50 protein-coding genes and 9 pseudogenes are annotated in these 54,365 nt (G+C 66.6%); 20 read left to right on the top strand and 39 right to left on the bottom strand.

The features are described from left to right. Positions 1–128: 128 nt before the first annotated feature. From ABLE93_RS22200 to ABLE93_RS22185, 4 genes and pseudogenes are all read right to left on the bottom strand, one after another. Complete coding sequence (locus tag ABLE93_RS22200) at positions 129–1,289, bottom strand: IS110 family RNA-guided transposase (RefSeq protein ID WP_348841971.1); 1,161 nt, start codon at positions 1,287–1,289, stop codon at positions 129–131. Positions 1,290–1,358: 69 nt separating this feature from the next. Next, a pseudogene (locus ABLE93_RS22195) lies at positions 1,359–1,832 on the bottom strand (DUF7007 domain-containing protein); the annotation flags it as partial. Then, positions 1,829–2,305 (bottom strand): UCP036055 family protein, encoded by a 477-nt coding sequence (locus ABLE93_RS22190; RefSeq protein WP_348841959.1) that lies wholly within the window; start codon positions 2,303–2,305, stop codon positions 1,829–1,831. The pseudogene ABLE93_RS22195 and the gene ABLE93_RS22190, both read right to left, overlap by 4 nt. A 93-nt stretch (positions 2,306–2,398) precedes the next feature. Next, entirely contained in the window at positions 2,399–4,078 is a 1,680-nt protein-coding gene (locus ABLE93_RS22185; RefSeq protein WP_348841958.1) for a ParB N-terminal domain-containing protein, read from the bottom strand. A 344-nt stretch (positions 4,079–4,422) separates the two neighbouring features. On the opposite strand from ABLE93_RS22185, the gene ABLE93_RS22180 reads away from it, so the two are divergent. Both ABLE93_RS22180 and ABLE93_RS22175 read left to right on the top strand, forming a co-directional pair. Continuing rightward, on the top strand, positions 4,423–4,773 hold the full coding sequence (locus tag ABLE93_RS22180; RefSeq protein ID WP_348841957.1) for an antitoxin Xre/MbcA/ParS toxin-binding domain-containing protein: 351 nt from the start codon (positions 4,423–4,425) through the stop codon (positions 4,771–4,773). 4 nt (positions 4,774–4,777) lie between these two features. Beyond that, on the top strand, positions 4,778–5,284 hold the full coding sequence (locus tag ABLE93_RS22175) for an RES family NAD+ phosphorylase (RefSeq protein WP_348841970.1): 507 nt from the start codon (positions 4,778–4,780) through the stop codon (positions 5,282–5,284). A 212-nt stretch (positions 5,285–5,496) separates the two neighbouring features. Here the strand turns inward: ABLE93_RS22175 and ABLE93_RS22170 are convergent, their stop codons facing one another. From ABLE93_RS22170 to ABLE93_RS22150, 5 genes are all read right to left on the bottom strand, one after another. Next, complete coding sequence (locus ABLE93_RS22170; protein WP_348841956.1) at positions 5,497–10,590, bottom strand: helicase-like domain-containing protein; 5,094 nt, start codon at positions 10,588–10,590, stop codon at positions 5,497–5,499. 108 nt (positions 10,591–10,698) lie between these two features. Further along, the gene (locus ABLE93_RS22165) at positions 10,699–11,097 is read right to left on the bottom strand and encodes a DUF3085 domain-containing protein (protein WP_348841955.1); all 399 of its coding nucleotides are present in this window, start codon (positions 11,095–11,097) and stop codon (positions 10,699–10,701) included. Positions 11,098–11,107: 10 nt separating this feature from the next. Next, on the bottom strand, positions 11,108–11,713 hold the full coding sequence (locus tag ABLE93_RS22160; RefSeq protein WP_011993075.1) for a DUF1419 domain-containing protein: 606 nt from the start codon (positions 11,711–11,713) through the stop codon (positions 11,108–11,110). Positions 11,714–11,824: 111 nt separating this feature from the next. Continuing rightward, entirely contained in the window at positions 11,825–12,802 is a 978-nt protein-coding gene (locus tag ABLE93_RS22155; protein ID WP_348841954.1) for a DUF3991 and toprim domain-containing protein, read from the bottom strand. A 231-nt stretch (positions 12,803–13,033) separates the two neighbouring features. Then, entirely contained in the window at positions 13,034–13,216 is a 183-nt protein-coding gene (locus tag ABLE93_RS22150) for a hypothetical protein (protein ID WP_348841953.1), read from the bottom strand. A gap of 881 nt (positions 13,217–14,097) precedes the next feature. Between ABLE93_RS22150 and ABLE93_RS22145 the strand changes: the two genes are divergently transcribed. Together ABLE93_RS22145 and ABLE93_RS22140 are read left to right on the top strand one after the other, a co-directional pair. Beyond that, complete coding sequence (locus ABLE93_RS22145) at positions 14,098–14,412, top strand: hypothetical protein (protein WP_348841952.1); 315 nt, start codon at positions 14,098–14,100, stop codon at positions 14,410–14,412. Between the two features lie 85 nt (positions 14,413–14,497). Further along, entirely contained in the window at positions 14,498–15,193 is a 696-nt protein-coding gene (locus ABLE93_RS22140; RefSeq protein WP_348841951.1) for a VIT1/CCC1 transporter family protein, read from the top strand. On the opposite strand, the gene ABLE93_RS22135 is transcribed toward ABLE93_RS22140, so the two are convergent. From ABLE93_RS22135 to ABLE93_RS22110, 6 genes are all read right to left on the bottom strand, one after another. Next, positions 15,181–16,188, bottom strand: coding sequence for an FAD:protein FMN transferase (locus ABLE93_RS22135; protein ID WP_348841950.1), 1,008 nt, complete (start codon positions 16,186–16,188; stop codon positions 15,181–15,183). The genes ABLE93_RS22140 and ABLE93_RS22135 overlap by 13 nt on opposite strands. Continuing rightward, positions 16,169–18,361 (bottom strand): PepSY domain-containing protein, encoded by a 2,193-nt coding sequence (locus tag ABLE93_RS22130; protein WP_348841949.1) that lies wholly within the window; start codon positions 18,359–18,361, stop codon positions 16,169–16,171. Before ABLE93_RS22130 ends, ABLE93_RS22135 begins: the two co-directional genes overlap by 20 nt. A gap of 22 nt (positions 18,362–18,383) precedes the next feature. Beyond that, entirely contained in the window at positions 18,384–18,854 is a 471-nt protein-coding gene (locus ABLE93_RS22125; protein ID WP_348841948.1) for a DUF2271 domain-containing protein, read from the bottom strand. A 39-nt stretch (positions 18,855–18,893) separates the two neighbouring features. Beyond that, positions 18,894–19,253 (bottom strand): hypothetical protein, encoded by a 360-nt coding sequence (locus ABLE93_RS22120; protein WP_348841947.1) that lies wholly within the window; start codon positions 19,251–19,253, stop codon positions 18,894–18,896. A 115-nt stretch (positions 19,254–19,368) separates the two neighbouring features. Beyond that, positions 19,369–20,715: a sensor histidine kinase gene (locus tag ABLE93_RS22115; RefSeq protein ID WP_348841946.1), complete on the bottom strand. Its 1,347-nt coding sequence runs from the start codon at positions 20,713–20,715 to the stop codon at positions 19,369–19,371. Then, on the bottom strand, positions 20,712–21,383 hold the full coding sequence (locus ABLE93_RS22110; RefSeq protein ID WP_348841945.1) for a response regulator transcription factor: 672 nt from the start codon (positions 21,381–21,383) through the stop codon (positions 20,712–20,714). The genes ABLE93_RS22115 and ABLE93_RS22110 overlap by 4 nt, the downstream gene beginning before the upstream one ends. Before the next feature lie 134 nt (positions 21,384–21,517). On the opposite strand from ABLE93_RS22110, the gene ABLE93_RS22105 reads away from it, so the two are divergent. Both ABLE93_RS22105 and ABLE93_RS22100 read left to right on the top strand, forming a co-directional pair. Then, complete coding sequence (locus ABLE93_RS22105) at positions 21,518–21,808, top strand: PepSY domain-containing protein (RefSeq protein WP_348841944.1); 291 nt, start codon at positions 21,518–21,520, stop codon at positions 21,806–21,808. A 278-nt stretch (positions 21,809–22,086) separates the two neighbouring features. Beyond that, positions 22,087–22,323 (top strand): hypothetical protein, encoded by a 237-nt coding sequence (locus tag ABLE93_RS22100; protein WP_348841943.1) that lies wholly within the window; start codon positions 22,087–22,089, stop codon positions 22,321–22,323. Between the two features lie 262 nt (positions 22,324–22,585). Here ABLE93_RS22100 and ABLE93_RS22095 read toward each other — a convergent pair. Further along, positions 22,586–23,944 (bottom strand): annotated as a pseudogene (locus ABLE93_RS22095) (ParB/RepB/Spo0J family partition protein); the annotation flags it as partial. A 182-nt stretch (positions 23,945–24,126) separates the two neighbouring features. Here ABLE93_RS22095 and ABLE93_RS22090 point away from each other — a divergent pair. Both ABLE93_RS22090 and ABLE93_RS22085 read left to right on the top strand, forming a co-directional pair. Continuing rightward, on the top strand, positions 24,127–24,489 hold the full coding sequence (locus ABLE93_RS22090; protein ID WP_348841942.1) for a type II toxin-antitoxin system PrlF family antitoxin: 363 nt from the start codon (positions 24,127–24,129) through the stop codon (positions 24,487–24,489). Continuing rightward, positions 24,486–24,971, top strand: coding sequence for a type II toxin-antitoxin system YhaV family toxin (locus ABLE93_RS22085; RefSeq protein ID WP_445328784.1), 486 nt, complete (start codon positions 24,486–24,488; stop codon positions 24,969–24,971). Before ABLE93_RS22090 ends, ABLE93_RS22085 begins: the two co-directional genes overlap by 4 nt. Positions 24,972–25,198: 227 nt before the next feature. On the opposite strand, the gene ABLE93_RS22080 is transcribed toward ABLE93_RS22085, so the two are convergent. The 7 genes and pseudogenes from ABLE93_RS22080 to ABLE93_RS22050 all read right to left on the bottom strand — a co-directional run bounded on the left by ABLE93_RS22080 (position 25,199) and on the right by ABLE93_RS22050 (position 30,660). Further along, positions 25,199–25,390, bottom strand: coding sequence for a hypothetical protein (locus ABLE93_RS22080; protein WP_348841941.1), 192 nt, complete (start codon positions 25,388–25,390; stop codon positions 25,199–25,201). A gap of 139 nt (positions 25,391–25,529) precedes the next feature. Continuing rightward, positions 25,530–25,610: pseudogene (locus tag ABLE93_RS22075) on the bottom strand (VIT1/CCC1 transporter family protein); the annotation flags it as partial. 2 nt (positions 25,611–25,612) lie between these two features. Next, a complete protein-coding gene (locus ABLE93_RS22070) occupies positions 25,613–27,574 on the bottom strand; it encodes a heavy metal translocating P-type ATPase (RefSeq protein ID WP_348841940.1) in 1,962 nt (653 codons plus the stop codon). A 125-nt stretch (positions 27,575–27,699) separates the two neighbouring features. Then, positions 27,700–28,998, bottom strand: coding sequence for a sensor histidine kinase (locus ABLE93_RS22065; protein WP_348841939.1), 1,299 nt, complete (start codon positions 28,996–28,998; stop codon positions 27,700–27,702). 74 nt (positions 28,999–29,072) lie between these two features. Beyond that, positions 29,073–29,780 carry a response regulator transcription factor gene (locus ABLE93_RS22060; protein WP_348841938.1) on the bottom strand — a complete coding sequence of 236 codons (708 nt, stop codon included), beginning with the start codon at positions 29,778–29,780 and terminating at the stop codon, positions 29,073–29,075. Continuing rightward, positions 29,755–30,378, bottom strand: a complete 624-nt coding sequence (locus ABLE93_RS22055; RefSeq protein ID WP_348841937.1) for a cytochrome b/b6 domain-containing protein — start codon at positions 30,376–30,378, stop codon at positions 29,755–29,757. Before ABLE93_RS22055 ends, ABLE93_RS22060 begins: the two co-directional genes overlap by 26 nt. A gap of 3 nt (positions 30,379–30,381) precedes the next feature. Next, positions 30,382–30,660 carry a PepSY domain-containing protein gene (locus ABLE93_RS22050; RefSeq protein WP_348841936.1) on the bottom strand — a complete coding sequence of 93 codons (279 nt, stop codon included), beginning with the start codon at positions 30,658–30,660 and terminating at the stop codon, positions 30,382–30,384. Between the two features lie 231 nt (positions 30,661–30,891). On the opposite strand from ABLE93_RS22050, the gene ABLE93_RS22045 reads away from it, so the two are divergent. Continuing rightward, positions 30,892–31,368: a rubrerythrin family protein gene (locus ABLE93_RS22045; protein WP_348841935.1), complete on the top strand. Its 477-nt coding sequence runs from the start codon at positions 30,892–30,894 to the stop codon at positions 31,366–31,368. Between the two features lie 315 nt (positions 31,369–31,683). Here ABLE93_RS22045 and ABLE93_RS22040 read toward each other — a convergent pair whose 3' ends face one another. Then, positions 31,684–31,923 carry a hypothetical protein gene (locus tag ABLE93_RS22040; RefSeq protein ID WP_041578165.1) on the bottom strand — a complete coding sequence of 80 codons (240 nt, stop codon included), beginning with the start codon at positions 31,921–31,923 and terminating at the stop codon, positions 31,684–31,686. Positions 31,924–32,551: 628 nt separating this feature from the next. Next, the gene (locus tag ABLE93_RS22035; protein ID WP_348841934.1) at positions 32,552–33,895 is read right to left on the bottom strand and encodes an IS1380 family transposase; all 1,344 of its coding nucleotides are present in this window, start codon (positions 33,893–33,895) and stop codon (positions 32,552–32,554) included. A gap of 332 nt (positions 33,896–34,227) precedes the next feature. Here ABLE93_RS22035 and ABLE93_RS22030 point away from each other — a divergent pair, with 332 nt between their 5' ends. From ABLE93_RS22030 to ABLE93_RS22000, 7 genes and pseudogenes are all read left to right on the top strand, one after another. Beyond that, on the top strand, positions 34,228–34,407 hold the full coding sequence (locus ABLE93_RS22030; RefSeq protein WP_348841933.1) for a hypothetical protein: 180 nt from the start codon (positions 34,228–34,230) through the stop codon (positions 34,405–34,407). A gap of 335 nt (positions 34,408–34,742) precedes the next feature. Continuing rightward, positions 34,743–35,225: an Hsp20 family protein gene (locus ABLE93_RS22025; RefSeq protein WP_348841932.1), complete on the top strand. Its 483-nt coding sequence runs from the start codon at positions 34,743–34,745 to the stop codon at positions 35,223–35,225. A gap of 92 nt (positions 35,226–35,317) precedes the next feature. Next, positions 35,318–35,827 carry an Hsp20/alpha crystallin family protein gene (locus ABLE93_RS22020; protein ID WP_348841931.1) on the top strand — a complete coding sequence of 170 codons (510 nt, stop codon included), beginning with the start codon at positions 35,318–35,320 and terminating at the stop codon, positions 35,825–35,827. A gap of 72 nt (positions 35,828–35,899) precedes the next feature. Then, a pseudogene (locus ABLE93_RS22015) lies at positions 35,900–36,250 on the top strand (NADH dehydrogenase ubiquinone Fe-S protein 4); the annotation flags it as partial. Between the two features lie 168 nt (positions 36,251–36,418). Next, positions 36,419–36,784: an SPW repeat protein gene (locus ABLE93_RS22010; protein WP_348841930.1), complete on the top strand. Its 366-nt coding sequence runs from the start codon at positions 36,419–36,421 to the stop codon at positions 36,782–36,784. An 82-nt stretch (positions 36,785–36,866) separates the two neighbouring features. Then, positions 36,867–37,955, top strand: a pseudogene (locus ABLE93_RS22005) (Do family serine endopeptidase); the annotation flags it as partial. Positions 37,956–38,038: 83 nt separating this feature from the next. After that, positions 38,039–38,257: pseudogene (locus ABLE93_RS22000) on the top strand (hypothetical protein). Between the two features lie 39 nt (positions 38,258–38,296). On the opposite strand, the gene ABLE93_RS21995 reads toward ABLE93_RS22000, so the two are convergent. The 4 genes from ABLE93_RS21995 to ABLE93_RS21980 all read right to left on the bottom strand — a co-directional run bounded on the left by ABLE93_RS21995 (position 38,297) and on the right by ABLE93_RS21980 (position 43,985). Continuing rightward, positions 38,297–40,510: an amylo-alpha-1,6-glucosidase gene (locus tag ABLE93_RS21995; protein ID WP_348841929.1), complete on the bottom strand. Its 2,214-nt coding sequence runs from the start codon at positions 40,508–40,510 to the stop codon at positions 38,297–38,299. Between the two features lie 14 nt (positions 40,511–40,524). Continuing rightward, on the bottom strand, positions 40,525–41,640 hold the full coding sequence (locus tag ABLE93_RS21990) for a glycosyltransferase family 4 protein (RefSeq protein WP_348841928.1): 1,116 nt from the start codon (positions 41,638–41,640) through the stop codon (positions 40,525–40,527). 348 nt (positions 41,641–41,988) lie between these two features. Next, positions 41,989–43,617: a chaperonin GroEL gene (groL, locus tag ABLE93_RS21985; RefSeq protein ID WP_348841927.1), complete on the bottom strand. Its 1,629-nt coding sequence runs from the start codon at positions 43,615–43,617 to the stop codon at positions 41,989–41,991. Between the two features lie 53 nt (positions 43,618–43,670). Beyond that, on the bottom strand, positions 43,671–43,985 hold the full coding sequence (locus ABLE93_RS21980) for a co-chaperone GroES (RefSeq protein ID WP_348841926.1): 315 nt from the start codon (positions 43,983–43,985) through the stop codon (positions 43,671–43,673). A 335-nt stretch (positions 43,986–44,320) separates the two neighbouring features. Here ABLE93_RS21980 and ABLE93_RS21975 point away from each other — a divergent pair, with 335 nt between their 5' ends. Beyond that, complete coding sequence (locus ABLE93_RS21975; protein WP_348841925.1) at positions 44,321–44,788, top strand: Hsp20 family protein; 468 nt, start codon at positions 44,321–44,323, stop codon at positions 44,786–44,788. 527 nt (positions 44,789–45,315) lie between these two features. After that, a pseudogene (locus ABLE93_RS21970) lies at positions 45,316–45,435 on the top strand (ATP-binding protein); the annotation flags it as partial. Between the two features lie 2 nt (positions 45,436–45,437). On the opposite strand, the pseudogene tnpB reads toward ABLE93_RS21970, so the two are convergent. From tnpB to ABLE93_RS27035, 4 genes and pseudogenes are all read right to left on the bottom strand, one after another. Beyond that, a pseudogene (tnpB, locus tag ABLE93_RS27045) lies at positions 45,438–45,712 on the bottom strand (IS66 family insertion sequence element accessory protein TnpB). After that, positions 45,709–45,873, bottom strand: coding sequence for a hypothetical protein (locus ABLE93_RS21965; protein ID WP_348841924.1), 165 nt, complete (start codon positions 45,871–45,873; stop codon positions 45,709–45,711). The pseudogene tnpB and the gene ABLE93_RS21965 overlap by 4 nt, the downstream one beginning before the upstream one ends. Before the next feature lie 143 nt (positions 45,874–46,016). After that, complete coding sequence (locus tag ABLE93_RS27040) at positions 46,017–46,184, bottom strand: transposase domain-containing protein (RefSeq protein WP_394030655.1); 168 nt, start codon at positions 46,182–46,184, stop codon at positions 46,017–46,019. Between the two features lie 72 nt (positions 46,185–46,256). Beyond that, positions 46,257–46,705 (bottom strand): annotated as a pseudogene (locus ABLE93_RS27035) (IS66 family transposase); the annotation flags it as partial. Between ABLE93_RS27035 and ABLE93_RS21955 the strand changes: the two are divergent. Then, positions 46,688–47,773, top strand: a complete 1,086-nt coding sequence (locus ABLE93_RS21955; protein ID WP_348841923.1) for an IS110 family RNA-guided transposase — start codon at positions 46,688–46,690, stop codon at positions 47,771–47,773. The pseudogene ABLE93_RS27035 and the gene ABLE93_RS21955 overlap by 18 nt on opposite strands. A gap of 28 nt (positions 47,774–47,801) precedes the next feature. On the opposite strand, the gene ABLE93_RS21950 is transcribed toward ABLE93_RS21955, so the two are convergent. The 5 genes from ABLE93_RS21950 to ABLE93_RS21930 form a co-directional block, all read right to left on the bottom strand. Then, positions 47,802–49,031: a multidrug effflux MFS transporter gene (locus tag ABLE93_RS21950; RefSeq protein ID WP_348841922.1), complete on the bottom strand. Its 1,230-nt coding sequence runs from the start codon at positions 49,029–49,031 to the stop codon at positions 47,802–47,804. A gap of 76 nt (positions 49,032–49,107) precedes the next feature. Further along, positions 49,108–50,052 carry an efflux RND transporter periplasmic adaptor subunit gene (locus ABLE93_RS21945; protein WP_348841921.1) on the bottom strand — a complete coding sequence of 315 codons (945 nt, stop codon included), beginning with the start codon at positions 50,050–50,052 and terminating at the stop codon, positions 49,108–49,110. Continuing rightward, positions 50,049–50,255: a DUF1656 domain-containing protein gene (locus ABLE93_RS21940; RefSeq protein WP_348841920.1), complete on the bottom strand. Its 207-nt coding sequence runs from the start codon at positions 50,253–50,255 to the stop codon at positions 50,049–50,051. The genes ABLE93_RS21945 and ABLE93_RS21940 overlap by 4 nt, the downstream gene beginning before the upstream one ends. 7 nt (positions 50,256–50,262) lie before the next feature. Continuing rightward, entirely contained in the window at positions 50,263–52,326 is a 2,064-nt protein-coding gene (locus ABLE93_RS21935; RefSeq protein ID WP_348841919.1) for an FUSC family protein, read from the bottom strand. Then, a complete protein-coding gene (locus tag ABLE93_RS21930) occupies positions 52,323–52,796 on the bottom strand; it encodes a MarR family winged helix-turn-helix transcriptional regulator (protein ID WP_011993040.1) in 474 nt (157 codons plus the stop codon). Before ABLE93_RS21930 ends, ABLE93_RS21935 begins: the two co-directional genes overlap by 4 nt. A gap of 206 nt (positions 52,797–53,002) precedes the next feature. Here ABLE93_RS21930 and ABLE93_RS21925 point away from each other — a divergent pair, with 206 nt between their 5' ends. Further along, positions 53,003–54,010, top strand: coding sequence for an MBL fold metallo-hydrolase (locus ABLE93_RS21925; protein WP_348841918.1), 1,008 nt, complete (start codon positions 53,003–53,005; stop codon positions 54,008–54,010). A 48-nt stretch (positions 54,011–54,058) separates the two neighbouring features. On the opposite strand, the gene ABLE93_RS21920 is transcribed toward ABLE93_RS21925, so the two are convergent. Continuing rightward, positions 54,059–54,365: AI-2E family transporter (locus ABLE93_RS21920; protein WP_348841917.1), on the bottom strand; the 307-nt coding region annotated here is incomplete at its 5' end.

The following is a 54,365-nucleotide window of genomic DNA, read 5'->3' as shown; positions in this document are numbered from 1 at the left end:
TGGGCTGGGTTCAGGAAGGCGCGACCATCCTCATACGCGGCGGTTTAAGCCAAAGAAGACTTCCGGTTCGCCTACCTGGATCTGCCGAAGCTGATCAGGCTTCGGCAGATTGCGGAGAGGGTGAGGCCCTATGCATTCTTCAGCCTCGCGCCTTCGATCACGATCCCGGAAGTGACGTACTTCCACAGAGCGACAAGCAGTTTGCGTGCGAGCGCCACGACAACTTTCTTGCGCTGACCAACGCCGCTTGATGCTGCTCGCTGTCGAAACCATCCGGTCAGCGCGGAATCCGGTTGATGGCGCACCCAGAGCCAGGCGACCTGTATCATTGTGGTCCGTAGCCTCGGATTCCCGGTCTTCGATACGCCCTGATCGCGATTGACAGAACCGCTTTGCCACGGCGTCGGCGCCAATCCGGCATAGGCGGCGATCTGCCTGCGATTGTCGAATTTCCGATAAAAACCCTCGGCCCAAAGCATCGACGCGAACTCGGGGCCGATGCCACGCACATTCTCGAGCATGGCAACAGCGCTATTTGCCTCCTTCCGTTCGGACGCAAGAAGTTCGTCGCGCTCTGCCTCGATCGCTCTGATCTGCTCGATGACCAATTCGAGACGATCAAGTTCCCGCGAAATCTGCGCCTTCAAGAACGGCGGGAGGGGACGACCATCCCCCGTGCGCAGGTCTTCAAGGCGCGGCCGCCGATCTCGGTTGAGGGGCCGATAGTCTGAAATGCCTTGAGCGAACAACAATCCTTCAATTCGATTGGCATGTGCCAAACGCTCTACGACGAGAGCTTTCCTTTCCCGAAGAAGCCTGCGCCGGTCTTCCTCGGCGTGAGAGGGAACCCGAACCATTGCGCAGGCGCGGGGTTCGCCACGTTTGAACGCCATCAGCGCGCGGATGAGTATTTCGCCGTCAATGCGATCCGTCTTCGCTCGACGCGCCTTCCTTGGAACCGCGATCGATGTTGCGTCCACGACATGGCTTTCGAGACCTTCGTCAGCCAAGACCCGATGCACCCAGAAGCCGTCGAGACCAGCCTCCTGAATCACAACGATGGGGAGCAGATCGCCGGTTCGGTTTTTTGCCTTCAAACGGCGTTCGGCAAGCAAACTAAGCAACCGTCCGATCTCGCCGGCCGGGAGACCTTTACGCGCCATCTTCGTATCGACGGATGGAAGAAATGACGTAACAAGCCAGTTTGATTGGCTCAACTCGACCGAGACGTAAATGACCTTGGCCAGATCCTCGGGAAACTCCGTCTTGTCTGAAAATGTCGGGTTCATGTGCATTCGCTCTTCCGGATGATGTCCGCCTGAGCCTCTCCGCGGCAGGCGCTGCGGTCAATCATGGGACTCGTACCAGCCGCCCACGGCGCGGAGCATGGGATGGACCATGCGGTTGCGCGCCGCCGAGAGGTGGATGCCTCCATGGCCAGCCGTGGAATGGAACACGACATCCTCCGCGTAGAGGGTCGCGCCCTGCGACGGCCCCCAAGGCGTGCTGGCCATCGAGCGGATCTCGCGGCGGCCGAGCGCGCGCTTCTCGCGCTGATGCTCGGCGTTCTCCACGACCTTGACCCGGAAAGCGCCTTCGTCGGCAAGCTCGCCGGAATGACTGTGGAAATCGGCGCGCGTCCATTGCTCCATAGGATGACCGATGCGCCAGCCGCTCGCCAGATAATGACGCCCGTCGCGGGCGGGCAGCATGGCGAAAGTGGTATCGGCGACGCGGGCGACGGCAAAACCCTCGGTGCTGCGGCCGAACGCCACGTCCGGGAATCCGGTGGTGGCATCCGCAGCTTTGTTCGGAGATACGAGCATCGTCATGCCACCGCCCTCCCCTCGACGATATCGGCGCCGACCTCATCGGCCGTCACCTCCTCGAGCACGGCGCGCGGATAGCCATGGCGCGAGAGCCATTCTTCGGCAGCCTGCCGATGCGCAGCGAGATGGACGAGCTCGCCGCCGACGCCGGCGCGGTCGAAGATCCGCACCGACCCGATGGCCGGACGCTCGAGAACCGTGAAGTCCAGCTTCGAGTCGAGCGAGAACGTCCGGTGGACGCGGATGGCGATGACGCCTCCGGCGCCGAAGTCCGCCTCGTGCAGGGTGAAGCTGGCGGACAGGCCGACGCTGCCGATCCCGCGCTCCCCTTGCTTCTGGATCAGGCGGCCCTTGCTGTTGTGGGTCTGCCAGGCGGACAGCTTCCTGGTAAAGCGCTCGGGCGGGCGCGGCGTTCCGTCGGACCAGGCGACGAGGGCGCCGATCGGCGCATTGTCATAGATCGTGTGCGCGGACATGGTGTCCTCCGTGATTGCGCATGCGTGGAAACGAAAGCGCCGCCGGCAGAGCCGGCGGCGGGATGGAATTCGCGTTGCGATGATGTGCGCCGGCTATTCGGCCGCGACGCTGTAGGCCTCGTCGTCGGGCACCTCGGCCGGCTCAATGGCGTCCGGCTCGGCCGACCCCTCGTCGAGATCGTCGTCCTCGCTCGCCTCGTGCTTCACCAGCCAGCTCGCGAGCTTCATCGCGTCGGGCGCGAACTGCGCCGACGGATGAACGAACCGCTCGTCCTTGAAGTGCTCGACGAGAGCGGCGCGGGTGTCCTTCACCTTCTGGCGCGGCAGGACCGGGGTGTCCGTGCACGAGCCTTCGAGCGCGGCGCGGGACAGGCACGAGAGGAATTCCTCCGTGCCCATGTTCGGAAGGAAGCCGTCGGCGCCGATGGCATCGCCGGCGACGCGCGCGACGATGCCGGAGTCGGTGCGGTTCTCGCGGCACGACAGCACATCGATGAGGACGCCGCGCGCCACCTGCTGCAGCGTCTCGCGGTCGAACTCGAGCTTGCCATCATTGCCGACCAGTCGTGCGGCATGGCGGTCCATCCGGGCGTAGCCATAGACGTCGCCCGAGGCGCCGGAGGCGATAGAGATATTGCGGCCGGCGAAGGCGAGGACGAGCAGCGCCAGCAGCGTGTCATCCTCGATCGGCGCGCGGGCGAGCGCCTCGTGCAGCGCATCGGTCCGGAAGTCGCCAACCATTTCGATGCCCCTACGGGTCACGTCCGGGCGCGGCTTCGTGGCCACGATGCCGTCGTCGCCAGCGGCGCCGTTGGTCGGCTCGTCCTTGCCCTTTGCCTTCTTCGGCTCGGGCATACGGTAGTGGACCGTCTGTACCTTGCCCTCGCGATCGAGATACATGGCCGCGTGGTCCGACTTGCCGGGCCGGCCGTAGACCTGCTCGGCTTTGGGGGGCAACTTCGCGCGGCCCCAGGTGTCGGCCTCGACGATGACGCCGCGCTTGGGCAGGTGGTTCGCCATCCATTCCTGCTGCGCCCCGAGGAAGGCCTCGACATCCGTGGTGTAGCGGCTGTCCTCGTCGGCCGAGGCGAACAGGTCCTCGACCCAGGCGATGCCGTAGGCCTTGGCGAGCTCATCGTCGAAGCTGGCGTCCTTCGCGTACATCCGGGTCCTTTCCAGCCCGTTCGCGACGTTGTACCAGGCGACCTGCGGATCGGCCTTGGACGGCTTGTGCTTCTTCCAGACCTCCTTCTGCTCCTCCAACGAGGCGGCGGCGATCGTGCGCAGCTGCTTCTCGTTCGGCATGTCGCCCTTCGCCATGTGGTCAAGCATGGCGGGAAGCACGTTGGCGAGGAGCCGCAGCTTCTTAATCTGGCGGATCGGCAAGGCAAGCGCGACGCCGATCGCCTCCTCGGTCCAGCCGAGCGCGACGAGGCGCTCGATGGCGCGCCACTGGTCGACCGGGTTCAGCGGCTCACGGGCGATGTTTTCGACCATCGAGCGCATCGCGCCATTGTCGTTGGCGGCTTCGTCGACGAGGACCTCGATCTCCTCGAGCCCGGCCGCGATGGCCTGGCGCACGCGACGGTGGCCACGATCAATGATGAAGCCATTGCCGCCGTCAGTTTGCGGCGCGACGACCGGCGGCTGGACGATGCCGACGGCCTTGATCGTCGCCAGCAGCAGGGCATCGGCCTGCGCCGTGGACTTGGTCAGGCGGGTCTTGTCAGGATTCTCCCGCAGCGCGCGCGGATCGACCTTGATGAGATGCATCGGGATGCTCCTTGTGGGGATTTCGGACGCCGCCTTTCGCGGGTCCTTCCTTTGTCTTCCTCTCGAAGACCTCCCCCGGCCCGCGGAGCGGGCGGGCCGGTGCAACTGCGGCCGAGCATCCCTGCCCGGCCGGCCAAGCGGGGCTATAAGCCCTGCGCAGGACGCCGTGGCCGGGGATCGCGCAGGCCGCGGTTGAGCGTCAGCGTCGCCGGTTCGGCCGATCGGCGAACCGGTTTTCTTTCCTGAATGCCCATCCTTTCCTCCCCATATCGCGCCTTGAATGCCGGCCATGATGACGCTATATTCCGTCAGAATTAGCGTCATTTGGACAATAGGAGGCTCGCATGGGGTTGGAGCAATATGCGGATAACGGCTTCCTCGCCCCCCGGAAGATCGCGGTTGCGTTCCGAACCACCAGCGAGGAAGTCGCCCGCACGGCGGGGCTGGGCAAGGATGCCGTCCAGCGCAAGGATCGCGTCCGGTCGGACAAGACCCAACGCCGGCTGCGCGAGATGGTCGAGGTGATCAACAAGGTCGAGCCGCGCTTCGGTTCGACCTTGATGGCCTATGCCTGGTACCGGTCGGAGCCCCTGCCCGGCTTCTCCGGCCAGACAGCCATGCAGCTCGTGCGCAACGGCCGAGTGGATGACGTGCTCGACTATGTCGACGCGGTCGACGCCGGCGTGCACGCCTGACGACGTGCAGTATCGGGGAAAGCTCTATCAAGCGCTGAATCCAGTCTACGCGCGCGAGCCATTGTCCGGGCGAGGAGCCGAACTCTATGGTGGACGGTTCAACCCGAAGGGCCTGGCCGCGCTCTATGCGTCATTATCGGTGATGACGGCGCTGCGCGAAGCCAATCAGGTCGGCAACCTCCAGCCGACCACGCTCGTCTCTCACGACGCGGAGATCGATGGCATATTCGATTGCCGGGATGATGAGGCGCTCGAGGCAAAGGGCATGGACGCTGCGGCACTCGCCGACAGCACATGGCGCGACCAGATGAAGGCGAGCGGGGAAGCGCGAACGCAGACCTTTGCCCGGCGGCTCATTGCCGCCGGCCATAACGGCCTGCTCGTCAGGAGCTTTGCGGCCGGCGCGACTGCTGAGGATTTGAACCTCGTGCTCTGGAGATGGGGCGACAGTGCCCCATCTCGTCTCGTTCTGATCGACGATGAGAACCGCTTGTCGCGAGAGCGATCCTAGAGCACGTTCCGATCAGATTGGATCACCAATCTGATCGGTAAAACGTTCTCTATCTTCGAGTTAGAGACGGATTCACCGATCAGGTTGTTTCAACCTGATCGGATCCGGCTCTAGACCATTTCCCCGTTTCACTGAATCGGGGAAATGCTCTAGCTTGTTGAGTTTACGCGTTTTCTTTACGCGAACCGGTATCGACTTCGCTCGAAAACGCTCTAAGCAGCAATCCGATCACGGGAACTCTCCGTATCGTTCGCAAGATCAGCCTCGATCTCGGCGAGCTGCGTGCGCTTCGTCTCCAGCTCGTCGGCGAAGGCGAATGCGCCGCCCTCGCGCACCTGATAGGAAGCGAGGCGACGGCGGGCATTGGTCAGTCGCTGCCCATATCCTTCCTGTTCCTCCTCGAAACCCGACAGCGCGTGCTCGAGCCGGGCGACGGCGCCGAGCGGCGTGACCGTAACAGGCAGATCGATCTCGTAGTCCGCGCCGGTCCGCAGCAGCATTATGGCGTAGTGGAAGCCGTCGCGTCCGACCCGCTCGCCATGGAATGCGAGATCGAAACCGCGGAGCGAGGCGATGACGACTTCTCCCTCCTGCTGGAGTTGGATGAGGGTGAGGATCTCCTTCATCAGAGCGCGGCCGGCCCCCTTGCGCTCGGCATGGCGGTTCCCGGTCACGGTTATGGCGAAGGCATCGCCCAAGGTCGGCGCGAGCCGTTCGATGTCCTGCCCGATCTCGGCGATGCGCCGGGCCGAAATCTCGATCTCGCGCTCGGCATCGCGGATCTGGCGGCGAATGGCATGCTGGTCGTCGACATGGGCGGCGCGCAGGCGATCTAGCCGCGCAATCTCGGCTTCCAGCCCCGCCTTCTGCATCAGGCGCTGGTCGCCGCTGGCGATGGCCTTCGCCATGGCGAACTGCGATGCCTGCCCCTCGCCCATGTCCTCAAGCCTGCGGATCGAGGTGTCGCCGGAGAGCGCCGCGGCAATGAACCGGGCCTTTCGCTCGTTGTTCTGCCACATCCTGGCGTCGAGCGAACCGAGCGTCGCGTAGGCAAAGATGTCGATGACGTCATGCTGATTGCCTTGCCTTGCGATCCTGCCTTCACGTTGCTCGATCTGGGACGGCAGCCATGGCACATCGAGGTGATGCAGCGCCTTCAGCCGCAGCTGCGCGTTGACGCCCGTTCCCATCGTGTCCGAACTGCCGAGAAGGAAGCGGACCTTGCCAGCCCGGACATCGCCGAACAATCGCTGCTTCGCGTCGGACTTCTTGTAGTCCTGGATGAAGGCGATTTCGGCGGCGGGCACGCCCAGCCGGACCAATTCGTCGCGGATCCAGCGGTAGGCCGAGAAGCCTCGACTTTTCTCGACACCGAGCGTGCCGAGATCCGAGAAGATCATCTGCGCGGCACCGGGCAGCTCGTAGGGCTTTCCATCGCCGCGGACATAGGTGTTTTCCGCCGTTTCCTGCCAGATGCGGAAGGCGTTCGCGACGAGCTGGTTGAGCTTGTTTCCGGGCTCATTGTCATTGTCGGGATCGACCAGCCGCAGATCGATCGCGGCATGGCGCCCGTCGGTGATGACGGACAGCAGGATGTCATCACCGGGCTCTGGGGGACGGTCCCGCTGCTCGATGGCGGTGATGCGGGCGTCGAGCAGGCGCTGATAGGCCTTGAACGCCGCACTCGGCGGCACGGTGATGATCTGGCGCTTGCCGCCGGAGATCTCCGGAACCTTCACATGGTCGCGAAGGTCCGCCGGCATCACCACGTCGGCAAACGAGCGGAACATGGCGATCAGCTCGGGGACATTCACGAACTGCGCGAAGCGCGTCACCGGCTTGTATTTGCCCGAAGGCTGCAGCTCGAGCTCGGTGGAGGCGTCGCCGAAGGTCGACGCCCACGCATCGAATTCGTGCAGACCACGTTCGCGCAGCGCCGCGTGGCCGAGCAGCCGCTGTACGGTGAACATTTCTCCGAGGGTGTTGGTGATCGGCGTGCCGGAAGCCAGCACAAGCGCCCTGCCCGGGTTCTTCGTCTCGATGAAGCGGGATTTGACGAACAGGTCCCAGGCGCGCTGCGAGCCGTTCGGATCGACACCCTTCAGGGTCGACATGTTGGTGGCGAAGCTGAGCTTACGGAACTCCTGCGCTTCATCGACGATGATCTGATCGACGCCGATCTCCGAGATGGTCAGCAGGTTGTCCTTGCGCGTCGCGAGTGCCTCGAGCCGCTCCTTCAACCCCTCCTTCAGTCGCTCCAGCCGCTTGCGCGAGACGCGGTCGTCGCTCTCGACCTTGGTCAGCAGCTCCTCGTAGAGTTCCAGCTCGTCCTGGATCATCTTCTGCTCGAAAGCCGACGGCACGCCGATGAAGCGAAAGGCGCTGTGAGTGATGATGATGGCGTCCCAGGTCGCCGTCGCCGCGCGCGACAGGAAGCGGTGGCGCTTGTCCTTGGTGAAGTTGGTCTCGTCGGCGACGAGAATCCGGGCGTTCGGATAGAGCGCCAGGAACTCACGTGCCGCCTGCGCCAGGCAATGGCCGGGAACGACGAGCATGGCCTTGGCGATCAGCCCGAGCCGGCGCTGCTCCATGATGGCGGCGGCGATCGACATGGTCTTGCCGGCGCCGACGGCGTGAGCGACGTAGGTGCTGCCGGAAGAGATGATGCGCCAGATGACGCGCTTCTGGTGCCCATAAAGCGAAAAGGCGCCTGAGGCGCCCGGAAGCTGGACATGATCGCCGTTGAAGGCGCGTGGCGCGATATTGTTGAAGCGATCATTGTAGACTCGCGCCAGACGGTCCGTTCGATCGGGATCGCTCCAGATCCAGGTCTGGAACGCGGTCTTGATCTTGGTGAGCTTTTCCTTGGCCGCTTCCGTGTCGACGACATTGAGCACCCGGCGCTCGTTGTCGCCGTCCTTCACGATGTCGAAGATCTGCGGCACGGAGGAGTTCAGCGCATCCGAGAGGAGCTGGCCGGCATGACGCCGGTCGGTCCCCCACTCCGACGTGCCGGCCGCCATATATCCAAGCTGCCGCGCCTCGACGGTCCAAGAGGCCAGTTCCGGCATGTGATGGATCCGGATCTCCGCGCCCATCGTCTCGCGCACGAAGGCGACGACGTCGGCGGCCGGTATCCACGGCGCGCCGAGACGCGCGGTGATGTCGGAAGGCCGCAGATCGGCCGGCTGCACGGCCTGCAGCGCGGTGACGTTGTGCTGATAGGCTGGATCGAGCGCGGCCGCGGCCTGCGCGGTGACGAGCTTCGAGCGGACGGCACCCGAGAGATAGGCGTCGGCGGTCTGCCAGAAGCCGTCGGCGGGATCGCGGAAGATGGCGTTGCCGAGTTCGGCGATGATGTGCTCGACATCACGGTGCAACAGCTCGGCGATGTGGTCGGGATCGACATGACCGCGCTCGTTGAGAACGACGGCGAGCGCGTCGGCAGGTGACGTGATGATCGCGGCCGGCGGCGGCGCGATGACCCGCTCGGTGAAGATCGGACCGGGCTTGGCCGTGTTGCTCTCGAGGTCGTAGTCCTCGATCGAGGCGACCAGCCAGCAATCGGGATCGTCCAGGAAGGGCTGGATGTTCGGGCGGCGGTGCGTCTCACGCACTTCGCCGGTGTCCTCGTCCTCGCTGGTCGAGACGACGGTGGTGTTGATGGGACCAAAGTCGCGTACGAAGTTCGACCAGGCGATGCGCAGCTTCACCTGTGCCGGCTTCCACGGCTTGTCGAACTCCTGGGCCTTCAGCACCTCGCGGACCGCGTCGCGGATCGGGATCAGCTTGCGGAGAATGCGGACGTGCTTTTCCGGAATGCCCTCGGGGCTGCGCCCGTTGCGCACGCGGATCGCGACCGGGGTTCCGTCGACGAGCTGCATGAGGCCATGACGGCTGTCGACGAAATAGCTGCCCTCCCGCGCCCGAGACGCGTCGGGCAGGTCGGCGGTCGGGCTCGTGTCATCGGAGAGCTCGGCCTCGATTGGCTCGGGCTCGCCGTCATAGATGCCTTCCGGAAGGAAGGTAAGCGCCGCGGCAAGGCCCGCGTCGAGATCCTCGCCCTCGCGCAGCCTGCACGTATAGGTCTCGCCGAAGGGGCCGGAGGTCAGCCCATGTGTTCCGAGCACCATGTCCGGACGGCGGGCGAACCAGCGGTTGACGCGAATTGGGGCCTCGTCCTCGGTCGCAGGGCGCACCTCATCAAGGTCGAGCCAGGACAGATCGCCCTCCGGCTGACCGTCCCGGCGCCGGCGGAAGAACAGAATGTCGACTTGCGCCTCGGTTCCGGCATCGGCGCGGAAGCTGCCTTCAGGCAGGCGGACCGCGCCGATGAGATCGGCCATGGTGGCAATGTGCTCGCGGGCCGAGCTGCCCGCCTTGTCCATCGTGCCGTGCGACGTGACAAAGGCCGCGAGCGCTCCCGGCTTCAGCCGGTTGATCGACCTGGCGATGAAGTAGTCGTGCAGCCGCAACCTGAGCGACCGGAAAGCGCGATCCGAGCGCACGGCGCGGTCGGAGAAGGGCGGATTGCCGATCGCTAGATCGAAATGCGCCGGCAGGTCGACGCGGGCAAAGTCGCCTATGACGATCCGGGAGCGCGGCTGAAGGAGCCGGGCGATCCGCGCCGTGACAGGATCGATCTCGATGCCGGTGACGTGAGAGACGGATCGCAAGTTGTCCGGCATCAGCGCGGGGAAGAGTCCTGTGCCGATGCCGGGCTCCAGCACCCGCCCACCGCGCCAGCCGAGACGTAGCAGGCCGGCCCAGATGGCACGGACGATATATTCGGGCGTGAAGTGGGCGTACTGCGTGCAGCGTGCGAGCGAGGCGTAGTCCGCGCTGCTCACGGCTTCCTCCACCCCGGCGCCGAGCGCCTCCCAGCCCTTCCGGAACCGATCCTCACCGGGGCGGCGAAACACGCCATTGGCGAGATCGGACGCGCCGAAGCCGGTGAACTTGATCAGCGCCGTCTGCTCCTCCGGTGTGGCCGAGCGCTGCGCCGCTTCGATCGCGGCTGCCAGGCGAATGGCGGCGAGATTGTCACGGGCCCGGTCCTTCCACGAGCGGGCAAGCTGGCGCGTCCCGGTGAGATGAAAGTTCTCACCCGTCTCGGCAGGGCACGCGACGGATCGCCTTTCAACCGAAGCCATCGGCGCGGCCGGCGCCGGCGTCATGGGCGGTGGATCGTCGTCGTCCGGTCCCTCGGTGAAGCTCGCCGAGAATGCGGTGACGCCGAGGCCGAGGTCGGACGAGAGCGCGGTGTTGCCGAAGAGATCGAGGGTGAAGGGATCGTCTTGCGCCATGGGGAATGTCTCCTGTGATGAAGGCGCGCGCCATCGGCCCCGCCGGAGGCCGGCGAGGGTGTGACACGTTCGATAGTCGGGAAGGGTGGGCGAGGTCCGCCCGCCGGGTCAGCGGCGGATCAGGGCGAGCGACAGGCTGGTGTCGCTGGTTTCGATCGTCAGGTGCGTGGCGCCGGGGGCGGCGGCCATCAGCCTCTCGAGCTCGACGGCGTCGAGGAATTCGATCCCGTCATCGCAGCCGAAGTGCTGGCGCTTGTAGTGCCAGTAGTCGGGATTGGTCTTCGGATCGCACTCCTCGGCGTAGCAGACGAGGGCGCGTTGCCCCTCGGCGAGCTTGCCGTTTGAGAGGAGGTACACCCCTTCATCGCCGACGAGCCATAGGCCGAGCCGTTCGTCTTTGCCCGGGGCGAGACCGTAATGGGGATTGCGGTAGCCGCCATTGGTCGCGCCGTCGGATTTTCCGCGGGCGATGACGGCGCGGACTTCCTGCACGGGGAAGGTGAACATGATCGCCACCTCACGCCGCGATCGCGTCGGGCAGGTAGCGCAGATGCACCGGCAGCTTGGCGGAGACCTGCGCGTCGGTCAGCCCGTCGAGCAGGACCAGGCTGGTGCCTTGCCGTCCGCCGTAAAACAGCACGGTGCGCTTGCCGCGATCGGCCTCCGGCCAGCGGTCCCCGGCATAGCCGCGATAGTCGTCATGCGTCGCGCTCCAGATGTGCTCGAGGCGCTCGGTTCGCGTCATCGCCTTCACCGGGCGCGATTCCCGGTTGATGATCGCGGCACGCATCCGCTCTGGCGAAGCCGTGTCGGCGAGATCGCAATAGCCGTGGAAATGACGGACCCGACCATCGATCATCAGCGCGAAGAAGACGCCGGTGACGCTGCCGGTCAGGAATTCGCGCATGGCGAACATGTCGCCGCGCATCCAGAGCGGCGGCAGGATCTCGAACATATAGTCGTGGTCGACGGGGCTGGTTTCGAACCATTCGCCGGTGTAGAGCGCGCTCGCATCGCCGTCCCAGCGGAAGGGTCGCTGCGCGTGACGGTCGAACATCCGGAACATCTGGCGCCGGTCGGGAACGCCTTGAAACACCTTGCGGATAGGGGTGGAGAGAGTCATGTCGGGGCTCCTTCAGCCTCGTCGGGCTGGAGCGCGGCGCATCCTCTTGGATCACCATCATCTTCAGCCCTTCAGGATCTCTCCCCGCGGCCGCATCGAAGTCCGGGCGGGTCAAGGGCCGCGCAGCGGGCGAAGCTTCACCCTTGACGCGGCCGGCGGGCATGCGGCAGCCGGTTTCCTTCCCTCTTCTTCCCTCCTCTTTCTGGCGCGCAGATCTTCGTTCCAATCCTCATGCTCGGGCTTTTGCCGTCTGTAGTCGGCGGTCGTCGCCACGGCGATCGTCGCGATTCGTTCGGCAAAGACCTCGCCCTGCGCATTGTTGTCGGTAGCCGCCACAAGCAGGGCGCCATGGCGTGATGCGAGCAGCCGGATGGCGGCTTCGGTCGCTGGCGCCCATCCGCCGCCAGTGCTGAGATAGAGGCTGTCGGAGTGCTGGCTTTCAATCGCGGCGAGGCTCATCGCGTCGATCGCAGCCTCGGTAACACAGAGCCGGCGGGCACCGACCGGCCCGAGGCGGAACAGGACCTTGCCGCCGCCGCGGGCGAAACCGCGCCATTCGGGGCCGCGCTCCTCCCAGCCCGTAACCGCGCCGGTCTCGTCGACATGGGCTGCCCACATGCTGCCGCGAGGCCCTTCTCGGAGGCGATCCTGCTGGATTGCAGCGCGGATGATCGTCTCGGGAAGAGCGCGCTCGCCGCGGAGATAGCGCCAGGTCATGGAGCCGGGCCATGGCCTGCGCCGCGCGCGCCAGCGATCGGGAATGCCAAGGTCGGGATCGTGCTCGCGGGCCTCCCTCGTCCAGACGGGCTCGTTCGGCACGAAGCCAACCAGGTCCGAAACCCGCTGCAGCACCTCCACAAAGCCGACACCATCGAGATGCTCGACAAGCGAGAACACGTCACCCTTGGCTTCGGACCGTGCATCGAACCAGCCCTTGCCGTGATGGATGACGATAATGATGTCGTCACCGCGCCGGTACTTGACCGCCCTGCGCGTGCTCTCCTTCAGATCGATCGCGAACCCAGCCTTTTGGAGCGCAGCCGCGCAGGGCACACGGCTCCTCAGCTCCTCGATATCCGTCTTTTCCATCTTATTCTCCAAACGCGCCTTCGCGTCGGACCTTTCCCGCTTGAATTTTCCTCATCCCGCACGCCGCGGGACCATTCCATGCCTCCGCGAAGAGCGAAGGGGGCAAGGGCGCGGCTGGCAACTGATGAATCCTGCAGGGCGCGCAGCGCCCTGGCCTTGGCCAGCCGCGGCGCAGCCTCCCTTGCGGCCGCCCGCTCGCGAGCGGCACGTACTCGTCCGGGCGAACCCGGCTCAATGAGCCGGGCCGAACTGGTGGGGATCGTATTCGTGGACGACGACCACGTCGGCGTCGTCGAGTTCGTCGCTCGGCATGACGCCGAATTCTCCATCGACCTCGAACAGCGTGACCGGGACCATCAGGGTGCGAGCGAGCTGGAACGCGTGGGATTGTGCGAGGGAAAGATCGTGCGACATCTGAGGGCTCCATCTTGGAGCGAGGCCGATCCCCGCTCGATGGCGTCCGTCAGTGTCCTCAACCGGCCGCGATCACCGCGCAGGCAAAGCCGCAGCGGCGGCATGCTCTGCATAGCCGACCCCTTTTGTGGGTTGATCGTGGAAGGCCGGGCGGAGGACCAGGAAAGCCATCCAAGGAGAGCGGGGTCGGACTCGGCGCGAAGGTGTCCGTGCCCTCTCGCACACTCCTTTTTCCGAACGCCGAACCACATGGCCGTACCGGTACACGCCCGGCCCCGCGCCGCACCTCAGGTCAGAAGGCTTCAGTGCTTTGCCGAAGCGGCGGCGGCGCAGCTGTCCGATCAATCGTCCCGACTGCGAGAAACTCCCCCACATCGCGGCTCATCGTCCACGATCGCCTGGACCACGGCGAGGTCCATCGGCGCGTGCGGCGAGATTCTCGTCACCTCGGCCGCCACCTTACCCCAATGGATGAACTCGCCGGCTTGACCGCACGCACGGGCCCGAGCAGCCAGTCGCTGCGCCTCGTAGTACGCGCCAAATTCGTCATGCTGCATCAGACGACGCGCGTCTGCCTGCCATGTCCGGCGGATCTGCCTTCGTCCCTCCATCCACCGTCGCAGCGCACTCAGCAAGAACCCCCGCCTTCCCTTCCTCGGGCGGCATTCGCCCGGACCGCGTCAGGGATGGCCGCCCGCCAGGGAGAAGACCTAACCTCGGGCTTCGGCGCAGCCTACAGCCCGGCCCGAAGGGCGACGCCATCATTCACTTCAGGTTTTGAAGCACTCCGACCATATTGCTGAGGTCCGAGCCTTGAAATAGGTCAAGGTCAAAGGCGAGGTTATGGCTGGGCGGGTCGCGTGACGTGAATTTACTGCTGAATGGATATAGAAGGCGGCTATCTCCGCAACATCATTCTGAACGCCACAGAACATACGGAACGTGTGGATGCCGCCGTTGCCTATGTTTCCGAGAGTGATCTGCTGTTCGATTGGTGCTGTGAGGATAAACTCCCGCTTCACTTCTGGGGACGGTTCGATGAGCAAGTCCCTGTCGGCATTCCGGTTCTCGACAAATTCGCACCTCCGACGCGCGAGCCGGCGACCCAGGATCCCACAGTCAGGCGCATCGGGGCGCCCGCAAAGTTGTCATCTGGCAGCCAAGCGCCTCATCGCATCGTCATCCAGACTGATTAGATTTGTTCTAAAAATTGGTGCAGACCGGTTCCCCCCTGGCACCATGTTGCGCGCCAATCCGTAGGTCCTCCCAGCAGGTATCACCATGAAACCCCTTCACCGCGAAAACCATCTGATCGAGCGCATCGGCTGGCTGCGCGCCGCCGTCCTTGGCGCCAACGACGGCATCATTTCGACGGCAAGCCTCATGGTGGGCGTCGCGGCGGCATCGACCAATGCGTCGGAGATCCTGGTCGCGGGTGTCGCGAGCCTTGTGGCCGGCGCCATGTCGATGGCGGCGGGCGAATACGTTTCGGTGAGCTCGCAGGCCGATACCGAGAACGCCGATCTGCGCAAGGAGCAGCGCGAGCTCGCCGAGCAGCCGGAGAGCGAGCTCACCGAGCTCACGCAAATCTACGTGCGACGCGGGGTCGAGCCGGCGCTGGCGCGTCAGGTGGCCGAGCAGATGACGGCAAAGGACGCTTTCACCACCCATGCGCGGGATGAGCTGGGGCTCGCCGAGCATGTGGTCGCGCGCCCCATCCAGGCCGCGCTGACATCGGCGGTGACGTTCGCGCTCGGGGCTGCGATCCCGCTCGTCATTTCCCTGCTGGCGCCCACCGCATTGATCGCGCCGATCGTCTCCGGCGGGTCGCTGGTCTGCCTCGCGGCGCTGGGCGCGCTGGGCGCGCGTGCAGGTGGTGCGGACATCTGGAAGCCGACCATCCGCGTGACGTTCTGGGGTGCGATCGCCATGGCGGCGACCGCAGCCATCGGAACGCTGGTCGGTCACGCCGTGTAGGGGTCTCCCATCGGGGCTGTCGCCATCTCGGGTGGCGGAGCCAGAGACCACGTCGCCTCCACCGCGCCATCCGCGCGCACGAACAGCGCCGCAAGGCCCAGGCGGCGGGCGAGGGCTGGCCCCTCGCTCGCCCCGCGCACCAGCAGCGCGGTCGCCCAGGCGTCCGCCGCCATGCAGGTCTCGCCGAGCACGGTGACGGCGCAAAGGTCGTTTTCCAGCGGCGCCCCCCGCGCCGGGTCCATGGTGTGGGAGAGGACGCGGCCGGCCACCTCCACCCGATGGCGATAGGTGCCCGAGGTGGCGACGGCGGCGCCGGAGAGTTCCAGCACGCCGATGATGTCCCGCTCGCCGGCGGATGGCCGCTCATGGGCCACCGTCCACGGTCGCCCGTCCGGCTTCTGGCCTTCGGCGCGCATCTCGCCGTCGATGCCCACCAGAAAGGAGGAGAGGCCGGCCGCGCGCATCTCGCGGGCCAGCTCATCCACGCCGAAGCCCTTGGCGATGCCGGCAAGGTCGAGCCGGAGCGGCGCCAGACGGCGGGCGCGGCCGCTGGCCGGATCGAGTTGCAAGGTCTTGGGCGGCTCGAACGAGGGGCGGCCGGCAAGCCCCGCGATGCGTCCGCCATCGGGGCCCGGCGATGCGCCGAAGCCCCATGCCCTCACCAGATCGCCCACCCCGATGTCGAATGCCCCGCCCGAGAGACGGCCGATCTCGAGGGCGGTCGAGAGGACGTGCATCAGTTCGCGGGGGATGGGCATCCACGCCCCGATGGGCGCGGCGTTCAGCCGTTCCAGATCGGAGTCGGGCCGGAAGGTGGACATCTGCTGTTCCACCTGGTCCACGGCGATCTGGAGACGGCGGGTGAGCGCCGCTTCATCCATCCCGCCCGCCGCGAAGAAGACGGCGGACCAGCGCGCGCCCATGGCCGGCCCGCTCAGGGCGTGGCGCCGGAGCGCCGTCCCACCCCGACCCGCATCAATAGACATCTTCGACATAGCGTCCGCTCGATTTGAGGGTGGGAAGGTCGAGGCCGAGCGGACGCACCACGGGCTCGAGCGCCCGGGTCACGGCCTCGGCCATGTCGCGGCCGCCGCACACCAGGATCTGCGCCCCCTGCTTCACCAGTTCCCGCAGGCGCGGGGCGTCGGCGGCAATGCGGTCCTGCACATAGGCGCTCTCGTCCGCGTCCCGCGAGAAGGCGGTGCGCAGCGTCGTCAGCCGCCGCTCGGCGAGGTGCTGGGCCAGCTCGTGCTCATAGAGGAAGTCGGAGGCCGCGCTCCGCCCGCCCCAATAGAGATGCACCGGCCGGCCCGCCGCATTGGCCCGCACGAAGCCGGCCAGCGGCCCGATGCCCGCCCCCGCGCCGATGAGAATGAGCGGGCCGCGTCCCTTGGCCGGACGGAAGGTGGGATTCTCGCGAATGAAGGCATCGATGCCCTCGCCGGGCGCGAGCTCGTGCAGGAAGGTGGAGCAGAGGCCGTCCGCGCGCAGCCGCACGCAGATCTCCAGCACGCCGTCGCGGGTGGAAGAGGCAAGCGAATAGAAGCGCGGCATGTAGTCCCCCGGCGGCACGATGCCCACGAGGTCGCCGGCCTCGAAGGTCGGCAGCCGGCCGGGTGCGCCGGTGCGCGGGTCCGCCGGCGCCTGAAAGCGCAGGATCGCCACCGGCGCGCCCACCGCCTCGCCATAGAGCTCGCGCCCGGCGAGCACGAGGGGCATGGTCTTCGGCGGCTCGGCCACATGGGTAAGCACGAGATCATGCCCCAGGGCGCCGCCGAGATCCCGCCCCCACTGGGCGAATTCCTGCGCCGAGCGGCGATCGATCCTTTTCATGGGCAGAAGCTGCGGGCATCCCCGCGCCTCAAGCGCATCGGCGACCGCGCGGGCGAACCGGCAGAAATGCGGGAAGCTGCGATCGCCGAAGCCCAGCACCGCTACCGCCGGTTGCCCCGGCAGGCCCGCGAGGCGGGACAGGAACTGCTTGGCCGATTGGGGCGCGGCCCCCTCGCCATAGGTGGCGGCGAGCACCAGCACGCGCGGGGCGACAAGATGGGCCGCGCTCACCTCGTTCATGGCGGCGGTGTGGACCTTGTGGCCGGCGGCGACGAGGGCCGTGTGCAGCGTGCCCGCGAAGCCCCAGGTGGAATTGCCCTCGCTGCCCACGAGGATCACCGTATCGGCCCTCCGCACTGGCACATTGGCGGAGATGCGCGGCCGTGCCGCCCGCCGCCGCAGCCACAGGGCGAAGCCGGTCGCGGCCAGCACCGGAACCGCCGCCGAGGCAAGGCCGAGCAGGAGGCCGAGAACCCAGGCGCCGCGCCCGGTGTGCAGCATGCGCACGAGGTCGTTCATCCGCTCCAGCGCCGTCGCCGGGGTCATGGCAAGCGTGGCGCCAGTGGCGGCATCCACCAGCCGCTCGCCGTCGGCGGTGACGAGGGTGAAGACATCGGCCGGGCCGGCGGGATCGGGGAAGGTGAGCTCGCGCAGATCCTTGAGCTTTAAGGCCCTCAGGCCGGTGAGCGTGCCGACGGGAGCCGGCGCGCCGCCGCTGGCGGCGACGGCGGAGTTCGCGCCCGTCGTTTCGGGCAGAAGGCCGAATGTGCCGGCCCACATCCACAGTCCGGTCAGCGAAGACATGATCAGGCTCACGGCGGCCAGCCGTCCCAGCTCCCCATGCCAGCGTTGCGCCGGGGTGCCGCGGATGGGCCGCAGCAACGCCCCCGCGCCGCCCAGCCGGCGGGCGAGCAGCATGAGGCCGGAGACGGAGACGCCCAGCATGGCCAGCGCGCCGATGGCCGCCGCCACGCGGCCCGCATCGCCCGCGAGGAAGGAGCGGTGGAGATTGGTGAAGAAGCGGGTCGTTTCGGACACCGCGTAAGGTCCGAGCCCGGTGCCGGTGGCGGGGTCGATGCGCTCCACGCCGCGCGTGTCGCCATCGTCGAAGGCCGCGGTGAGGCTGCCGTCCGCCCGCAGCCGGATGGCGCTGACGCCGGGATGGCGCGCGGCGACCTGCGCGGCGAGGTCCGCGACACTCGCCGCCGCCGGGATCGCCGGCGCGGCGGCGCGATCGAGCGCCGGCTGCACGGAAAGGACCGCGCCGGTGAGGGCGGTGACGGCAAGGGCCAGCGCCAGCGCGATGCCGGGCAGGCCATGGAGGCGGCGAAGCATTTTGGGGATGTCCGAAGGGGGATCAGAAGGTGACGGTGAAGGATTTCACATAGCCCTTGCCGGCGAGGGGCTTGCCGGATGCGCTTGCGGCGAGCGGGGCGACCACCTCGGAGGGATTGTCCATCCCGTCCTCGACCGCCGTGTCCACATGGACCTTGTAGCCGGCATCGATCATGGCATCGGCGAGATCGAGGGTGATCTTGAGCGTCTTGCCGGAGCCGACGCTGGCGCCGGTGATGCCGTCGATCTCGGTGGGGCGCCCGCCGGAGGCGCGCTGCCAGTCGGAGAGGTGGCGGTAGTATTTCGCCTTGCCCCCGGCCATCCAGAGCGTGCCCTTGTAGGCACCGGCGGCATCGGTGACGTAGAGCACCAGATAGGCGCCGTTGCCGCCGTAAGGCTTCAGGGTGGTCTCGAAGGTGACCTGCCGCGCCTCGGCCAGCACCGGCGAGAGCAGGGTGGCGGTGGCGGCCACGGCGGGAAGAACGAATTTCATCTGATTATTCCTTTGAAGGTGCGCGGGGGCGGCCGGAGGTCACTGCACCTCGACCTTGGGCCGGGCCTTGCCCTGGAACAGGCCGTTGTCCGGGACGGGCGCTGCGGGATCGGCCGGGCCGTTCTGCGGAACCGCGCCGGGGCGACCGCCCGAACGGCCGTCATCGTCGTCGTCATCATCATCATCATCATCATCGTCGTGGCGGCCGTGATGGCGATCCCCGCGCTCGTGCTGACGATCGTTGTCTGCGAGCCGGAGGGGCCGGGTGTCGGCGCGGGCGGCGTCGTCGCGGATGTGGAACGGCAGGTCGAGATGATCGATCTGCGTGGCGGCGAGCGCCACGCAGAGGCCGGCGGTGGACAGGAGAAGGGCCGTTCCGATCAGGGTGCGCGTCTTCATGGGAGCCTCCCGGCAAGGTATCAGGCAAGTCATCAGGGAAGGGATGACGGAGGCACACTCGCGCCCGAACCTGACAGCTCCCTGAAGGAGGGGCGGGATCGCGTTCAGCTTCCCGTCAGGATCGCGCTTGCCCAGGAAAGCGCACCACGGCGCTGAAGCCATCCGCACCGCCCGGGATCGGCGAGGCGATCTCCAGAGTGAGCCCCGCGCCGCGGCAGATGGCGGCGGCGATGGCGAGCCCGAGGCCGGAGCCGTCCGCCCCGGTCGGCCCTCGCTCGAACGGGCGCAGCAGCAGGGCGAGGCGGTCGGCGGGCACCACGGGACCGTGGTTGGAGACTTCGAGCCGGTCTGCGGCGAGGCAGACATGAATGGGGGTGTCCGGCGTGCCGTGTTTCAGCGCGTTCTCGATGAGGTTGCGCGCGAGCACGGCGAAGGCGTCGGGGTCGAGATCGCTGACGAGGCCGCCGTCCGCCGCGATGGTCATTTCGATGTCGGCGGCGCGGGCGCTCTGGCGATCGAGGTCCGCAATGACATGGTGCAGTACCGGCGCGAGCGGGGCCGGCGCCTCGGCGAGGAGGCCGGCGCCTTCGGCCTTGGCGAGCTGCAACAATTTCTCGGACACGCGCGAGAGACGCCGCAGCGCGCCCGCAATCGTCCGCGCCCGCTCCTGCTCCGGTCCCTCGGGCAGCTCAGCCATGAGGCGCTGGGTCTGGGCCAGGGCGGCCGCGATGGGCGTGCGCAGCTCATGGGCGCTGTTGGCGGCAAAGCCGCGCTCCGCCTCTAGCGCGCCACGCAGCCGTTCCAGCAGCGCGTTCACCGCGCCGGCGACCGGCGCCATCTCCTCGGGCAGTCCCTGCTCTGGCACCGGCGCAAGGTTGCCGCGCCCGCGTTCCGCGATGGCATAGCGAAAGGCGAGCACCGGCTTGAGAGTGAGGCGGAGCGTGAGCCAGACACCGGCGAGCGCGATGGGCACGAGGGCGATGAGCGGCCAGATCAGCGCCATCACCGCCCGCTGCACCGCGGCGGCGCGATGGCTGAGCTCCTCGGCTGCCGTGACGACGATGGTGCCCCGGACCGCGGCTTCGGTATAGGTGCGCAGGCGCGCCGTGGTGTGAAAGCCGGGGGCGAGGCCCGCGGGGATCGCCATCTGCTCCGCATCGCTGGATTGGAGCAGCACGCGGCCTTCGGCATCGCGCACCACATAGGTAATGTATTCCCGGTGCGGGCCAACCGGCGCCATGTGTTGGGCGCCGGCGCCGTCCTCGCGGGAGAGCAGTTCAGAATAAGCGAGCGGCAGCACCCTCTGGGCCACCTCCTGCAGAGCGCTGTCGAACACCTCGTCGATCTCTTGCCGCAGCACCAGCCCCGCCACGGTGGCCGCGGCAAGCCACAGAGCCGCGACCGACAAGGCGAGCCACAGGCCGAGGCGCCGGCTCAGGCTCCACCGCCGCGGTCCGCTCATGCACCGCCTCCGGGTGTGCCGAGGCGATAGCCCATGCCGCGTACGGTCTCGATCACGTCGGCGCCGAGCTTCTTGCGCAGACGGGCCACATAGACCTCGATGGCGTTGCTCTCCACCTCAGTATCGAAGGAATAAAGCCGCTCCTCCAGTTGCGGCTTGGACATGAACTGGTGCGGCCGCTGGACAAAGGCCTCGAACAGCGCCCATTCCCGCGCCGTGAGGGCGACCGCCTGCCCGGCGCGCCGCACCGAGCGGGCGGCGAGGTCCACCTCGATATTGCCGAGCGTGACCAGCGGGTTGGGATTGCCCGCATAGCGCCGGCCCACCGCGCGGATGCGCGCCGACAGCTCGCACAGGTCGAAGGGCTTCACCAGATAGTCGTCGGCGCCGGCATCGAGGGCGGCGATGCGGTCGGAAATCTGGTCGCGCGCCGTGAGCACCATGACCGGCGTCGCTGCGCCCGCGCTGCGCAGGGTCCTGAGGAAATCGGAGCCGCGCCCGTCGGGGAGCATCAGGTCGAGGAGGATCAGGTCGAAGGCCGCGGCATGGACGGCGTCGGCGGCCTCGCTGAGGCGTGTCACCCAGTCGGTGCCGTGCCCGTCCGCGACGATCTGGTCGCGCACGGCCACGCCCAGGACGGGATCGTCTTCGATCAGCAAGATACGCATCTGTCACCTCGGTGCGCCGCATGGCAATCTAGCGCGGCCGGAGGTGGAAGGGGCGAGGGAATGCGTCCGGGCGTTCAGCTGGGCGTCAGCTTGGCGTGCTGTTCATGGGCGCCGGGGCGGAAGGAGGATGCGCGGTGAGACGCCCAGGGTTCGCATTTCAACTTTTCTACGCCAGCCTCTTGGCGGCCAGCCTTGCCGCGACGCCGGCCGCGGCGGATCGCGACTGCAACGTGCCGCTCGCCGACTGGCAGCCGCGCGAGGCGCTGCAGAAGAAGCTGGAGGCCGAAGGCTGGACGGTGCTCTCCATCCGGTCGGACGACGGTTGCTACAAGGTCCGCGCCACCAACGCGCAGGGCGCGCGCCTGAAGGCGAAGTTCGACCCCGCACGTCTTGAGCGGGTCCCCGGCCGGGATGAGGACGATTGATCGGGCCGCAGGGATTCGAGCGCTGCAGATCGAAGAGGGCAGGAAGCGATGCTCGCTACTCCCATAGGGCCGCGAAATCATTGAGTCTCCTCCTGTGGTCGCAAACGCTGTTTGAGCGTTGCTGACCCATAGCTACCCCTTGGAGTGTCCGTTTCGCGGCGCAATCGACGAACGCTTGGTGGGCGCCTCAGGCGGTCTGAAGCAGCACGGCTCGGACCGTCTGACGCCAGTCGGCATGAACGAGCCGGCCCTCGAGCACGCTGGCCTTGAAGTGAAGCGTGCGCGGTGCTCTAATCGTTTTAACCAGCCTCGATGGACGCTTCGCCCCGAAGCTTACTGGCCGCATCGACGACAAGCCGGGCCTCGCCGTCGGAAGCGACGGGATCGCACCATTTGACACCGCGATGCCACGGCTCGCCCGCGAGGCTCAGGCACCCCTCGCCATCGCGGATGAAAAAGAGGCGGGGCGTGAAGCCGACGGCGTCATCGTCGCCGGTGGGGATATCCTCCAATGATGCCAGTTGTTCGACACAGGCGATGGCCTCGGCAAGCGAGGTGCATTCCGCCAGCTTGAGCGTGTCCGGGACGCTGTAGGTCCTGTAGACGGGATCGTCCTGCGGATATTCCATTTCGCCAAGGCAGGCGACGCGGAGCGGGAGCTTCCGGGCAGAGGCGAAAGGGCCGATCATCGGCGCGATGACCTGGGTGATCGGGGTGGCGGTAGATACGGGCGTGCGGATTCTTCGCCAGCCAAAGTTCGGCGGCCTCGCGGCTCTCACGCTGTGCCGTCAGGTCGGTCACGAGCCGGTCCGGGAGCGGCCGGATCGTCTCGTCCTCGTCATCGCTCCCCTCGGTCGGCTGCGGCGCGCCGTTGACGACGACGCCAGTGGGGCGGAGGCCGTTGACCTCGACCCGGCCGTCCGCATCGCTGCCGGCCTCTCCGTCCCCGAGGTCCGGCTGCGGCTCGTCCTCCGGCCGGATGAAGCCGCGTTCGATGCGAAGCCCGCCATTGGCGTTGAGCATGACGAAGGCGCCGACGCGCGCCACCTCGGCGGGATCATGGACGTCCGTGCGGTCGTTCAGGGCATCGAGCTCGGCGCCGAGCTGCTCGATCTCCTCGTCGTAGTCCGGAGCCTCCGCATATTCGGCATCGAGTTTGTCGTATTCGGCCTTCAATGCATCATGCTTGGCCAGCTCCTCCCGCGTCATCTCGGCGGGCTCGCCATAGACGCGGCGCAGGCCGGAGGCGTGGCCATAGGGGAAAGTCGATGGCCGCCTCCACCCACTTCCAGCCCTCGCCCTTCAGGGATTCGGCATCGGTCTTCAGCTTCGCGAGCACGAGCTTTTCGAGCAGCGCCGGATCCTGGAACCAGCCGCCGCCATCCTGCTGGAACAGATCGCGCAGGATGACGCCGCCGGCCTCCTCATAGGCTTTGGCGCCGACATAGACGGCGCGCGGCGGTCGTCGGCCCGGACCGCCGTGTCGGTGAGCAGCCGGCGGATGTAATAGGGCTCACGGACATGGGAGCGCGAGACCGTCTCCCAGACCCTTCCTGACGGGCATGGTCGCTCGTGATCGAAAAGGCCATGACCTGGTCAAGCTTGAGCTCGCCCCTTCTCATAGAGATCGAGCAGCTTCGGCGACACCGTGGCGAGCTTCAGGCGCTGCTTCACCGTCACGGGGGTCAGGAAGAAGCGGGCGGCGATCTCCTCCTCGTCGAGCCCCTGGTCGTGCAGGATCTTGAAGGCACGGAACTGATCGAGCGGGTGCAGGTCCTCGCACCGGAGGTTCTCGACCAGGGAATCCTCCTCGGCGGAGGTGTCGCTGGTGCGCTTGACGATGCAGGGCGCCGGCGCGGTCTTCATCATGCGCTTCTGCGCGACGAGAAGGCCGAGCGCGAGCGGGCGCCGACCGCCGGCAGGGACCTCGAACCGGCCGGTCTCCTCGCCGTCCGCCGTGCGCTCGGGCCGGACATTGAGGCTCTGCAGTAGTCCCCGGCGCGCGATGTCCTCGGCGAACTGCTCGATCGACACCCCGTTCTTCACCTGCCGCACGTTGCTCTGGCTCAGAACGAGCTTGTCATAAGGGATGTTCTCGGCCTCGCTCAACGCGATCTTCTGTGGGGCCTTCGCCATGTGGGTTCTCCATGACGGGGCGGCCCGGAGCCTCTCTCCGAACCTCCTCACCCGTCGCGGAGTCCCCCGCCCTCCTCTGCCTCTCGCCGACGCGCCGCGCAGCCGGCGGCCGCCTTCCGGACGCGGCGCTTGCACGCGAGCGCTACACGTACTATTTCACGTATCAATCGAGGAGACCGACCATGTCGCAGCCGGAGTATAAGGGATCGATCACGACGACGGGCCGCTCGGAAGCGCTGCGGCTCGACAAGGCGCTCTTCAAGGCGCATCCGGAGTTTCGTCAGCGGGCGAAGATCCGCGCCCAGGTCATCGGGCCCGGCAGCCTCCTGGTGACGCTCGACCCCAATGGGGAGGAAGAGACGCGCGACGGTGTGGAACGCGATCCGGTCGTTGCCGCCTATCTCTCCTTTCTCGAGCGCGACATGGGCGAGCATCCGGAGGGCCTGCGCCCCTTCACCGAGGCCGACATCACCCGTCTGCAGGCCCTCACCGGCGACGTCGAGGTGTCCGACGACGATGTGATCCCGGACGACATGACCCTGTGACATCGATCGGCGACGCCTTTGCCGAGCGGCATGGCTGGAAGCTTTTGCGGGCGCGGGCGTTTTCGGAAGCCCTGGACGGCCTTGAGGCGGAGTTGGTGCGTCTGGCGGCCGAGCGGCCGGACGATGCCTCCAGTCATCCCAAGGCGAAGCTGCTGGCGCGGATTCTCAATCTCATCCTCGATGAGATTCCCCGCGATCCCAATGCAGCGACCTATCAGCTCGGGAACACGCTCGGCCCGTCACATCGCCACTGGCGCCGGGCGAAATTCCTGCAGAGGTTTCGCCTGTTCTTCCGGTTCGACAGCGCCAGCCGCATCATCATCTACGCTTGGGTGAACGACGAGAACACGCTTCGCAAGGCAGGCTCACGGAGCGATCCCTATGCGGTCTTCCTGCGCCGCTTGAACGACGGCAATCCTCCAGATGGGTGGGATGATCTTCTCGCCGATGCGAAGCAGGCCTCCCGGAGGAAACCCAGATAGGAGGCGCGACAGGGTGCCTTCGCACCTGTCCGTGGATCCGCATGCATGGGCATGCGCGCCTTGTGCTGGTGATTGATATGGCGCGTCAGCTGTCGGGTTCCTTGATCTCCACCTCGCCCCGGTTGCGAAGCGCCTCGGGCATGCGCGCGTGGTCCATGAGGAGGTGGATCAGCGCCTGCCGATCGACCGTCGCCGTCGCGCCGGTCGGCCGGGTACGGTCATGGCGCTCAGGGGCGCAGGACGAGGCGGGAGAGATCCGGCCCGGCGGCGCAGAGCCGGGAGAGCTCGACCGCATCGTTCCGCGAGAAGCCGGCGACGGTTTCGCGAATGAGGCGGTCGGTCGCCGTCACCCCGACAAGCGTGCCGTCACGGACGAGGCCGTGCGACCAACCGGAGTTCGGCCGGCGGACCTCGCCCATGCGATGTCCTCAGCGGACAAGGCAGTCGTTCAGTTCGGCGCGGGTGATCGCGATGAAACGCACGTCCATGTTCCGGGGGTCAGACACCGCACATCCCCTCGCAGTCATTGCCGAACAGATCGCCCTGATAGTCGCCGGCCCCGTCGTTGGCTCCAAGGACAGCAGCCCGCAGCCAGCCGATACGCTCAATCAGGTGATTTTCGCGATGAAGAGGATGCATTGTCATGCCTTCTGGGGGGAGTCATGTACTGGCGCGTGAATTGAATTGGCAGGTGCCTTTGCACCCTCCGGGGCCAGGAGCCGTGCAGAGTTCATTAGGAAGGCCAGCTCCGAACCCACATGGATGACCGCAGCCAGCAGCGGGTTGAGATAGCCGAAGGCGGCGAGGCCGATGCCCACGGCGTCCACCATCAGGGTGCCGGAGAAGTTCTGCCAGATGATGGCGCGGGTCTTGCGGGCGATCCGCAGCGTTTCGACCAGTTTGAACAGATCGTTGCCAATCAGTACGATGTCAGCGCTTTCCTGGGCAATGTCGGTGCCTGAACCCATGGCAATGCCCAGGCTCGCTGCGGTCAACGCGGGGGCATCATTGACCCCGTCGCCCACCATGGCAACACTGCGACCATCGGCCACTAAAGCCTGAACTCGCGTCAGCTTGTCCTCTGGCAGCATGTCGGCGACCACTTCGCCAATTCCGAGGTTGCGGCCTACATGCTGGGCAACCGCCTTGGTATCGCCGGTGAGCAGCACCGTGCGCACCCCCATGGCGTGCAGCGCGGCCATGGCCGCGCTCGCCTCCGGGCGCAGCGGATCGGCGACGATGATCTGGCCCACATAGCGCCCGTCCGCCGCCACCACGATGTCGGAACCGACATGATTCTCAGTCCGGGCGGGAACAGTGATGCCTGCGTCAGACAAGAGTTTGCGGTTGCCCACCAGCACCGCACGGCCTTCCACATCGGCAGAGATGCCACGGGCCACCGTATAAAGGAAGGCGTTGGCCTCGGGCACCGCGAGCCCCCGCCGCTCTGCCTCCACCACCACGGCCCGACCGAGCGGATGCTCCGAGCGCAGTTCCGCTGCCGCAGCGAGCCGCAGAAGGTCGGCCGCATCCCCGCCTTCCGCGCATTCGAGCGCGGTGACCCTGGGCTCGCCCATGGTGAGGGTGCCGGTCTTGTCCAGCACCACCGTATCGATCCGGCCCAGGGTCTCCAGATGGATGCCGCCCTTGATGATGGAGCCGAGCTTCGCCGCCCGGCCGATGCCACCGAGGATGGCCAGCGGGGTTCCCGCCGCGATGCCACAGGCGCCGGCGACGATGATGACCGAGATGGTGTCGCGAATGTTCTGCGTCAGCAGATATGTCAGCATTGCGGCGGCGAAGGCCACATAGACCAAATACCCGGCCAATCGATCGGCCAGCTTCTGCACCGGTGCCCGAGTCTGTTCGGCCGCCTCGACGGCATCGATGATGCGGCCATAGCTGGTGTCGCGCCCCACCCGCTCGACGCGGATCTCCAGGACCCCCATCTGGTTGATGGAGCCGGCGAACGCTGGCGCACCTTCGGCCTTTTCCGCCGGCATGGATTCACCGGTGATGCGCGACTGGTCCACGTAGGAATGGCCACCGACGACCTCGCCGTCCACCGGGATCTTCTCCCCCGGAATCACCAGCACCAGGTCGTCAGCAACTACCTGCTCCAGCGGCAAAACAAGGACTCCGCCATCCCGCCGCACCCGAGCGGTCTTGGGCACGAAGTCCACCAGATCGCCGATGGCGCTGCGTCCGCGCGCCACTGTGAGATGCTCCAGTTCCTCCGCCACCAGAACGAACACCGTGACCACCAGAGCCGTGAAGATCTCGGCGACGGCAGCGGCAGCGAGGATGGCGATGCTCATGGAGAGTTCCATGGTCATCCGGCGGGCCATCAGATTCCGCACAGCTTCGCTCAAGATCGGCCAGGAGGCAAAAGCCAAGGCGACGAGACCGACGACGCTGACGGAGGCAAACGGTTCGTACACCTTGAACCAAACGGCGGCGGCACCGAGCAAGGCGACAACGATCCGCACTATCGCCAAGCTGTCAAACGGCTGCTGAGTGTGTACGGGGTCACTGCATCCTTTCGACGGCACAGCGACCTCCAGTGCCCGTTCGAAGTTCGCCGTAATTTCCCGCGCACCCATGTTCCATTCCAGACTTGATCAGTCGTCACAATTTTAGAATTACTCTAAACTAATTGGCCTATTGAGCGCAATGGACCAATGGTCGCCTCGGAGCGGGATCTGAAGGGCGACGTACGCCTCATGACTCAGGTCGGGATCGCTGGTCCGCCTTCCCGGAAAACAAGGCGGATGCGCGCGCCGCCCCCGTGAGCATCCTCGATCCGCATGACACATCCGTGCAGTGTCATGATGGTGGAGACGATGGCGAGCCCCAGCCCGGCGCCGTCGGGCCGGCTCCGGTCGAGGCGTCGAAAGCGCTGCAGAACCTCGGTCCTGCGATCTTCCGGTATGCCCGGCCCGTGATCGCGCACATCGAGTTGCGGGCCGGGCCCGACGGTGACCTCCACCGGGGCGCCCGCAGGAGTGTGGGTCAGGGCGTTTTCCACCAGATTGCGGAGCGCTCGTCCGATGGCTTCGCCATGCCCGTGCACCGCCGCAGTGCCCTGGTCCATGAACGAGATGGAGTGCCCACGCGCGATCGCCAGCGGGGTGAGCTCCGTCACCGCCTCTCGGGCGATGGCAGCGAGATCGGCGCGCCGGTCCGGGTCAAGCTCCAGAGCGGTGGCATGGGACATGTCGAGCATCTGGTTCACCAGCCGCTTCATGCGCTGGGCGTCCACCTCCAGCTTGGCTTTCTCCGGGCTGTCCGGCAGCTTGCCGATGGAGAGCATCATCACGGCGAGCGGCGTACGCAGCTCATGGGCGGCGTCGCCGGCGAAATCCTTCAGTGCGCGCACCGAGCGCTCAATGCGCTCCAGCATGGCATTCACCGCGCTCACCAGCGCCGCAACCTCCCGGGAGGAGGCCTCCGCCTTGATGCGGGTCCCCACCTGGGCGGGATCGATGGCGTTGATCGCGGTGATGGTCCTTTGCAGGGGACGCAAGGTAGATCGCACCACGGAGAAGTTGAACAACAGGAACATCAACGAAAGCAGCAGAAGTGGAAAGATCACATGAAAGCGGATTTCATTGAAGATCACCGGCACGAACGGCTGGAAGCCGTGGCCGGAGATGGCCACCGTGATCCAGAACGGATGCTGCCCCACCGCGACCCGGCGGGTGCCACTCAGCAGGAAGCGATCCCCCCAGCTTTCCCGCTGGGTGCGGATCACCAGGAATGAGGCGGGCGGCTCGTCAGCGATCTTCAGGTCGCCGTCATTAAAGCGGGCGATAACGCCGCCGCCGCGCTCATGGATCAGGAATGCGCGCCGCGTTCCCGCCGCGGTTGGCTGGCGCAGCGCTTCGGGTACGGCACCATTGGCCTGCATTTGAGGGATGTCGCCGGCGATGCGGTCTGCCTCGGCGGTCACCAGCAGTTGGTCAAGCTCGTTGGAATTGCGGACATACATCCACACCACGGCCGCCAGCTCGACAACCAGGAACACGAGCCCCACCAACGCCAGTCGGACCGAAAGGCGGAAAAAAAGCGTGCGGGGTGTGCCGGAAGCCGGGCCGTGCGTCATCGCGGGGCACCCCGTTCCACCTGTCCTGCCTGCGCAGCCGGTGCGAGCATGTAGCCAATGCCGTGTGCCGTATGCAGGACCACCCGCGCTTTCTCGGCAACCAGGCGTCGCCGCAGGCGGGAAACCACCGCCTCCAAAGCATTGGGCGAGACCTCGCTGGAAAGGGCATACATGGTGTCCTCGAGGCTGGCCTTGCTGACCACATGGCCGGCGCGGCGCATCAGGCGTTCCAGCAGGTCGCACTCGCGCGGCGGCACGTGGATCACCTGGCCGGAAATCCGCACCTCCCGCGCGATGGTATCGAAGTCGAGGTTCTCGACGTTCAAGGTCGTGCCGAGGCAAGCGCCGGGGCGGCGCAGCAGGGCACGGCAGCGGGCCGCCAGCTCGGGCATGTCGAAGGGTTTCACCAGATAGTCGTCTGCGCCCGAATCCAGACCTCCCACCCGGTCGCCAAGGCCGTTGCGGGCGGTGATCACAAGGATGGGCGTCGTGTTCCCCGCGCGCCGCACGGCGCGGACGAAATCGATCCCGTCCCCGTCCGGCATGCCGAGATCAATGAGGAAGAGGTCGTATCGGTCGACGGCCACGCTCTCGCGCGCGGCACTCAAGCTGCCGAAGCGCTCGAGCACGAAGCCCTCCGCTTCCAGACCTTCCGCGATCAGGCTCGCGAGGCGGGGATTATCCTCGGCAAGCAGGACCCGCATGGTCGATGTCCGTTCCAGACGCGCGGCGTTTGCACCCCGTAATCATGGCGAGAGGCAGGTTTTCCCGGTGCGCCACGCTCTCGGTGATAGCCGCGAGCACGTGCACTGCCGCCAGGGCGAGAATAAGATCGGCTGTAATCTCGTGCGCCTCCTGCACCCATTCCACGCCCCAGAAGGTGTCGAGGGATTGCATCCACCCGGTGAGGCTGGTGAGCGCGATGAGGCACATGAGCGCCAGCGCCATGGCTCCGCCCGCCGGGTTATGCCCCACATACCGCCGGTCGCGGCGGGCGACGACGGCGCGCAGGTGGGACAGGACGGCCCATGGCGAGGTGACAAAATTAGAGAAACGGGCGTGACGGCTGCCTATGATACCCCACACGATCCGCACGACCAGTGCCGCGGCGACGACATACCCGACATAGCGATGGGCACTCTTGCCGCCCTCCAGCGCAAAGCTGTTCAAAATGATGCCCAGCACCACCGTCCAGTGGAAGAGTCGCACCAGTGGATCCCACACCGCTACAGTGTCCGTGCCCGCACCCCCGGGTCCAGCTGCGGTGCGAGAGGTGGCGGGCGCTTGATATGGCGAGGACATGACTCAGTCCACGTTATTCTCGACGATCTCGCCGGTCACCGGGTTGAAATAGACCTCCGCTTTCTTACCATCCTTGTTGTAGCCATAGATCTCGTAGCATCCTGACGTCGTCTTCTTGAACACCTTGATATTCTTGAAGCCCATCTCGGCAATCTGCTGCTTCATGGTCTCCTCACTCAGCCACTTCTCCTGTGGCTCCTTGGTGCAGGTGGGACTGGCCAGGGCGGCGGAGGAGAGGAGGCACAGGCCGGCGGCGGTGGTCAGCAGCACATCGCGAAACATTGGCTTCTCCTCACGCTGGGTGACGGGCCAAGGCCGCGCCTCCCTCGCTGCCTTCTGTTAAGGGGCGCTGCTGACAAAAGCCTGACGAAAGGGCGAGGCGAACTGAATACAATGATACCAACGGCTGATCCGTCGGCTACTTGTCGTCGTCAGGACTTGGTCAGGTCGCGCGCCTATCGAAGAAGCCGCCGCTCCGCTGGGCGACACTTTGATTTCCTGGGAGACCGATCCATGACAATCATTCGCAACCTTCTCGTCGCCGGTGCGCTCGTCGGCGCCTCACTCGCCGGCGCCCCTGCCTTTGCGGCTGAGACGCTGAACCCGCAGACTCAGAAAAATCTGGACGCGGCCATGCATGGTGAAGCCTTCGCGAACCTGAAGTACCAGGCGTATGCTGAGCACGCGCGCAAGAGCGGCCATCCTGAGATCGCAAAGCTGTTCGACGAGAGCGCGAACGTGGAAGCCAATGAGCATTTTGCCCGCGAGGCCGATGCCCTTGGCCTCGCCAAGACCGACGAGGCCAACCTGCTCGACGCCATGGCGGGTGAGCACTACGAGAACACCGAGATGTACGTGAATTTCGCCAAGCAGGCGGATGCAGTGGGGGACAAAGAGGTCGCGGAACTGTTCCGGCAGATCGCGGCGGATGAAGGCGACCACTACGCGGCCTACAAAGCCGCGGCCGAGAAGCTGCGCGCTGGAAAGTGAACCAATTGAGCGGCGTCATATATCATGGCGCCGCTCGCATAAATTATCATCAATATATAATGGCATATTGAGACGGTTCATTTATTTGAAGGATAGATTTTAATACCGCTGCCTGCGAAGGCCTCTGCAATCCACACCTCCTGACGAACGCAACACGCCGCTCGGAGCAAGATCAATACGGAACAGCACGTCGTCGGCCTTGAGCGGGGCGTTCGGCGCGACCGGCACCTCGCTCGGCACGATCGCTACCGATCGGCGCCCGGCCGCCGCCCGACTTGCCATCGGCGTCGGAGCCGCTTGATCATCGCTGATCCTTCATATCTCGGTGCCGGCCACTGGCCGCTCCGCCAACGCAAAACTCTGAAGTTTTCGGGCTTTATTGCAATCGGCGTCCGCCGTGGTGATGACTGCCAAGAACGCTGCCCTGACGATCTCTTTCCGTGTGGCGTCAGGGAATTCCTGTCGCACCGCATCAAACAGCTGCTTCGGACTAAGGTCAGGCGCAGCCAACCGAACCAGCACGGCACAAATCTCCTGAGCGCGTTTCGTGACCATGAGAGACGCATCCTTCAACATCATGCAACGATGCTCGATGGCATGCAGAATGCCTTCCGAGCCGACCGGGTGCAATGACCGCTTTCGCGAGGTCGGGCGCGTGTCTCGTCCGATGCAAGTGGCGCACACTTAGACCAGGCTCGGCGCAGCGCCTTCGGCAGCTAACAATCACTTTAGCACTTTCCGCACGGATTTCACTGCTTGAAATCGTGCGCGCGTGCGCTCGTCGGCGCCGGGACCTGGCCTGAAATGTGAATAAGCGCGAAAATTGGACCTCCCTCAAATGACTTTCAACGCGTTGAATTTACTTCAAGAATCTCATGCCACCTAGGGTCCCGATCAGCGCCGATCGGGACCCCAGTCGTTTTCGGAATTTATGTGCTGAATGAAGGAGCTAGGCCATCTCTAGCCGGGGTCCCATTTCCGCGCTTATTCACAGGCTTCTACAATTCCTGCCGCCTGCACTCGGCCCTCGGCTATATCAGCCCAGCCGAGATGGAACGCAGAGCGGCTTAACCGCCCTTATTCACCGGCGTGCGCGGCGTGTTTTTCACCGCGGCGTGGGCTGGAACTTGGGGAACGGGTTGGAGGGGCGGAGCGGGTTCGCAAGGGCCTGACGCCCGATGGTTCAGGGCACGGCGGGCCTGATCGAGGTTGCCAGGTGGCGGAAGAGGACGGCGTCGGGGCAGGCGCTGGCGAAAGCGACGCGCACCCGGCTGGCGGTCTCGGTGACGCGGGCGGCGACCTTGAGGAGCCGGAGCCGGATTGTCGTGAACTCGGCCTTGGCGAGGGCATGGGCCTTGGGGATGGCGTCGCGCACGGCGAGGATCAGCCAGTAGGCGGCGGTGTGAAGGACAAGCCGCATCTGGTTGGCAGTCGCGGCCCGGCAGTTGGTGCGTTCGGAGGCGAGTTGGGCCTTGTGCAGCTTGATCAGGTTCTCGGCCTGGCCGCGGGCGCAATAGAGGTCGGCATAGAGCCATTCGGCGGTGCCGGTCGCGATGTTGGTGACGACGTAGCGGATGTCGAGACCGAGCCGCGTCGCCTCGATGCGGGCCGAGACGCGGCGCTCTCTTGTCCAGGATTTGGCGGCATGGGTGGTCTCGGCGAAGCCACGCACCGCGTCCTTGTCCTCGATCGCCCGCTCGACGCGGATGTCGTCGGCGACCCCCTCGACCTTGGCAGCGAGTGCCTTCGTGCCAGTGAGGCCGAAGACGTAATCGACGCCGTGCGCCTCGCACCAGTCCATCACCTCCGGCCGGCAATAGTGGCCGTCGCCGCGGATGGTGATGCGGGTCGTCGGCCAATGGCGGCGGATCGCCCGGACGAGACGGCGGACGTGACCGCGCACCTCGGTGCCGGAGGGCGTCTTGCCCGGCCGCAGGATCATCGCCACCGGACGGCCGGTCGCCGTATCGTAGACGTGGATCGGCAGGAAGCAGCGCTCGTCGTAGTGGGCATTAAAGAGCGACAGCTGCTGGTGACCGTGAACCACGTCGACCGTGTCGTCGATGTCGAGCACGACCGCCTCGGGCAGCGTAGAGTAGCTTGCGCAGTAGAGGTCGACCATCACCCGGCCGAGCCTGACGAGGTCGCGCAATCCCGGCGCGTTCTCCCAGCGCGACACGGTCGGCTGGCTCATCAGGTCGGTTCCGCTCTCCGGCAGCCGCCCGCAGGCGAGCTTGAAGGCGGGGTCGGTGCGCAAGGCATCGAGATCGTCGGCGTCTTCGTAGCCGCAGGCGATGGCGAGGATGCGGGCGAGCAGGATCTCAGAGAGCGGGTGAACCACCCGCGTCGGATCACGCCGATCGGGGATCACCGCCGCAAGCTTCTCGGCGATCCCCATCCGTCGCGCTGCCTCGGCGAGCAGCATCACGCCACCGTTCGACGACAGGCGCCCGCCGTCGAACGCGGCGGTGAGCTTCTTGCCCCGGATGGCTGGAAACCAGAACGGCAGAGTCGTATCGTCGGTCATGGCGGGTGTGGCCGGCTCGATGGGGTGGAAAGGGTTGGCTTCAACAACCGAATCCTACGCCACATCAATCGCTTAGGCTACATCCGCCAGCCCCACAGGCGGGCCATCATGAATAAGACGGGTTAACCCCGTCCACTTTTTCGGGGGAAGATCACGGGCGCGCCCGCATCGAGCAGGCCGTCGGCAAGCTCAAGCGCCTCAAGCGGGTCGCCCTACGTTGCGAAAAGACCAAGCGAAACTTCACAGCCATCGTCGCCCTCGCCGCTGCATTCGTCTTGGTCAAATCCGTCCACACCGCCTAAATCTGCGCTGCTGCATCTCAGGAGGCGCGAATGCCATTCTCGCAGGAAGGTTTTGACCCCGAGACGATAGCGCTGCTCGAAAGCTGCCTCGACCAAGCGGTGACGCTCGCGGCAACGCGCGTCAGGATCGGCGAAGGCCTGCGCCACATGCTCGCCGCTGCCCTGATCGAAGGCTACGATCATATGACCTGCGCGAGCGGGAAGCACTGATGGTCTTCGCGTTGCGCGCCTTACCCGCCTTCCGTGACAAGGATCCTCAACTGCCGGCCGGCACATAGAGGCGGATCGTTCGGCGATCGTAAGCCGCTCGAGGAGCAGCGGGGGCGCCACCCGTCGCCCGAAGGCTCGATAGGCCGTGGCCACGTCCGCTGCACCTGCCGTGGACAATTTGGATCAGCGGTTGTTCACCCCTCTTGCACTGACGTAACCCCTTCCTAAATCGCTTGCTGCCGGCGGCCCTTGGGGCCGGCAGGTCGCGCGGGCGCCGCTCGGCGTCCGGCGATCAGATTGTCTTGTACCCATGTTGCTCAATGGAGGATGTGGCTATGAGAACCACTCTCGACTTTGCTCCCCTGTTCCGGTCGAGCATCGGCTTCGACCGCATGCTGAACACGCTCGAGACCGCGAGCCGTGTCGCGACGATCGACAACTGGCCGCCCTACGACATCGTCAAATCCGGCGAGGACGACTACCGCATCACCATGGCGGTGGCGGGCTTCACGGAAGGCGACCTCACCCTCACCCAGGAGCAGAACCTGCTGGTGGTGACGGGTCAGAAGTCCAGCGATGAGGGCGATGATGGCCAGTATCTCCATCGCGGCATCGCCGGTCGGGCCTTCGAGCGCCGCTTCGAGCTCGCCGACCATGTGAAGGTCACCGGCGCGAGCCTCGTCAACGGCCTGCTCACCATCGAGCTCAAGCGCGAGATCCCCGAGGAAAAGAAGCCGCGTCGCATCGCCATCGCGACCGACGCCGCGCGTCCCCAGGGCGAGGTGAGGCAGATCGATACCGAGAAGCGCGCGGCCTGAAGCGCTTCCCACGACGCATCACATTGGAACGCCGGGCGCACCCGCCCGGCGCCACGGAAAGCTTTTGCACCCGAACGGAAAGGAGAAAAATCATGAGTGTACGTGACCTTATCCCGTGGGGCCGCGACAATGGCAGTTCGGTCCCCACTGTCTTCCGCGACGACGAGCGCAGCCCGTTCCTCTCGTTGCACCGCGAGGTGAACCGGCTGTTCGACGACGTCTTCCGCTCCTTCGACCGCGGCCTGCCGGCCTTCGGCGCGCTGCCGACCTTCAACGTCGGCTGGCCGAGCGTCGAGATCGCCGAGACCGAGAAGGAGATCAAGGTGACGGCCGAGGTCCCCGGTCTCGAGGAGAAGGACGTCGAGGTGCTGCTCGACAACGGCGTGCTGACGCTCAAGGGCGAGAAGCGCTCGGAGACGCAGGACAAGGAGAAGCAGTTCTCCGAACGCTTCTATGGCCGCTTCGAGCGGCGCATTCCGCTCGGCGTCGAGGTCGAGGAGGACAAGATCGATGCCCGCTTCAGGAACGGCGTGCTGAGCATCGTGCTGCCCAAGAGCGCGAAGGCGCAGTCGCAGGTGAAGCGCATCGCCATCAAGCACTGAGACCATCGCCGGCCGGCAGTGACCCTATGGCCGGCTGCCGGTCGCATCCTTCGCCGACGAGGGAGGGATGAGATGCTGAAGACCGTCAGAGAAACACCGTCCAACTCTACAATCCATCGACCAGCGAACTGGCCTGCCAATGACGCACGCGGTCCGCTGGCGATGGGGCGCTCCGTCTTCCCGGAGGATGCGGTCGCCCGCATCTTCAGGCCGTCGCGTTGCGTGATGACGGCGGGCCGCGCGCGCTGCAAGGGGTGGCGCCTCGTCTTCGAGCGGCGCGGCGCACCCGTCATCGAGCCGCTGATGGGCTGGACCGCCGGTAGCGACACGCTCGCCCCGGTCGAGCTCGACTTTCCCACGCTAGACGCCGCTATCCGTTATGCCGAGCGGCAGGGCCTCGCCTATGTCGTCCAGCCGGCGGCGCGATGCCAGGAGCGCATCCCTCCCTCGCACGAAGTCCGACCTGCCGGCCGGGCTCCGTTTCCCGACCTTGGGCACTTCAGCCCGCCGGCGCAGCGTGCGCGAGCGCGTCCGCCCCGCCGCGCAATACCGCACCATCAATCGCAACCGAACAGATGAGGAGGATCAATCATGCTGAAGTCACTGTCTGTAGACACGCCGAAGGCCTTCGACGTCGTCACCATCATCGCCGGCCTCGGCCTTGCCCTGGCGCCCTGGTATCTCGGTTTCACCACCGAGGCCGCCGCGGCTTGGAATGCCTGGATCGTCGGCGCCGCCGTGACGCTGATCGCCGTGGCCGCCCTGTTCGCCTTCCACCAGGTTGAAGAATGGGCGAACGCGGCACTCGGCCTGTGGGCGATCATCGCGCCCTGGGCTCTCGGCTTCTCGGCGCTGTCCGTCGCCGTCGCTGCCCATGTGATCGCCGGCCTTGTCGTCGCGGCCGTGGCGGCGGCCCGCCTGTGGTTTACCACCGGGCGTCCTTACTCGAGCGCCTGATCGTGAGCCGGCCCGGCGCCCTGCCGGGCAGGCCTTTCATTCGCTCCAACAGAAGGAAAGCAACCTAATACGGGGGCCAGGCATGCTCACGGGTCCTACACGGAAGAAAAGGATGATCACCACCCTTCTGGTGGCGCTGGCGCTGGTGGCCGGGATCGCGTCACCTGCCCTCGGCCAACCGGCGATCGCGGGCATGGCGGGCGGCGTTCCGACGCTGGCGCCAGTGCTCGATCGGGTGACGCCAGCGGTGGTGAACATCTCGGTGATCTCGCGCGCGCCCGGCTCATCGAACCCGCTCTACGACGATCCCTATTTCCGCCGATTCTTCGATCTGCCGGACATGCCGCAGGAGGAGCCGCGGCTGAGCGCCGGCTCCGGGGTCATCATCGATGCCGCGCGCGGCCATGTGCTGACGAACCATCACGTTGTCGCCGGCGCAAGCGAGATCGTCGTCACGCTGAAGGACGGGCGCCGACTGCGCGCCCGTCTCATCGGCTCGGACAAGGCGACCGATATCGCGCTCCTGAAGGTCGAGGCGACCAACCTCGTCGCATTGCCGATCGGCGATTCGGACCGCGTGAAGGTCGGGGACTATGTGGTCGCCATCGGCAATCCCTTCGGCCTTGGCCAGACGGTGACCTCCGGCATCGTCAGCGCGCTCGGGCGTACCGGCATCAGCAATGACGGCTATGAGGACTTCATCCAGACCGACGCCTCGATCAATCCCGGCAATTCCGGCGGCCCGCTGGTGACACTGGACGGTCGGCTGGTCGGCATCAACACCGCCATACTGAGCCCGGCCGGCGGCAATGTCGGTATCGGCTTCGCCGTGCCGAGCAACATGGCCGTGGCGGTGATGAACCAGCTGGCCCGCGACGGCAGGGTCCATCGCGGCCGGGTCGGTATCGCCGTGCAGGACGTCACGCCGGAGATCGCCGAGGCGCTCGGGCTGGGCGACGTGCGTGGCGCGGTGATCGCCGGTGTCGAGCCGGGCTCGCCCGCGCAACGGGCCGGCCTCGCCGCGGGCGACGTCGTGACGGCGGTCGACGGCAGTCCGGTGCACAGCGCCGCCGGCCTGCGCAACCGCATCGGCCTGACACCCGCCGGCACGAGCGTGACATTGACCGTACAGCGCAGCGATGGCCTTCGCGATGTCAGCGTGAGGATCAGTTCCTGAGGAGCGTCCCGCTCATGCCGGCATAGAACTCTGCCGTTGCCGACCTATCTCGAAGATGTTTCGACAGGGAGGACGTCGTGAACGCCAGTGACGTCGTCGCCGTGCTCGGCCCGGTCGATGAGAGCCTCATCGCCGACATCCTCATGACCGGAGCCACGCGCTAGGAACTGGCGCAGGCCCGGGCCTAGCGCCAGGCCGACGAGGCGCTGATCGATGAAGGCCGGCAACACCCGTCGTCGCGCGTCGCCGAGCTCGTCGCGCTTCTCGAGGAGCTGGACGAGGACGGCGAGGAATGAGGCCGGCGCGCCTCGTAGACGCGCCCGCCCTGATCCGCCTCAGCTCGTCGTCAGCACCCGCAACGGGCCGCGCCGGTCGAGCACATCGACCACCACCTTGCCGCCGGAGCGGCGCAGCGCGACGTCGACCGCCCCGCCGTCGAGCCTGAGATCGCGCAATGTGACCTCGCCGAGGAAGTCCGGCAGCGTGGGTTCGTCGAAGGTGACGTGCAGCCGCTCCGGGTCGAAGCCGAGCCCGAGGCAGGCCTGCAGCATGTAGAGCGGAGCCGCCGCTGCCCAGACCTGCGGCATGCAGGCGACCGGATAGAAGGTCGGCCCGCGCGTCTGCTGGCGGGCAAAGCCGCAGAAGAGCTCCGGCAGGCGGCGCAGGTCGATATAGGTCGAGGCGGCGAACAGGCCCTCGAAGATCCGCGCCGCCTCGCGCTTGAAGCCGTAGCGGGCGAGGCCGGCGGCGATCAGGGCATTGTCGTGCGGCCAGACCGAGCCGTTATGGTAGCTCATCGGGTTGTAGCGCGCTTCACTGCTGGCGATGGTACGCAGGCCCCAGCCGCAGAACAGCGTCGGTCCCATCAGCGTGCTCGCCACGGAAGCTGCCCGATCCGGCAGGGCGATGCCGGTGAGCAGGGCATGCCCGGCATTGGAGCTCCTGATACGGCAGGGCCGCTTCTCGCCGTCGAGCGCCAGCACATAGGTGCCGAGCGCCGCGTCGAAGAAGGCCGCATCGAAGGCGGCGCGCAACGCCTCTGCACGCCGGTCGAACCCGGTCGCACGTTCAGGGTGCCCCAGGGCGCGGGCGACGTGCGCGGCGGCCCGCCAGGCGCCATAGGCATAGGCCTGCACCTCGGCGAGGGCGATTGGGCCGCGCGCCAATGTGCCGTCGGCATGGAAGACCGAGTCATGGCTGTCCTTCCAGCCCTGATTGATCAGCCCCTCCACGGTCTGCCGGCCATATTCGACAAAGCCGTCGCCGTCGCGATCGCCATGGTTCTCGATCCAGCCGAGCGCCGCCTCGATGTTCGGCCAGAGCCGGCGCAGCGTAACAAGGTCGCCGGTGCGCTCAAGGTAGGCGCCCGCCAGCATGATGAAGAGCGGGGTGGAATCGACGCTGCCATAATAGCGCCGGAACGGCACCTCCCTCAGCTCTGCCATCTCGCCATGGCGCACCTCGTGCAGGATCTTGCCCGGCTCGGCGTCGGCCTCCGGGTCGAATTCCGTGGCCTGGTTGGCGGCGAGATGCAGGAGCACGCCGCGGGCAATGGCCGGGTCGAGCCACAGCGTCTCCAGCGCGGTGATCAGCGCGTCGCGCCCGAATACCGTGCTGAACCACGGGATGCCGGCGTAGGGATACGGACCCTCCGGCATGTCGGTAACCAGCATGTAGAGGTCGGAGACCGAGCGGCGCACCGCCTCGTTGAAGATGTCGTTCGAAGTGATGATCGCCGTCGCCCGCGAGGCGGAGGAGCGCAACGCGCGGCGCGCATCGCGCATCGCGCGAAGGAAGGCAGGACGCACTGGCCTCTCGCTGGCGCCGTCGCAGGCGATCTCCAGCACGAGCGTGCTGGCTTCGCGCGGAGCAAGGTCCACGACGAATGTCGCGCGCTCCGTCATGAGCTCCTGCGGTGCGGGGTCGAAGCGCAGCGTGGTCTGCCGTCGCCGTCCATCAAGGCCGAGATAGGCGAGCTTCACCTGGTCGGCCGTTATCTCCGGCTTTTGCAGCGTGCCGCGCCGCGCCCGTTGCGTGCCACGTACCTCGAACAGGTCGGCAAAGTCGGCGGCGAAGGCGATGTCGATCCTCACCCGCCGGGACCGGTCGTCGAAGTTGCTGATGGCGATCCGCTCATGGCAGGTGCCGTTCCACAGAAAGCGCGAACGGCGCAGATGAAGCAGGTCGTGCTCCAGCACCAGCCGGCCCTCGGCATCGAACAGGTCGGGGTTGGTGAGATCGCAGGTCAGCGTCGCGTTATCGTCGCGCAGCGTCGAGGACAGCAGCATCGGCCGCTGCCCGGCGATGGTCAGGTAGAGATGTGAGAGATAGCGCGTGTCGCGATGGTAGAGGCCCTCCGGGCTGCCCGGCCCGGAGAGCGCATCGCCATTGTGGTCGAACACGGCGAAGGTGTCACCGTGCTTGAGCGTGCGCGGCCGCCGCTCCTGCAGCGAGGCGGCGGCCGGGATGAAGAACTGCGCCAGCGGCGTGCCTGGCCCGGTCGGCGCCGGCGCATGCGCGACCGCTTCCGCACTGGTCGTGCCGTGCATGGAGGACCTCCCGCTCAGGCGACGACCCGCAATTCGATGCCATCGGCCAACCCGTTGCCGGTGCCGTTGGCCACGGCGGGAATGCGCATCGCAGCACGGCGCAAACCGGGGAGATCACGATAGATGGCGAGATAGTCGAGCGCCATCCGCTCGGCGGTGAAGCGCTCCTCGAAGGTGGCGCGCACCTCGGCGCGGTCGAGCTGGCCGACCGAGCGCACCGCCGCCACCGCCTCGTCGATGTGGCTGACGACGAAGCCGGTGACGCCGTCATCGATCACCTCCGGCACCGAGCCGTGGCGGAAGGCGATCACCGGCGTGCCGCAGGCCATGGCCTCGATCATGACGAGCCCGAACGGCTCCGGCCAATCGATTGGAAACAGCAGTGCGCGGGCATTGCCAAGGAAATCGGCCTTCTGCTGCTCGTTGATCTCGCCGATGAACTCGACATTGGGATGCCGCGCCACCATCGGGCCGATCACCTCGTCCCAATAGGCTTGGTCGGCCTTGTCCACCTTGGCGGCGATCTTGAGCGTCATGCCGGCGCGGGCGGCGATCTCTATGGCGTGGTCGGGCCGCTTCTCGGGCGAGACGCGGCCGAGGAAGGCGAGATAGTCGCCATGCGGGTTCGCGGTGAAGGGCAGGACGTCTCTCGGCAGGCCATGGTGCACGGTGCCGGCCCAATGGACCGGTGGCATGGGGCGGCGCTGATCGTCCGAGATGGAGACGAGCGGATAGTGCGGGAAGGCGGAATAGAAGGGCCTGAGGTCGGGCAGGTCGAGACGGCCGTGCAGCGTCGTCACCATGCGGTCGGCAAAGGCACTGGCGAGCGGATAGTGCAGGAAGTCGACATGGAAGTGCAGCACGTCGAACTCGGCGGCCCGGCGGCGCACCTCCTCCAGCATCATCATGTGATAGGGCAGCGGGTCCCTGACCTGCGGATTGAGCCTGAGCGCCATGTCGCAGCAGGGCACCAGCTCGGCCGCAGTCTTGGAATCGCCGCTGGCGAACAGCGTCACCTCATGGCCCTGCCGGACCAGTTCCTCGGTGAGATAGGACACGATGCGCTCCGTCCCGCCATAGAGCCGTGGCGGACAGCATTCCGCGAGCGGGGCGATCTGGGCGATCTTCATCGGCAAAACCTCCTCGTGTGAGCAAAGCGTTGACAATGAGCGCGGGTCGGAGAAGTCCGGTAGCCACCATTGAGCGGCGTGGCCGCCTTCCTCGTCATGGAAGTCGCTGCGGGGATCGAATCGATCCGGTCCGTCCGGCACCCGCCGCAACGAACCCGCGCGATAGCGGCCGTGCTGAGCAGGACCTCCCCGGTTGGCGATATCGTCGAGATGCCCCGCGCGGCGCGCCCGTGGCATCTCAGTTGATGGAAGCGCGCCCGCCTTGTTCAAGGCAAATGCGTTCCGGCGTGGGAGCCGGTTCATTCTGGCGCGAGACAGGGACCCGGATCTCCTCCGGGCCCCGCCTTGTCAGAAGTCCATGCCCGCGCCGGCGGGAACGGCGGGTGCTGCTTCCTTCTTCGGCTTCTCTGCGACCAGAGCCTCAGTGGTGATCAGCAGCGAAGCGACCGACGCCGCATCCTGGAGCGCGGTGCGCACGACCTTCGCCGGGTCGATCACGCCATTGGCGACGAGGTCCTCGTAGGTACCGGTCGCGGCGTTGTAGCCCCAGTTGTAGTCGTCCTTCTCCAGAAGCTTGCCGACGATCACCGAGCCATCCTCGCCAGCATTGCTGGCGATCTGACGCGCCGGCGTCTGAATGGCGCGACGAACGATGGCGACGCCGGCCTTCTGGTCCTCATTGGCGGGCTCAACGGAATCGATCGCCTTCAGCGCACGCAGCAGGGCGACGCCGCCGCCCGGCAGGATGCCTTCCTCGACCGCCGCGCGGGTGGCGTGCAGCGCGTCATCGACGCGGTCCTTCTTCTCCTTCACCTCGACCTCGGTCGCGCCGCCGACGCGGATCACCGCGACGCCGCCGGCGAGCTTGGCCAGGCGCTCCTGCAGCTTCTCACGGTCATAGTCCGAGGTGGTCTCCTCGATCTGCGCCTTGATCTGCGAGGTGCGGCCCTCGATCTCCGCCTTCGCGCCGACACCGTCGACGATGGTGGTGTTCTCCTTCTCGATCACCACCTTCTTGGCACGGCCGAGCTGAGCGAGAGTGACGTTCTCGAGCTTGATGCCGAGGTCCTCGGAGATCACCTGGCCGGCGGTGAGGACGGCGATGTCCTCGAGCATGGCCTTGCGGCGATCGCCGAAGCCGGGCGCCTTCACCGCCGCGACCTTCAGGCCGCCGCGCAGCTTGTTGACCACGAGCGTGGCCAGCGCTTCGCCCTCGACGTCCTCGGCGATGATGAGGAGCGGCCTGGAGGTCTGCACCACCGACTCCAGGAGCGGCAGCATGGCCTGCAAACCGGACAGCTTCTTCTCATGGATCAGGATGTACGGATCCTCGAGCTCGACCCGCATCTTCTCGGTGTTCGTCACGAAATACGGCGAGACATAGCCGCGGTCGAACTGCATGCCTTCGACCACCTCGAGTTCGGTGGCGGCGGTCTTGGCTTCCTCGACGGTGATCACGCCTTCATTGCCGACCTTCTGCATCGCCTCGGCGAGGAAACGGCCGATCTCGGTGTCGCCATTCGCGGAGATGGTGCCGACCTGGGCGATCTCGTCGTTGCGCGTCACCTTGCGCGCACGAGTCTTGAGATCCGCCACTACCGCGTCCACCGCGAGGTCGATGCCGCGCTTGAGGTCCATCGGGTTCATGCCGGCGGCTACCGCCTTGGAGCCTTCCTTGACGATGGCCTGGGCGAGAACGGTGGCGGTGGTGGTGCCGTCGCCGGCAAGGTCATTGGTCTTCGAGGCCACTTCGCGCACCATCTGCGCGCCCATATTCTCGAACTTGTCCTCAAGCTCGATTTCCTTGGCGACGGTGACGCCGTCCTTGGTGATGCGGGGAGCGCCGAAGCTCTTCTCGATGACGACATTGCGGCCCTTCGGGCCGAGCGTCACCTTCACCGCATTGGCAAGCGTGTCCACGCCACGCAGCATCTTCTCGCGCGCCTCGGACGAGAACTTCACTTCCTTGGCAGCCATGTCCTGTCCTCCTTCCTGGATTGCTATGGCTCACGATCTCAAGGGATACACGGTCAGGCAGCCTTCCTGGCCGTCCCGCTCCGTTCGATCACGCCGAGAATGTCGCTCTCCTTCATGATGAGCAGGTCCTCGCCGTCGATCTTCACCTCGGTGCCGGACCAATTGCCGAACAGCACGCGGTCGCCGGCCTTCAGGTCGAGCGGCACCAGCTTGCCGGCCTCGTCGCGCGCGCCGGGCCCGGCGGCGACGACCTCGCCCTCCTGGGGCTTTTCCTTGGCGGTGTCGGGGATGATGATGCCGCCGGCCGTCTTCTCGAGGGCCTCGATGCGGCGCACGACGACACGGTCGTGCAGCGGGCGGAAATGCATGCAGATCCTCCTGGTGCAGGCAGCGATGTCATGAACTCGGCGGCTGGGCGCACGAGCGGACATCGAGCTAGGAAGGCTGCGTTTCTCGTTCAAGAGGGTACGCAAAAAATTTTGTCACTCGGCGTCATTAAGTGCCAATCAGCTGAAAACAATAGAGAATATCGAATCAGGGTGACGCGGTGAGAGGTGGCCGAGAAATTTTTCATGTCCCTCTTGAACGAGATTTTTTCGCTCCCCAGATCGCTTGTCGCCGGTGCCTGAAAGGACCGGCGCGTGGCGCCCGTGGCAAGGCTGCGGGCGGCTCGTGTCCATGTTGCTCAGTGGAGAATGTGGCTATGAGACCCTTCGACTTTGCTCCGCTTTATCGTTCCACCGTCGGCTTCGACCGGCTGTTCGATCTCATCGATACTGCGGCGGGGCCGCGTCCGGACTGGCCGCCCTACAATATCGAGAAGACCGGCGAGAACGCCTACCGGATCACCATGGCCGTTGCCGGCTTCCGTCCCGACGAGGTCGAGCTCACGCAGCAGGCCAATACGCTGGTCGTCACGGGCAAGAAGACCGCGGACGCAAACCACCGCCAGATGCTGCACAAGGGCATCGCCGTCCGCGATTTCACGCAGACCTTCAATCTCGCCGACTATGTGAAGGTGTCCGGAGCGACGCTTCAGGACGGCCTGCTGTCGGTCGAACTGGCGCGCGAGGTGCCGGAACGGCTGAAGCCGCGCCGCATCGAGATCGCTTCCGCAGGCCAGCCGGCCGAGAGCAACGTCAGGCAGATCGAGCAGGCCAAGGCGGCCTGATCTTTCCCGCCCGAAGAGCCTGCATCCCGCCTCCCGGCATTCGCCGGAGGCCGGCCTGTGGAGGATTGGAGATGCTGCACGAAATAAATGTAAGCACCGGGATTCTTCCATCTCGCGTGCCATGGGGCGAACCGCGCTCGCCGGGAGAGGTCCTGGCCGACCCAACCATGAGCACGGGGTCAAAGCGGGCACTCCTCGCGTCATGGGCCTCGGATCGGTATGCCGTGCCGAACCGGCCGGACCTTCGCCGCCCGGAGACAGGAAAGATCCTGGTCCTCTCCGACATACTCGAGGCGCTGCAAGCTCTGGACGAGGTGACCGATCTTCAGCAGATAGCGCCGCTCCGAAGCGCCCGCCCATCCTCTGAAGGGACCTGTGCCGCCGGCATGTGAGGCCAGAACATTCCGGACCGCAGCTCGCTTTAGATGGAGCCGGTGCCTGCCCGCAGCTGCTCATTGCGTGTCTTGCAACCTTCCGCCGTTCTTGTCATGTCACGCGTCCAGCTTTCAACTGCATGGCCTATCCCCATGACGACGCAAACCTCGCAGAGCCGCCCTTTCGAAGCCGATGTTTCCCGCCTGCTGCACATGATGGTGCACTCGGTCTATTCCGACCGGGACGTATTCCTGCGCGAGCTGATCTCCAACTACTATGCCGCCAAACAGGACCTCGATATGGTCGCGTGACTCAAACCAAACCGCCTCCGGAAAACCCGGGACGCTTCATACAGGTTCGCCGCCTGTCCGTCGTGCCAGATGATCTTGACGAGGTCGCCGCGCCGTCCGCGGAAGCAGAAGATATGGCCGCCAGCGGATCTCGCCTCAGGACCTCCTGCACTTGCAACGCCAGGGAGGCGAAGCCCTTGCGCATATCCGTGTGGCCTGTCGCCAGCCAGACCTTCACGCCGACCGGGATAGGGATCATCGCGCCCTCAGGGCGGCGATCGCATCGCGCAGCGCTCGGCCATCCACGTCGCCCTCCAGCCGCAGCCGGTCGCCAGAAGCCAGTTCAATCTCGATGCGGCCCTCGCGACGAGCCTTACGCTTACGCGGCGATGGCTCGTCCAGGGGTGAAACGGTCTCCATCGGCGGCTCCACCATCACCGGCAGGAAGGCTGGCAACTGGGGCGTGACCCGTTCGCAGAGCTGCTTGCGCCGTAAGCATACGCTGAGTGCCGCTGGATTGTTGCGTGCGCGCGTGGCAGCGGGCGGCTATGATGACTGCGGGCTCAGGCGGCCTGCGCGGCAGCAGGTTCTTGGGTGCTGCGTTTCCACTCCCAGGGCAGGAGTTCGTGCAAGCGGTTCTGTGGGATTGAGGCGATGCGCGCGAAGACATCGGCCAGCCAGGCGTGCGGGTCGATGTCGTTGAGGCGCGCCGTCATGATGAGCGCATACATGACGGCGGCCCTGTCAGCGCCGCGATCGGAACCGGCGAGCATCCATGCCTTTCTTCCAAGGGCCAGACCACGCAGAGCTCGTTCCGCCGCATTGTAAGGCAGATTCTGCCGTCCTCGGCAAAGCGGGCGAAGTCGCACCAGCGCTTGAGCATATAGTCGACCGGCTTGGCGAAGGAGGAAGAGCGCGAGAGTTTGGAGCGCTGCTCGCGCAACCAGGTTTCCAGATCGGCCAGTAGCGGCACACTCCTCTCCTGCCGGACGGCCAAGCGCTCGGCGGCGGCGAGGCCATTGATATCGCGCTCGATGTCGAACAGGACATCGATGCGCTTGACCGCCTCCAGCGCGATCGGCGAGATGGCCGCGGCCGTTCGTCCTCGACGGGCATTCTTCGCGATGTCGGCCAGTTCGAAGAACTGCCTCCTCGCGTGATGGCATGGACACCCCCTTCCGCCGTGCCCTTGGAACGGATCATCATTGGGCGTCGCTCGAAGAGGAGATCTGCCATGCCGAAGGAAGTCCACGTCGTTGGTCTCGATATCGCCAAGTCCGTTTTCCAGGTTCACGGGGCCGACCGCAGCGGCAAGGCGGTGGTTCGCCGCCGGCTTCGGCGGGACGACGTCGAAAATTTCTTCCGTGATCTTGCCCCTTGCCTCGTCGGCATTGAGGCCTGCCCGAGCGCGCATCATTGGGCTCGAAGGCTGCGGGACCTGGGACACGAGGTGCGCCTGATCCCGGCCCAGTATGTTCGACCCTTCGTGAAGACGAACAAGAACGACGCGGCCGACGCCGAGGCGATCAGCGAGGCGGTGGTGCGCCCCTCCATGCGTTTCGTTCCCATCAAGGAGGAGATGCAGCAGGAGATCCTGATGATCCACCGTGTCCGCGAGATGCTGGTCGGACAAAGGACCCAGCTGATCAACGCCATTCGAGGCCATCTCGCCGAGTTCGGCGTCATCGCTCCGAACCGAGCCCACAATATCGGGCTTCTGACTGCCATGATTGAGGACGTGACCGATCTGCGCATTCCGCCCGTGGCCCGTCATGCCCTGCGCCATCTCGTCGAGCAGTTGCGGGAGGTCAAGACCAAGCTGGTGCGGATCGAGGAAGATCTGGCGATGGTGGCGAAGCGCTCCGATGAGGCGATGCTGGCACCCCTGCGCCGGGCCGAATGGGTGGTCTATGCCAAGCGCCCGTTCGCGGGACCGGCGGCGGTGCTCGCCTATCTGTCGCGCTACACCCACCGCGTGGCGATCTCCAACAGCCGGCTCCTCGCCATGGACGACCGCGGGGTCACCTTCCGCTGGAAGGATTATCGCGCCCGGGCCAAGGCCACAGGCGACAGTTGGATCAAGGCCATGACCCTGCCGGCGGATGAGTTCATTCGCCGCTTCCTGCTCCATGTCCTGCCCGACGGCTTCCACCGCACCCGGCACTACGGCCTGTTCGCCGGCGCCATCCGTGCCGCCAACATCGACAGGATCCGCGCGCTTCTCGCCAAGGACGATCCCGGCGCCTCACTGGTTTCGCGCGACGGACTGGTATCAATGAGAACAGCGATTGTCTTGATATCCATGGATCTTACCCTGTGATGCCCATTCGCCGCATCGTGCGGCTGCTCTACGAGGCCGTGCGCCTTGGTCGCCCGGCTATCCAGAAGGCCGCTTGAGCGATGATGCCGGAGCCGGCAAGCACAAGAGCGGCGGCGAGCGCGGGGTCGGATCCGACACCGGCCAAGGCCGTGCACAGGGCGCCGACCGCCATCTGCATGGCGCCGTAGAGGCCCGAGGCGGAGCCGGCGACGCGGGGATTGACGCTCAGGGCCTCTGCCAGCGCGGCGGGGGCCGCGGTGCCCACGCCCACGGAAAATATGAACACGGTGGCGATGGCCAGGGGCACGGTGAGCTGATCCGACAGCACGACGGCGAGCAGGATGAAGGCGGCTGCCACGCTGACCCCATTGGCGCCCACCAGCAGACGGCCGACGGAAACACGGGCGATGAGCCGGCTCGCCAGCATGCTGCCCACCCACACCCCCAGGACCAGGAGGGCGATATAGCCCCCGACGCTGGCCGTGGGCTGGTGCAGTTCGCCGGTGAAGATGAAGGGGGCCGCCGCGACGAAGCCATAGAGGGAGGTGGTGGCGCAGCCGCCGCCCACGGCGTAGCCCCAGAAGGCTGGCGCCCGCAGCAGTTGGCCATAGCTCTCCATTAGACCGATGGCGGCGCCTTCGGTTGCCCGTCCGGTCTCCGGGAGAAGACGCCAGGTGAGCAGGAGGTTGACCACGCCGAGGAGGGTCAGGGCGATAAAGATGGAGCGCCATCCCGCCGCATCGGCGAGAAAGCCGCCCACCAGCGGCGCCGCGCCCGGACCGACGGTGATCATGAGATTCATCAAGGCGAGGCGCCGGGTGGTGTCCGCCGGCGCCGAGGTGTCGCGCACGATGGCGCGCGCGAGCACGAGGCCGGCGCAGCCGCCCAGCGCCTGGAACAGCCGGGCGGCGATGAGGGCGTTGACGCTCGGCGCCAGCATCGCCGCGAGGCCGGCGACGGTGTAGAGCGAGAGCCCCGCCAGCAGGACGGGCCGGCGCCCGAACCGGTCGGCGAGAGGCCCGTAGACGAGCTGCCCGCCGGCGAGGCCGAGGATGTAGAGGCTGATGGTGAGCTGCATGGCCGCCATCCCGCCGCCGAGATCCTGCTGGGCGACGGGCAGCGCCGGCACGAAGACGTGCATGGCGAGGGTGCCGGAGAAGGCCAGGAGCGCCAGCAGCCAGAGCGGCGCCCTCCGGTGGGGCGGCTCACCCCCCTTCAGCTGTTCTGATGCCGGCGGAGCACTCAGCGGAGCATTCATGGCATTTCGTCCTGGCGTCACGGCAAAGCGCGGAGCGGCCCCCGAGGCGGTCCGTCCGCAGGGCGGCGCAGCGCTCTCATCGGGCCGGCCGCGCGGCGTGCACGGATTGGGCGTCCGACGGGTCCGCGTGCGCGGTCTTGCCGGCGACACCGGGTTCGATCTCCACGGTGGCGGTGAGGCCGGCCACGAGGCGGATATCGGCCGGCACGTCCTCCAGGGCGATGCGCACCGGCACGCGCTGGGCAAGGCGCACCCAGTTGAAGGTCGGGTTGATGTTGGCGAGCAGGCCGGAGCCGGCCGTGCGCTCGCGGTCCTCGATGGCCGCCGCGACGCTCTGCACCCGACCGCGCAGCAGGGTCGGCTCGCCCATCAGGCGGATCGTGACGGGATCGCCCACATGGATGCGCGGCAGCTTGGTCTCCTCGAAATAGCCCTCGACCCGAAGCGAATCCGTATCCACCAGGGCCACCACCGCCTTGCCAGTGGAGACGTAGTCGCCCCGCCGCAGCTCCAGATTGGTGACGATGCCGTTGGCTGGCGCCTTGATCTCCGAGCGCTCGAGGTTGAGCCGGGCGAGGTCGCGCTCGCTCACCGCCTGCTGGTAGGCCGCGTCGGCCTGGGTGAGGGCGGTCTGGGCCTGCTCGGCGTTCTGCGGCGAGACCACCTGCCGCTCGCGCAACTGCGTGTAGCGTGCGAGGTCGCGCTTGGCCTGCTCCAGCGTCGCGGCGCGGCCCTCCACCGCAGCCTCCGCCTGCTTCAGGGCGATGGCGAAGCGCTCGCGGTCCACCCGGAACAGGGCGTCGCCCTTCTTCACCGCGGCGTTGTCGCGGACCAGCACCTCGCTCACGAGACCGGAGACGTCGGGAGCGATGCCGACCACGTCGGCGCGCACGCGGGCGTCCCGCGTCCAGGGGGCGTTCATGTAGGTGTCCCAGAGCGCGCGGCCCACGAGAACGGCGCCCGCGACCACCATGAGGGTGACGCATATGCGGACCCACTTCGCGACATCGATCTTCATCATGCGATCCGTTGGAGAAGGGCATATCCCGCGCCGGTCACGAGCACGAACACGGCGAGGTCGAACAGCGCCCGGTGCCAGATGAGGCGGCCGAGCCCCACCTGGCTGAAAAGACGGGAGAGGAGCCGCGTGACCGCCATGGCGGCGAGCGCGAGGAGGAGAAAGGTCGGCACGTAGACGCCGAAGATGTCGAGTTCCGCGGGCATGCGTGTCTCACTCGGCCGCGAGCAAAGGCGGGGCGACGGCGCCCCGTGCCGGCGGCAGGAGGGGCGCCGCGGCCCCGGGGAACAGAGCCTGCCTGAGACCGACCAGCGCCTGCAGGGCATTATCCGCCGCCTGCCCGGCGCGCTGGGCAAGCACGGCGCGGATCGCCTCGTCCACATGGTCCAGAAGGCCGGCGGGCGGCAGCAGCACCGCGCCGGCCTTCTGCTGCGTTCGGAAATGCCCGGCTACCCCTTCGAGGACGGCGTTGATGGCGTCCTTTGCGGCACCAGGCAGCGCCCGGCGATCGCGCTGCAGATCAAGGACATTGTAGCCGATGCGCAAGTCTCTGAGCCCGTCCGTGGCGAGGCCGTCGTCGATGGCGCCCGAGGCGAGGCGGGGAATGAGCAGACCGAGGCGGTCGAGGGTGCGGCTCACCAGCACGCGGTGGTCCTGCAGGCGGGTGCCGGCGGCGCAGGCGGCAAGGTCCGCCCAGCCCGAGCGCACGAGGCGGCGGGCGGTGATCTCGGCGCCGAAGGGTTTGGTCGCCAACGCCCAGATCCAGGCGAACAGGAAGCCGCCGGTCACCGCCAGGCTTTCATTCACATAAACGGTGAAATCCGCATTGTAGTGGCTCTGGACCGAGAGGGAGCCCGAACCCGTTGCGGCGAGCAGTAGGGTGACGAGGCCGAGTTCCGGGCGGGGAATGAGCGCCCCAACCAGCAGGAACGGCAGCACCAGCACCAGCACGAGCATCGCGAAATCGTGGATCTGGGGCACCACCGTGAACAGAAGGACCCCGGCGATCACCTGGGCCGTGGTGCCCCAGACCACCATCATCCAGAGGAACGGGGCTGGCCGGTCCTGGGCGCCGAAGAAGCAGCAGGCGACCGCCGCCATGGCCACGAAATTGGCGCCGCCGGGCCATCCGCTCGCGATCCAGATCAGGCTCGCCGTCAGGGTCGCGAGCGCGGCGGAAGCGGTGGAGAATAGCAGCAGGCCGTGATCATGATGGCGCGCGGTGCCGATGACGGGGCGGTGGTGCAGCACGGGCGCCCAGTGTCCCGCAGCAGGGTCTCCAGCCACCTGCCGGCGTAACGCGAGGCAGTCCTGCCAGAGATCGACAAGCTCTTTGAGGCGGGCGCAGAGGTTCGCATGAAGGAGGCTCGGCCAGTCCCTGAGGGCGCCGGGATCCGGAGTCAGCTCAGCGATCCGTGCGCGCAACCGCTCCGGCGTGTCGGGAGCGCCCCCGATCCAGTCCGCGATTTCGCGGGCGAGGGCGACAAGATCGTCCCGCGCGCTGCCCATCGCTTCCTCGCGGGTGATCGCGCGCATCCGGTCGTTGAGGGAGGACAGTACCGGCAGGAGCAGCAGCAGGCGCCCGCGGAGCTCTCCGGCTTCGCGGGCGAAGGCGCGCGCCTCGGGATCGTGTGCCAGTTGCATGATGAGCGCGTCGAGCGCCGCGACGTCCGCGGCGAGCTTCTGTCGGACCAGAGGCACGGCCTCATCCGTCACCTCGCCACGCAGCACCTCGCCGGCCCAGGCGCCGGCATCGCGCAGCCAGCCGCCGACGCGTGCGGCGAGGGCCGGCCCGACGCTCACCGGGAACACGACCGCGCCCACGAGGCTTGCGCACAGGATCCCGAGGATGATCTCTTCGCTGCGAGCGAGAGCCACGTCGAAGATGGTCTCCGGCGCGGTGACCGTCGGCAAAGCGATGATGGGCAGAGTGTAGGCCGCCAGCATGAACACGTAGCTGCGGGGCGTGCGATCGAGCAAAGAGAGGTAGAGCAGCCCTCCGATCCAGGCGGCGACGGCGATGCTCAGAAGCTCGGGGGCGCTCACGAACGTCGGCACGAGCACCACCGCGCCAGTGGCGCCGATGAGGGTACCGAGCATGCGATAGAGCGCCTTGGAGGTAGTGGCGCCGGTGAGCGGGTGGGACACCACATAGACCGTGGTCATGGCCCAATAGGGGCGCGGCAGGTCCATGGCCAGGGCCACGTAGAGCGCCAGCATGGCGGCGGTGAAGGCCTTGGTGGAGAACAGCCAGTCGCGCGCCGAGGGAAGCTTCAAGAGTCCGCCTCCAGGAGACTAGGGTTCTGCTGGAGGCGGGTATGGGCGTGCTCGAGGGCCTCGAGCACCCGGAGGGTCGCCTCGACGTCCGCTTCGCTGATCTCGGCGAAGATGCGGGACCGCAGCCTGGCGATGGCGCGCTCGATGCGCTCCGCGAGCTGCTCGCCCTCCGCAGTGAGCCACAGGGTCTTGGCGCGACGGTCCTCCGGATCGTCCCGGCGCACCACGAACCCGGCGTCACAGAGCTGGTCGAGCAAGCGGACGAGGGACGTGCCTTCGATGCCAACGTGTGCCGCAAGGGTCACCTGACGCACGCCGCCGCCGAGGCGCCTCAGCCACACCAGGGGCGAGGCGCAGGCCTCCGAAATGTCATCGGCCGCGAGCGCGGCTTCCGCCAGCCGCCGCCATTGCCGGCCCGCCTGCAACAGGCCGGAGGTGAGCCGCCGACGGCTTGCTTGTTGGTTGTTCATGAGCACATACTGTGTCAGAAATTAATTCTGATGCAATCAATTTGGGTCGTGAGCGGGGCGGCGACCGGATCAAGCCGAGGGCGGCTCGACCGCAAGAGCCTGCGCAAAGCGACCGTCCATGCGGACCGCACGAACCTCTCACATGTGGCCGGTGAATGGGCCGCCTCGGTCCGGGAATGGGAAAGCGTGCGATATGGGGAGCGAGCATGACCACCGGCCTGCATGAAGCCGTCTCGGACGATCTCAGCGAGGTTGCGCCCGGCCTGCTGCGCGTGCGTGTGCCGCTGCCCTTTCCGCCGAGCGAGGTCAACGCCTGGCTGCTCTCGGGGCCGGACGGATGGACCCTGATCGATTCCGGCATTGACGACGCCCCGACGCGGGCGCTTTTCGCGCGGGTGCTGGCTGATCCGCTGCTCGGCGGACGGCCGGTGGCGCGGCTCCTCGGGACCCATTTCCATCCGGACCATGTGGGGCTGGCGGGTTGGCTCCATGCCCGCACCGGCGCCGACATCCACATGAGCCGCCTGGAGTGGATGCAGGCGCGCCTGCTCCTCAACGAGGATCCCGTGGAGGTGATTCCTCAGCTCGTGGCCCACAACCGGCTGTGCGGCGCGCCCCAGCCGTTCCTGGACCTGGTGGAACGCCGGGGCATGCTTTATCCCAAATGGGTCGGGCCGCTGCCCCGGCGCTATATGCGGGTGAAGGAGGGGGACGAACTGACGCTCGCCGGCAGCGCGTGGCGGGTGATGATCGGCGAAGGCCACGCGCCGGAGATGATCTGCCTCTATTGCGCGGAGAGAGACCTGCTGATCGCGGCGGACCAGATTCTCGCACGAATCTCGCCGCACATTGGGACGCACCCTTCGGACCCATGCGCCGATCCGCTCGGCGCGTTCCTGGGATCGCTCCTTCAGTTCGGGGCGCTGCCCGAAGGCACTCTGGTCCTGCCTTCCCACGGCGACCCGTTCTACGGCCTCCATGGGCGGATCGCCGCGCTCAAGGCGCATCACGACGAGCGGCTGGAACGGCTCATGGACTTTTGCATCGAGCCGCGCACGGTGATGGAGACGCTGGAGGTCCTGTTCCGGCCTCTGCCGCTCGATCAGACCGGCTTCGGCCTCAGCGAGGCGCTGGCGCATCTCCGCCACCTTGTCAGCCGCGGGGAACTGGGGCACGGGATGGACGCGCAAAGGTGGGTGTTTGCCCGGCGCTAAGACACTTCGGAGCAGACACATGCAGTTTGCACGGCAAGCGGCGACAGCTCATGAGGGTTGCATCTTGTCATCCGAGAAGAGCGACCATGCGGCAACGAACAGGGCGACGATCAGCGGGCCGAGGACAAATCCATTCATGCCGATCAGCGAGAGGCCGCCCACGGTGGAAATGAGCACGGCGTAGTCCGGCAGCATGGTACCCTTCCCCACCAAAGCTGGCCGCAGGACGTTGTCCACCGTGCTGATCACCAGCGTGCCGATCGCGAGCAGGATGGCGCCCTTCAGATAGGCGCCGGTCAGCAGCAGATAGGCTGCCGCCGGCACCCAGACCAGTCCGGCGCCCACAGCGGGCAGA

This window comes from Xanthobacter pollutisoli (genome assembly GCF_040044995.1).
Lineage (GTDB): Bacteria > Pseudomonadota > Alphaproteobacteria > Rhizobiales > Xanthobacteraceae > Xanthobacter.
Note: the sequence above shows the minus strand (reverse complement) of the source record. Positions and strands in the feature narration are given on the sequence as shown.

Excerpts from the sequence above, each read along its gene's own strand:
- ABLE93_RS22025 (WP_348841932.1), top strand. The coding sequence starts at position 34,743 with ATGAGAACCACTCTCGACTTTGCTCCCCTGTTCCGGTCGAGCATCGGC.
- ABLE93_RS21965 (WP_348841924.1), bottom strand. The coding sequence starts at position 45,873 with ATGGAGACCGTTTCACCCCTGGACGAGCCATCGCCGCGTAAGCGTAAG.
- ABLE93_RS21980 (WP_348841926.1), bottom strand. The coding sequence starts at position 43,985 with ATGCATTTCCGCCCGCTGCACGACCGTGTCGTCGTGCGCCGCATCGAG.
- ABLE93_RS22120 (WP_348841947.1), bottom strand. The coding sequence starts at position 19,253 with ATGAAGACGCGCACCCTGATCGGAACGGCCCTTCTCCTGTCCACCGCC.
- ABLE93_RS22155 (WP_348841954.1), bottom strand. The coding sequence starts at position 12,802 with ATGGAAAAGACGGATATCGAGGAGCTGAGGAGCCGTGTGCCCTGCGCG.
- ABLE93_RS22130 (WP_348841949.1), bottom strand. The coding sequence starts at position 18,361 with ATGCTTCGCCGCCTCCATGGCCTGCCCGGCATCGCGCTGGCGCTGGCC.
- ABLE93_RS22010 (WP_348841930.1), top strand. The coding sequence starts at position 36,419 with ATGCTGAAGTCACTGTCTGTAGACACGCCGAAGGCCTTCGACGTCGTC.
- ABLE93_RS22045 (WP_348841935.1), top strand. The coding sequence starts at position 30,892 with ATGACAATCATTCGCAACCTTCTCGTCGCCGGTGCGCTCGTCGGCGCC.
- ABLE93_RS22035 (WP_348841934.1), bottom strand. The coding sequence starts at position 33,895 with ATGACCGACGATACGACTCTGCCGTTCTGGTTTCCAGCCATCCGGGGC.
- ABLE93_RS22090 (WP_348841942.1), top strand. The coding sequence starts at position 24,127 with ATGTCGCAGCCGGAGTATAAGGGATCGATCACGACGACGGGCCGCTCG.
- ABLE93_RS22050 (WP_348841936.1), bottom strand. The coding sequence starts at position 30,660 with ATGTTTCGCGATGTGCTGCTGACCACCGCCGCCGGCCTGTGCCTCCTC.
- ABLE93_RS22070 (WP_348841940.1), bottom strand. The coding sequence starts at position 27,574 with ATGGGTGCGCGGGAAATTACGGCGAACTTCGAACGGGCACTGGAGGTC.
- ABLE93_RS22040 (WP_041578165.1), bottom strand. The coding sequence starts at position 31,923 with ATGGTCACGAAACGCGCTCAGGAGATTTGTGCCGTGCTGGTTCGGTTG.
- ABLE93_RS21925 (WP_348841918.1), top strand. The coding sequence starts at position 53,003 with ATGACCACCGGCCTGCATGAAGCCGTCTCGGACGATCTCAGCGAGGTT.
- ABLE93_RS22180 (WP_348841957.1), top strand. The coding sequence starts at position 4,423 with ATGGGGTTGGAGCAATATGCGGATAACGGCTTCCTCGCCCCCCGGAAG.
- ABLE93_RS22125 (WP_348841948.1), bottom strand. The coding sequence starts at position 18,854 with ATGAAATTCGTTCTTCCCGCCGTGGCCGCCACCGCCACCCTGCTCTCG.
- ABLE93_RS22200 (WP_348841971.1), bottom strand. The coding sequence starts at position 1,289 with ATGAACCCGACATTTTCAGACAAGACGGAGTTTCCCGAGGATCTGGCC.
- ABLE93_RS21955 (WP_348841923.1), top strand. The coding sequence starts at position 46,688 with ATGCCGAAGGAAGTCCACGTCGTTGGTCTCGATATCGCCAAGTCCGTT.
- ABLE93_RS22115 (WP_348841946.1), bottom strand. The coding sequence starts at position 20,715 with ATGAGCGGACCGCGGCGGTGGAGCCTGAGCCGGCGCCTCGGCCTGTGG.
- ABLE93_RS22030 (WP_348841933.1), top strand. The coding sequence starts at position 34,228 with ATGCCATTCTCGCAGGAAGGTTTTGACCCCGAGACGATAGCGCTGCTC.
- ABLE93_RS21995 (WP_348841929.1), bottom strand. The coding sequence starts at position 40,510 with ATGCACGGCACGACCAGTGCGGAAGCGGTCGCGCATGCGCCGGCGCCG.
- ABLE93_RS22080 (WP_348841941.1), bottom strand. The coding sequence starts at position 25,390 with ATGGGCGAGGTCCGCCGGCCGAACTCCGGTTGGTCGCACGGCCTCGTC.
- ABLE93_RS22110 (WP_348841945.1), bottom strand. The coding sequence starts at position 21,383 with ATGCGTATCTTGCTGATCGAAGACGATCCCGTCCTGGGCGTGGCCGTG.
- ABLE93_RS22185 (WP_348841958.1), bottom strand. The coding sequence starts at position 4,078 with ATGCATCTCATCAAGGTCGATCCGCGCGCGCTGCGGGAGAATCCTGAC.
- ABLE93_RS22060 (WP_348841938.1), bottom strand. The coding sequence starts at position 29,780 with ATGCGGGTCCTGCTTGCCGAGGATAATCCCCGCCTCGCGAGCCTGATC.
- ABLE93_RS21930 (WP_011993040.1), bottom strand. The coding sequence starts at position 52,796 with ATGAACAACCAACAAGCAAGCCGTCGGCGGCTCACCTCCGGCCTGTTG.
- ABLE93_RS22055 (WP_348841937.1), bottom strand. The coding sequence starts at position 30,378 with ATGTCCTCGCCATATCAAGCGCCCGCCACCTCTCGCACCGCAGCTGGA.
- ABLE93_RS21975 (WP_348841925.1), top strand. The coding sequence starts at position 44,321 with ATGAGACCCTTCGACTTTGCTCCGCTTTATCGTTCCACCGTCGGCTTC.
- ABLE93_RS27040 (WP_394030655.1), bottom strand. The coding sequence starts at position 46,184 with ATGTATGCGCTCATCATGACGGCGCGCCTCAACGACATCGACCCGCAC.
- ABLE93_RS21940 (WP_348841920.1), bottom strand. The coding sequence starts at position 50,255 with ATGCCCGCGGAACTCGACATCTTCGGCGTCTACGTGCCGACCTTTCTC.
- ABLE93_RS22140 (WP_348841951.1), top strand. The coding sequence starts at position 14,498 with ATGAAACCCCTTCACCGCGAAAACCATCTGATCGAGCGCATCGGCTGG.
- ABLE93_RS21950 (WP_348841922.1), bottom strand. The coding sequence starts at position 49,031 with ATGAATGCTCCGCTGAGTGCTCCGCCGGCATCAGAACAGCTGAAGGGG.
- ABLE93_RS21990 (WP_348841928.1), bottom strand. The coding sequence starts at position 41,640 with ATGAAGATCGCCCAGATCGCCCCGCTCGCGGAATGCTGTCCGCCACGG.
- ABLE93_RS22160 (WP_011993075.1), bottom strand. The coding sequence starts at position 11,713 with ATGACTCTCTCCACCCCTATCCGCAAGGTGTTTCAAGGCGTTCCCGAC.
- ABLE93_RS22165 (WP_348841955.1), bottom strand. The coding sequence starts at position 11,097 with ATGTTCACCTTCCCCGTGCAGGAAGTCCGCGCCGTCATCGCCCGCGGA.
- ABLE93_RS22170 (WP_348841956.1), bottom strand. The coding sequence starts at position 10,590 with ATGGCGCAAGACGATCCCTTCACCCTCGATCTCTTCGGCAACACCGCG.
- groL (WP_348841927.1), bottom strand. The coding sequence starts at position 43,617 with ATGGCTGCCAAGGAAGTGAAGTTCTCGTCCGAGGCGCGCGAGAAGATG.
- ABLE93_RS22020 (WP_348841931.1), top strand. The coding sequence starts at position 35,318 with ATGAGTGTACGTGACCTTATCCCGTGGGGCCGCGACAATGGCAGTTCG.
- ABLE93_RS22135 (WP_348841950.1), bottom strand. The coding sequence starts at position 16,188 with ATGTCGAAGATGTCTATTGATGCGGGTCGGGGTGGGACGGCGCTCCGG.
- ABLE93_RS21945 (WP_348841921.1), bottom strand. The coding sequence starts at position 50,052 with ATGATGAAGATCGATGTCGCGAAGTGGGTCCGCATATGCGTCACCCTC.
- ABLE93_RS22150 (WP_348841953.1), bottom strand. The coding sequence starts at position 13,216 with ATGTCGCACGATCTTTCCCTCGCACAATCCCACGCGTTCCAGCTCGCT.
- ABLE93_RS22145 (WP_348841952.1), top strand. The coding sequence starts at position 14,098 with ATGGATATAGAAGGCGGCTATCTCCGCAACATCATTCTGAACGCCACA.
- ABLE93_RS22190 (WP_348841959.1), bottom strand. The coding sequence starts at position 2,305 with ATGTCCGCGCACACGATCTATGACAATGCGCCGATCGGCGCCCTCGTC.